This window comes from Micromonospora sp. NPDC053740, from assembly GCF_040677775.1.
In the GTDB taxonomy this organism is placed as follows: Bacteria; Actinomycetota; Actinomycetes; order Mycobacteriales; family Micromonosporaceae; genus Micromonospora; species Micromonospora alfalfae.
In genome coordinates this window covers 341,744-398,607 of record NZ_JBFASO010000008.1, presented here as the reverse complement: position 1 = coordinate 398,607, position 56,864 = coordinate 341,744, and the positions used below count along the sequence as shown (strand labels likewise).

Genomic DNA, 56,864 nt, shown 5'->3' with positions numbered 1-56,864 from the left:
ACCTTTTCGTTGGCCTAGCCCACCATCACGACTCGATGGACGAAGTCGCGGTCTACTCTCCGCTTTTTGTCCGCCCGGATTGGTCTGGTAGGAGCATATTGACCTACCGCACGCTGGAAGACTTCGACTCGACTTTCGAATGGGCGGGAGAGCGGTTGCCGTAGCCGGTTAGGAGAAGTTGTACGTAGTTGAGGTGGCAGCCCTTAGCTTCGGACGGCGGTACGCGACTCGTTGGCATCGGTCTCGTCAATTATGAGCCAGAGTCGTTTTACTTCCTGGGTCTGGCTCAACCCAAATGGCCACTGGGTGTTGACTCCGACACCCGCGCTCGTCCATTCCGTCTGAAATAGTCCAACTAGTACCCGCCCTGGGCTATTTCCGACGGAAAGGCCGCCGCAAGTCGTTCGCTCTCGGATGGTGAAGGTCGGTGCCTGAGTGAGTCGGCTCTCGTGAGCACCGGAGCGTCAGTCACCGGTTGGGGGCCGTCTCGCTCACCGGCCGCACGGGGCAACCCCGCAGGGCGTACGCCAGCAGACCCGTCACCGCCAGGATGGCCGCGCACGCCGTGGCGCTGGTGGTCCCGGCGGGTTGGATCAGCCAGCCGACAACCTGCATCTTCAGATCCTGGCTGGGCCCCATCATCGGCAGCACCGCGATGAGGGTCCAGATCAGTGGGGCGATCCAGGCCAGGGCGGCACCCAGCACCGTGGCGCCGAGCGCGGTGAGCCCGAGCAGCCCCGCAGTGTTGCGCAGCACGAGGGAGAACGGTTCGTAGCGCGTGTCGGTGATCATGCTGAGGGACAGCAGCCCGGTGATCGCGGCGGCGGCGAGCAGCAGGTGCCCGGCACGGCGTACCGGCCAATTGACCGCCATCGTGTGGTCCAGGGCGTCGTCGGCGCCGTTGAGGGTGGTGCCGACAGCGACCACCGCCAGCATGATGACGAGGCTGGCCGTCCTTGCGCTGATCGTCGTGGAGTCGGTGTAGGCCAGCGACAGGGCCCAGGTCAGCGCGATCAACGAGGTCGCGGTGGTCAGGGCGACGGGCACCCGGCGGGAGCGCAGGTGAAGCTGAAGCCACCTCACTGCTGATCTCCCGGCAGGATCGCCACCAGCTCGTCGTCCCGGCAGGCCAGTACGCCCTCGCGTACCGCCGCCATCCGACGTCGTTGCTCGACCTCCGGCAGGCTCACCAGCGACTGGTACGCGCTCTTCAGCAGCGCCATCTCCTCGGGTGCCCATCCGGTCTGCGGGGCCGGCGGTCGACCGGTCAGCCAGGCGGCGGCGACCATCCGGGCCCGGTACACGTCGCCCCGAATCGACTGGTCGCCGCACTCCTGCTGCCAGGCGGCCTCCAGCAGGGACGGCAGGAAGTAGTCGCCGGACAGGTCGGCGCGGCCGACGCGGTCGATGGTGGGGGTGTCGAAGACGATCGTGTCGGCGGAGTGTCGGACCGGTCCGGCATCCAGGTCCGGCTGCCCCCAGTAGGTGACCTGTTGGGTCTCCACCGCCCGGACCGGTGCGTTGGGCAGCTTCGCCGCCATCATGTCGAGCGCCTGGCGGGCGGGGCCGACGACGGCGGGCAGCAGCCCGGCGTGTGCCCGCGTCACGCAGACCTGCGGGCCGTCGTTGTCGCAGACCAGCTCGATGGCGACCGGGTCGACGACAGCCGCCCCGCGGATTCCGCCGACGGGCAGGAGTGGCAGCGCTACCGCGACGCCGAGCAGCGCCGGCAGCACTGCGAACGCGATCGCGCGGCGCCGCACCGCGCCGAGCAGCAGCAGGCCGGTCGCGGCGAGGGACACCAGCCACAGCGCCTGGAGCAGGCTGACCCGCGTCGCGATCGTCTGGAAGTCGTCCAGGCCGGTGATCGCCGGCACGAGCAGCACGGCCGCCGGCTCCGGGGGGAGTTGCGTGAGGCCCGGGCCCGTGGCGGGCGACGTGGCCAACTCCGGCACCAGCCCCACCAGGACGAAGCCGACCACGGCGAGGACCGGCGCGGTGATCACCCGGGGTACGGCTCGGCCGGCGGCCATGCCCAGCCAACCAGCGGCGATCAGCGCCGGAATGCCGACCGCGACGACGACGATCGTCGCGCTCGGGAAGTAGTTCGACGTCGGCACCACCCATCCGGCCGCGATGAGGAAGACCAGGAGGTACGCGGTCACCACCGAGACCGCGAGAGCGCCGGCGGTCGGGGCGACGCGCTGCCACCGAGGCCGCACGGTGCTGGCGAACAACTCGTTGACGCGGTGGCGCGCGTCGCGCCGGCCCATCCACGCCCCGCCGGCCAGCGCGAGCGGCAGCAGCACCATCAGCAGCGACCGGGCCATCACCGCCAGCTGCATCCAGCGCCCCGCGACGAACTGGGTGGACGACAGCAGCAACACCGCGCCGCTCACCAGTATCAACAGGGCGGTGCCCAGCGCCGCCGAGCGGCGCAGTTCGATGCGGAGGATGCGTCCCGTCATGCCGACACCCGCTCACGGTAGGCGCGCAGCACCGACGAGTAGCCACGTTCGGCGGCGCTGTCACCGGCGTCGCCGGCCCCACCCTGCTCGGTCAACTGCCCCGTGGTGCCCTGCCACACCAACCGGCCCTCACTGATCAGCACCACGTCGGAGCAGGCCACCGCGACGTCCTCGACCAGGTGGGTGGAGACGAGTACGCAGCTGTCCAGGCCGATCTCCCGCAGCAGCTCGCGGAAGTCGAGGCGCTGCTCCGGGTCCAGGCCGACAGTCGGCTCGTCGAGCAGCAGCACCGCCGGGTCGTTGACGATCGCCTGGGCGATGCCGGCGCGGCGCAGCATCCCGCCGGACAGTGTCTTCATCCGGGAGTCGGCGCGGTCCGTCAGGCCCACCCGTTCGACGGCCCGCTGCACCGCGCCAGGGATGACAGCCTTCGGCATCTCCTTGAGCCAGGCGATGTACTCGACGAACTCCCGGACCGTGAAGCGCGGGTAGAAGCCGAAGTGCTGCGGCAGGTAGCCCAGGCCGCGGCGTACCTGGCGGAGGTCGGCGTTGCCGGTGACCTCGCCGCCGAGCAGGGCCAGCCGCCCACCGGCCGGCTTCAACACGGTGGCCAGGGCTCGCATCAACGTCGTCTTGCCGGCGCCGTTGGGGCCGAGCAGCCCGTGCACACCGGTGCCCAACCTCAGGTCGAGCTGGTCGACGGCGAGGTGCCGGCCGGCCCGGACCTGCAACTTCTCGGCGTGCACCGCCCACGCGTAGGTGGACGGGGCGGTCTCGGCCACGCTGACCGTACGCATCATGATCTCTCCATTCGGCAGTGGCTCGATCTCGTCATCGGTGCAGAAGGTTCTGGTGCGGTTCGTGCGGCCGTCGCCAGGCTCGAACGAGTACGACGGCCGTCAGCGCCACTGTGGCGAGCGCCCACCCCGGCAGGCTGCCGCCGCTGAGGACCGTCGGAAGTCGCCCGTCGGCGAGGCTCGGCACGACCACACCGGTGGACCAGACGACGGTCAACGCGAGTGCGGCGCGGTCGACCCCCACCACGGTGCCCAGTGCCAACGCGCCGGCGGTGAACCCCAGGGCGGGCAGCAACCAGAGGCCGGGGGAGTGACCGGTGACCCAGCCCGCCACCGCCAGCACCGGTATGACCGTCGACAGCACCGCCAACGTGCGGCGCATCAGCAGCGGCAGGCCGGTGCGGGGCATGGTGGCCGTCAGTTCCCAGGCCGGGTCGAGGCGCCGGCTCCAGACCGCGGCCACCGGCAGCAGCGGCGCCACTGGCGCGATCAGCAGCACCAGCGACGGCAGGCTGTTGAACGTCCACTCGAACAGGACCGCGGCCAGCATCAACCCGGTGGCGGTGACCAGCCAGGGCAGCACCCGGGCGGCGACCCCGGTGCGCAGCAGCCGGCGACGGGGCACCGGAGGCGGGCCGGTGGCGATTCCGGTGGCGATGCCGTCGGCCACCCGGTCCAGCAGGTCCCGGGTGCCCGGGTCGACGGCGTCCGTGAGCACCGCTCGGCAGGCGGCGCAGGTCTCCAGGTGCGCCTCGACCGCCCAGATGGTGGTGTCGTCGACACCGGCAGCACCGGAGGCGTACTGGGAGATCAGGGTGGGCGTCGGGTGAGTGGTCATGACAGCGCCTCCCGGAGGGCGATTCGGGCCCGTCGGGCCCGGGTCTTCACGGTCCCCTCCGGCATGCCGAGCAGCAGAGCGGTCTCCCGCGCGGTCAACCCGTCGAGGACCATCGAACGCAGCACCTGACGGAGTTCCGCCGGCAGCTCGTGCAGGGCACGCTCCAGGTTGGCGTCCATCCCGCCGGCCAGCGCCTCGTCCTCGGCCGCCGGGGCCACCGTCTCGAAGGTCTGCACCGTCGGGACCCGCTCCCGTCGGGCCCGGTGGCGGAACGCGTCGATCAGCCGGTGCGCGGCGATCGTCCACAACCAGCCCACAGCGCTGCCGGAGGTGGAGGACTGAGCCTGGCTGCCGGCCGACCGCCAGACCGCCAGGTACGTCTCCTGCAACACCTCGGCCACCACGTCCTCGTCGGCGCAGCGTCGACGCAGTCGCGCTGTCAACCACGGGGCGGTACGCCGGTACAGCGCGTCGAACGCGCGCCGGTCGCCCCGAGCGACGCGGCGAAGGAGTTCACCCTCGTCGAGCCCGTCCAGACTTCGTTTCACACCAGGCAAGACGACGCGTACCCCGGCCCCGGTTCTGATCTCGCTGTGACCCCGGTCACATTCGGATCGGGTGGGCGGGGCGGGGTGACTCCCCACACACCGGGAACGTCGCCCGCCGCCGAGGTGTTGCCGAGCGAGAGGATCACCCTCGGATCATCGCCCCACCCGGCCGCCCCGCCACGACCCTGCCTCGTCACATCAACGCTGCCCACCGTCGGGCATCCCACACCGTGCCGCACGTCCACGCGGTCGCGGTGACGCCCCGCGCCGCCGCTTGTGACGACGCGCCCCGCAGAGAGATCGAGATGATGAAGCAGTTGGTGGAGAAGACCGGACGCGATTCCGCCGTCGCGCAAGAAGTGCTGCCCGGCGACCTGATGACCAACCGTCAGCGGGCACAACTCGTCCTCGTGCTGGGCGCGTTGATCGCGATCGGGCCGTTGACCATCGACATGTACCTGCCCGCGCTACCCGCCATCACGGCGGGCCTGGAGACCACCGAGACCGCTGTGCAGTTGACGCTGACCGGCACGCTGGTCGGCCTCGCGCTGGGCCAACTGCTGATCGGGCCGCTCTCCGACGTGGTCGGTCGGCGGGTGCCGCTGCTGGCCGGGCTGGCCGCGCACATCGTGGCGTCCGTGCTGTGCGTCTTCGCGCCCAACATCGGTGTGCTCGGCGGGCTGCGCGTACTCCAGGGGCTCGGCGTCGCCGCCGCCACAGTGGTCGCGACGGCAGTGGTCCGCGACCTGTTCAGCGGGGCCTCCTTCGCCCGGATCTTCTCCCGGCTGATGCTCGTCATGGGCCTGGCGCCCATCCTCGCGCCGACGCTGGGCAGCGGCCTGCTGAGCTGGACCGACTGGCGGGGCGTCTTCGCGGCGCTGGCGGTGCTGGGCGCGCTGCTGATCGTCGTGGCCGCTCTCCGGCTCCCGGAGACCCTTCCGGTGGCGCGTCGGCGGCACGGCGGGGTACGCGCCACACTGCGCGACTACCGGGGGTTGGTCAACGACCGGGCGTTCGTCGGCCTGGTGCTGGTCGCCGGGCTGGCGATGGCGGCCCTGTTCGCGTACGTCTCGGGTTCGTCGTTCGTGCTCCAGCAGGAGTACGGCCTCGACGAGCAGCAGTTCGGCATCGCCTTCGGGGCCGGCGCGGTGGGCCTGATCGGGGCCACCCAGTTCAACGTTCGGCTGCTGCGCCGCTACACCCCGCAGCAGATTTTGGTCAGCGCCCTGATCGCCGGAACGGCGGCCGGCCTGCTGCTGATCATGTTCGCGGCGACCGGCGTCGGCGGCCTGGGCACGCTGCTCGCGTCACTGTGGCTGGTCCTGGCCGCCGCCGGCCTGGCCCTGCCGAACGCGCCGGCGCTGGCCATGAGCCGGCACAGCGAGGCCGCTGGCACCGCTGCGGCGCTGCTCGGCGCGGTGCAGTTCGGCATCGGCGCGGTGTCGGCGCCACTGGCCGGTCTGTTCGGCACCGGGAGCGTACCGATGGCGATCGTCATAGCGGGTGGCATGGCCGCCGCGTTGATCGTCATGCTCCTCGTGGTTCCCCGTGCCAGCCTCGGCAGCGTCGACCCGGATCTGGCGGTCGCGCTGCACTAGCCCGGAAGAGCGGTCGCGCTGCACCGGCCCAAAAGAGCGGTCACGCTGCACCAGCCCGGAAGAGACGAAAGGGGCGGGCCGGTTCACCGGCCCGCCCCGACGATCAGCGGATCTCGGTGGTGTCCTCGGGGCGCGGTTGGCCGCGCGGTGGGGCGGACCAGGGTGATTCGCCACCCACCCGGCGGGGCAGCGGCTCGGTCGGCGTCGAGTCGGCCGGGTAACCCAGAGTGAGGGGCGTGGTGTCACGCTCGGCGGGCGCGGGGGCCGGCCAGTCGGTCAACGTGAAGTCGTCGTTGCGGGGGCCTCCGTCCGACGCGGGGGCGGGTGCCGCAGCGGGTTCGGTCGCCGGGCTCGGCCACTGCCGCCAACGCTGTTGGCTGAAGGTCGCCATCAGCAGCAGCAGGCCGAGCAGGAAGAGCGTGCCGTTCTCCACTGGCAGTCGCAGCGGCAACGGATCGCCGAACACCTTCCACTCGTGCGGGATCGCGTCCCGCACCGAGAAGGGCGCCACGAACATCCCGATGTACGGGGTGACCAGCAGCGCACCGGCCACCAACGGGCCCAACGGCGAGAAGCGCAGCGTGCCGAGCAGGCCCAGCAGGACACCGCCGACACCGAGGTACACGGCCGGCTCGATCAGGTTGGCGGTGTTGAACGTGCCGATCTCCACCCAGCGGTCGACCGTCCGGCTCGACCCGTCCTGCCCCAGTGTGACCAGCACCCAGGTGATGGGCGCCACCACCAGCCCGGCGAGGAAGCTCCAGAGATGTCGCATCCGCGCACCGTACCGTTTTCGACATGACTGAGCACCTCTCCGCCGCTCCAACCGGCAAGCCGACGTCGTACTCGCGCGTCACTCTCAGCAAGATCATGACTGCGGTGGACGTCAACCTCTACGGCACCGTGCACGGCGGGGTTCTGATGAAGTTCGTCGACGACGTGGCCGGGGCCGCTGCCGCCCGACACAGCGGCGGGACCGCGGTGACAGCGGCGATCGACGAGATCGTCTTCTCCGAGGCGGTCCGGGTCGGCGACCTGGTGCACGCGCACGCCCAGGTGAACTGGACCGGCCAGACCTCCATGGAGGTGGGCGTACGGGTGGTCGCCGAACGGTGGGACTCGGCCGAGGACGCGCCGGTTCGGGTGGCCACCGCGTACCTGGTGTTCGTCGGCGTGGACGTGGGCGGGGCGCCGCGGGCGGTCCGCCCGGTGCTGCCGGAGACGGCGGAGGACGAGCGCCGGTACAAGGAGGCGGAGATCCGCCGCGCGCACCGCCTCGCCCGCCGCCGTGCCATCCAGGCCCACCGCGCCGGCTGACCCACATGAGGTGGCGGGTCGGAGTGTGGGACGGGCACGCGTCGGTCGACCTACCCGGTGCGCAGAATGGCGCTTCGAGGTAGGGCAAGATGGCGCCACGGCCCAGTCACAGTGTCGTGTCGGGCCAGGGGGAGGGTGGAGCAGTGGGTGACATGCTGTGGACGCCGCCGGCGGACGTACGCGAGCGGTCCCGGATCGGTGCCTACCTGCGCTGGCTGCGGGAGCACCGCGGGTTGGACTTCGCCGACTACGACGCGCTGTGGCGCTGGTCCACCACCGATCTGGACGGGTTCTGGCGCTCGATCTGGGACCACTTCGAGGTGATCGCGCACACACCGCCGAGCGCCACCCTCGCCGAGCGGGGGATGCCCGGCGCGCGCTGGTTCCCCGACGCCAGGCTCAACTACGCCGAGAACGTGCTGCGGATGCCGGGCCGCGCCGACGACGACCCGGTGGTCATCGCGCACGGGCAGACCCGGGCGCCGGTCACGCTGACCGCCGCTGAGCTGCGCGAGCAGGTCCGCCGGGTGTCGGCCGGGTTGCGCCGGCTCGGCGTCACCGCCGGTGACCGGGTGGCGGCGTACGCCCCGAACATCGCCGAGACGTACGTCCTGCTGCTGGCCACCGCCAGCCTCGGCGCGATCTTCTCGTCCTGCGCGCCCGAGTTCGGCACCCGTAGCGTCACTGACCGTTGGCAGCAGATCGAACCGACGGTGCTGGTCGCAGTGGACGGCTACCGGTACGGCGACAAGCCGGTGGACCGGCGTGCCGAGGTCGCGGCGATCCGGGCCGCCCTGCCGTCGTTGCGTCACACCGTCAGCATCGGCTACCTCGACCCGGTGGGCCCCGCACCCGAGGGCGCGCTGGGCTGGGCCGAACTGGCCGCGCCCACCGACGAGCCGTTGACGTTCACGCCGGTGCCGTTCGACCACCCGCTCTACGTGCTGTACTCCTCGGGCACCACAGGGCTGCCGAAGCCGATCGTGCACGGCCACGGCGGCATCCTGCTGGAGCACCTGAAGATGCTCGCGCTGCACCACGACCTGGGCCCGGCCGACCGGTTCTTCTGGTTCACCACCACCGGCTGGATGATGTGGAACTTCCTGGTCTCCGGCCCGGCGGTGGGGGCGGCCATCGTGCTCTTCGACGGCAACCCGGGAGTCCGGGCGGAGCCCGGCCGGCCGGCTGAGCCTGACCTCGGCGGGCTGTGGCGGCTGGCGGCGGAGACCGGGACGACGTACTTCGGCACCTCCGCGCCGTACCTGTTGGCCTGCCGTAAGGCCGGGTTGGTCCCCCGGGAGGTCGCCGACCTGTCGGCGCTGCGCGGCGTGGGTTCCACCGGTGCGCCGCTGCCCGCCGAGGGCTTCCGCTGGGTGTACGAGACCGTCGGCGACCACGTCCAGCTCCAGTCGCTTTCCGGGGGCACCGACGTGTGCACCGGTTTCGTCGGCGGGGTGCCGCTGCTGCCGGTGTACGCCGGTGAGATCGCCTGCCGGGCGTTGGGCGCCAAGGTGGAGGCGCGTTCCGCCGACGGCACGCCGGTCATCGGCGAACTCGGCGAGCTGGTGATCACCGAACCGATGCCGAGCATGCCGGTGGGCTTCTGGAACGACCCGGACGGCACCCGTTACGCGGAGGCGTACTTCGACGTCTACCCGGGCGTCTGGCGGCACGGTGACTGGATCACCATCAACGAGCGGGGTGGCTGCGTGATCACCGGCCGCTCCGACGCCACCCTCAACCGTGGTGGGGTGCGCCTCGGCACCGCCGAGTTCTACTCGGTGGTGGAAGGGCTCGACGAGGTGCTCGACTCGGTGGTCGTGCACCTGGAGGACGACGAGGGCGGCGCCGGTGAGCTGCTGCTCTTCGTGGTGCTGGCCGAGGGTCTGGAGTTGGACGACCCGATGCGCGCGAAGATCTGCCGCGAACTGCGCACGGCGCTCTCACCCCGGCACGTGCCCGACGAGATCCACCAGGTGCGTTCGGTGCCCCGCACCCTCTCGGCGAAGAAGCTGGAGGTGCCGGTCAAGAAGATCCTCACCGGCACCCCTGTCGACCAGGCCGCAGCGAAGGGCGCCCTGGTCAACCCCGAGTCCCTGACCGCCTTCGCCGCCTTCGCCCAACGCCGTCCTCGCCCCTAACCCCCGCCCTGACCCCCGCGATCTTGCACTTTCTGCCGCGAGATAAGGGGCATTCCGCGCATCTCGGCAACCGAAACTGCAAGATCGCGGGAGCAGGGGGGTGGGGCAGGGAGGGTCAGGGGAGGGGGTGGGTGACTTTCTCTGCGGTCAGCCTGGCGGCCAGGCGGGCCGGGTCCTGGTTGGCGCAGAGGACCACTGTGGCGGCTTGGGTCAGCGGGGCCAGCAGCCAGTCGACCGGGTCGGGGTACCGGGCCGCGTCGATGAGGACCCGGGCGCCGGGGAGGATGCCCAACTCGGTGGCGCGGGCCTCGGCGCGACCCAGCAGGTGCGCGTCGGTGGGGCCCGGGCCGGATTGCGGCGTGAAGTGGTCACCGTGCCCGCGTACCTCGACGACGTAGTCGGCGAACCCGGGCGGCACCTGCCGGAGCGGGGCAGCGAGCGGAGCCAACCCGAGGGCGTACCGCTCGTCGGCGGACCAGGACTGCGCCTCGTCGAACTGGTCGACGGCGGCGAAGAGCACCCCCACGTCGCCCGGCGTGTCGACGACGCTCAGCTTGGCCGACCAGCAGGCCAGCAGCACCGCCGCGGTCTGCCAGTGTGGCGGCAGCAGCACGCCGGCCGGGGTGCCCGGCGCGAGGCCGACCTCGTCGACGAGGAGGTTGGCGGTCTTCGCCACCCAGTTCGCCAACGTGACGCCGGAGAGTTCGGTGCGGTCGCCGGTGGCGTCGTCGTACCAGGTGAGCAGCGGTCGGGTCGGGTCGGTCGCGATCGCGTCGGCGAACACCCGGGCAATGTTGTCGGCCATCGGCGCGAACGATACGCCAGTGCGGGCCGTACTCGATGACGATGACAAGTCGGCGTACCGTCGGGTCGCAGTCAGCGTCGGCCCCGCGCCCCGGCGTAGGCTTTACCCCCGGAGTGTTGTTCCCCACAGGCCCGCCAGTTCAAGGAGTCGCCCCGTGACCGCCGGTCGCCCGCCCCGCGTGCTCATCGACGCCACGAGTGTCCCCACCGACCGTGGTGGTGTCGGTCGATACGTCGACGGTCTGCTCGGCGCCCTCGGCAAGGTGTGCGGGTCGGGGGTGGAGCTGGCGGTGGTCAGCCTCCGCACCGATCTGGAGCGGTACACCCGCATGCTGCCCGGCGCGGAGATCATCCCGGCTCCGGCCGCCGTGGCGCACCGCCCGGCCCGGCTCGCCTGGGAGCAGACCGGCCTGCCGCTGCTCGCCCAGCAGGTGGGCGCAGAGGTGCTGCACTCGCCCTTCTACACCTGCCCGCTGCGGGCCGGGTGCCCGGTCACGGTCACCGTGCACGATGCGACGTTCTTCACTGAGCCGGAGCATTACGACAAGTCGCGCCGCACGTTCTTCCGCAGCGCCATCAAGACTTCGCTGCGCCGCGCCGACCGGGTGATAGTGCCCAGCAAGGCCACCCGGGACGAGCTGATCCGGCTGCTCGACGCCGATCCGACGCGGATCGACGTGGCCTACCACGGCGTCGACCAGGCTGCCTTCCACGCTCCCACCGAGGAGGAGAAGGCTCGGGTACGTGCACGTCTGGGGCTGGGCAACAGCAGCTACGTCGCGTTCCTCGGTGCCAAGGAGCCTCGGAAGAACGTGCCCAACCTGATCCGTGGGTGGGCGCGGGCGGTGGCTGACCGGGTCGACCCGCCGGCCCTGGTGATCGCCGGTGGGCAGGGGCACGACGAGGACATCGACCGGGCGGTGGCCGAGGTGCCGTCGCACCTGCGTCTGCTGCGCCCCGGCTACCTGCGCTACGCCGACCTGCCAGGTTTCCTCGGCGGTGCCCTGGTCGCTGCCTACCCGTCCTACGGCGAGGGGTTCGGGCTGCCGATCCTGGAGGCGATGGCATGCGCCGCACCGGTGCTGACCACGCCCCGGCTCTCGCTGCCCGAGGTGGGCGGCGACGCTGTCGCGTACACCTCGGAGGACCCGGAGCAGATCGGCGCCGACCTGGCCGCCCTGCTCGACGACGAGCAGCGGCGGTTGTCGCTGGCGAAGGCGGGGTTCGACCGGGCCAAGGAGTTCACCTGGGAGTCCAGCGCCGAGGTGCACATCGCGGCGTGGAGTCGCGCCCGTTCCTGACCCTCCGCACCACTGCGGGTGACCCGTGCCACTTTGGGCAGGTACGTCGGGCATGATGTGCGGATGCTCTATGCGGTCATTCCGGCAGGTGGCAGTGGCACGAGGTTGTGGCCGTTGTCCCGCGCTGGCCATCCCAAGTTCCTCCACCCGCTGACCGGCACCAGCGCCTCGCTGCTTCAGGCGACAGTCGAACGGCTCGCGCCGCTGACCACACCGGATCGGACCCTTGTGGTCACCGGTGCCGCGCACGTCGCGGCGGTGGCACGGCAGCTGACAGTGCTGCCGGAGGAGAACATCCTGGTCGAGCCCTCCCCCCGGGATTCCTGCGCAGCGATCGCGTTGGCCGCCGCGGTGATCTCGGCGCGGGACCCGGACGCGGTGATGGGCAGCTTCGCGGCCGACCACCTGATCCGCGACACGGACAGCTGGGTCTGCACTGTTCAGGAGGCGGTCCGCGGGGCCGAGCAGGGCATGCTGATGACCGTCGGGATCACTCCGACCCGCGCCGAGACCGGCTACGGCTACCTGGAGACCGGCGATCCGACCGAGGGTGTGCCGTGGCGGCCGGTGGCCGAATTCAAGGAGAAGCCGGCCGCCGAGGTCGCCGAGGCGTACGTCCGTTCGGGCCGGCACCTGTGGAACGCGAGCATGTTCGTGTGGCGGGTGGACGTCTTCCTCGCCGAACTGGCCCGCCAGCAGCCGGCGCTGCACGCCGGCGTCGCCGCGATCGCCGCCGCCTGGGGCACCCCGGAGCAGGACGACGTCCTGGGCGCGATCTGGCCGACCCTGCCGAAGATCTCCGTCGACTACGCGGTGATGGAGGGTGCGGCCACTGCGGGTCGGGTAGCGACGGTGCCGGGCGACTTCGGCTGGAACGACGTCGGTGACTTCCACACCCTGGGCGACGTGCTGGCAACCGACGACGCGGGCAACGTGGTGCTCGGCACCGAGGCCAAGCCGGGCGTGCTGCTGCGGGACAGCAGCAACCTCGTTGTCGTCCCGCAGTCGGGTCGGTTGGTGGCCGTGCTCGGCCTGCGCGACCTGATCGTTGTGGACACCCCGGACGCGGTGCTGGTCTGCCCGCGTGACCGGGCGCAGGACGTCAAGGCCCTGGTCGACGAGCTCAAGGAGCGAGGCGAAGAGGGCTACGTCTGAGGGCGGCGAGGCCCGGTGCGATCAGGTGGGCGGTCCCGCCGGCCAGCGGCTCGGGCAGCTGGTCCGGTGGGAACCAGCCCAGCTCCTCGGCCTCGTCGCTGACCTGCTCCACAGCCGAGGGCGGGGCGATAACCGCGAACCGGACGTCGTGGTGCGCCGAGCCGCCCTGACACTGCACCTGGTGCACGTCCACGTCGATCGGCACCGGGTCGATGCGCAGGCCGGCGATCCCGGACTCCTCGGTGGCCTCGCGGAGCGCCGCGGCGACGAGGGTCTGGTCGATCGGCTCGCAGTGCCCGCCGAGCTGCACCCAACGTCCGAACTTGACGTGCAGGCAGAGCAGCACCCGGGAGCCGGTGGAGTCCAGCACCAACGCGCTGGCGGTGACATGCCCGGGGCGGTGCTGCCGGCTCATCGCGACCGGGCCGACGGCGAGCAGCGCGAGGGTTCGGTCCCGCGCGCCGGCCGCGTCCGGGCTGGTCGGCTGCCAACCCTCCAGCAACGCGGTGGCGTCGGCGTGCAGCGCCTTGTACGCCTCGGGGTCGGTCGTCTGGGCGGTCGGGCCGGTAATCACTGTGTCGGGCACCCCGCCACTGTACGAGCGTGTGCTCCGTACGCTGGCCCGGTGACAGTGCGACTCGTCGAATTCGTGGTGGCCGGTAACGAGGCCAGCGATCTGTTGCCGGTGCGGTCGGCGGCGCTGCTGCGGGCGTACGGTGCCCGGCGGGGCTTCTGGACCGTGCTGGACGAGGGGCCGGTGGAGCGCTGCCTCGCGCTGCTGCTGGAGGGCGACGACGGGGAGTGGACGGCCCTGCACGTGCGGGCGGATGCCGGTGTGGAGAACGGGCGGACCGAGGACGGTGAGGCGCTCGCCCACCACGACGGCTGGGTGTACGTCTTCGGCTCCCACTTCGGCTCGAAGGCTGGCCCGCTGCGACCTCGGCGCGCCTTCGTGGCCCGGTTCCGTGAGGACGACGCGGCGGCCGGGCCGGTGCCGGTGCACGTGGTACGCAACTCGTTTCGGCTGCACCGGGCGGTGAACGATGCTCTCGCCGCGTCGCCGCTGACCCTCCTGCCGGCGGGGGAGCGGGTGCGGGAACGGTTCATCGTGGAGACGCTGGCCCGGGGAACCGTCCGGGAGAAGAGCTGGGTGAGCCGGTTGGCCAGGGACGACCTGCCGTTGAACGTGGAGGCTGCGGCGTTCACCCCGGCCGGGACGGTGCTGCTCGGGCTGCGTTTTCCGGTCACCGACGCCGGTGAGCCGATCCTGGTCGAGGTGGCCGGTGTGCCGGGCATGTTCACTGCCGAGCGGGAGTGGCCGCGGGCGTTGGGCGCGTACGCGTTGACTGGCGTCACTCCGCCGGGGGAGCTGACCGGCTTCCGCGCGATCACCCCGACGTCGGACGGCGGGTACGCGGCCGTGATCGGCTCGATCGACGCGCTGGGCAAGGGGTCGGTACTGCTCGACGACCATCCGGGTGGGGGTGAGGTCACCTCCCGACACGTCCGCTTCCGGCTGACCGGTGGCGAGGCGGGCGACGGGCGGCGGCTCGTCGGGGAGCAGGTGGCGGACCTGGCCCCGTTTCACCACGTCGAGGGCGTGGCGGAGCTGGACGGACTGTCGTTCTACGTCACGGACGAGGACCATCGGGTCGCGCTCTGGGTCGGCTGAGCCGGCGCGGGGGGCGGGATGACCGGACGGCACCTCTGCGGAACAAGGGCCGCAGACCCTCGTGGTGCCGTCCGATCACCGGGGCCTCCCCGGTCCCGGTGCCCCCGGCAGCACGGGCGTCAAGGACGCGCGGCGCCGTGTTCGGGCATGGGAAGCATGCCGAACCCGCCCCGGAGGCGTCGAGGTTTTTCAGTCCAGGCTTAAAGATGGAGATTAGTGCCGGCCAGGTAGAGTCGAACGGTCATCCGGCACCCCCCCTGCCGGCGACACAGGAGCGCTCCATGCTGAAGATCCACTTTTCTGGGGAGGACATCCTCCGGACCCGGGTGGCACCGGCGGCGGACCCGGTCTGGGAGCTGGTCCTCAGCCTGCACGTGCTGCGCGGCCGCACCCGCGATCCGCTGACCGCCAACTGGCGGCGCAGCGTGGCCCGGGATCTGCGCCAGGACTCCGCCTCCGAGCAGCTCCGCCTGCTCTTCGCGTTGAACCCGCCGCGTGGCTACTTCCCCGACTTCCTCACCCCGTACGCCAGCGTCGAGGGCTTCGAGGCCGGGCTGGACGCGCTCCGCCGTACCCCCGCCCAGTTGTTGCAGCGGGACCTGAGCGTGCTGGCCGCCGAGAACCAGCTGCCCTCCTCGGCGGCCGCGCTCGCCCGGGGTGAGGTGTCGGCGCTGCACCACCTGGCCGAGTCGATGGAGCAGTACCGGTCGCTGGCGATCAGCCCGTACTGGAGCCGGATCCAGGCCGCGGTCGCGGCGGACCGCACCCGGCGGGCGCGGGCGCTGCTCGACGGCGGCGTCGAGGGCCTGCTCACCAGCCTCCGGCCAACGATGCGCTGGGAGAGCGGGGTGCTGGAGGTCCGCAGCTACCCGCACAGCCGGGAACTGCACCTGGACGGCCGTGGACTGCTGCTGGTGCCGTCGTTCTTCTGCGCGGCCACCCCTGTCGCACTGCTCGACCCGGCGCTGCCACCGGTGCTGGTCTACCCGGTGGACCGGCTGGGCGCGCTGGTCTCCGCCGACCCCAGCGCCGCCTCCGGTGCTGCCCGCGAATCACTCGCCGCACTGCTGGGCCGCACCAGGGCGGCGGTGTTGCAGGCCAGCGACGAGGGCTGCACCACCGGGGAGGTCGCCCGCCAGCTCAACATCTCACCGGCGGCGGCGAGCCAGCACGCCACCGTGCTGCGCAACGCTGGTCTGCTGGTCAGCCACCGCGAACGCAACAGCGTGCTGCACACGTTGACCCCGCTGGGCCGGGCCATGCTGGACGCGTGACCCGGGCCTTCCGCGCCGGCCGAGGGTGGTCCTACAGGGCGAGCGCAGCACTCGCCGGGCTGCCGGGCGGTGGCGGCAACAGTGTCGACCCGACGCCCTGTGCGGCCAGGGCGACGCGCAGCCGGTGCAGGTCGGCGCCGAAGCGGACCAGACCCATCGGCTCGACGGGCGTCGGGGCCGAGCCGAGCACCAGGTCGGCGCCGTCCGGCCACCCGGGCATCTCGGCGACCAGACCGGCGCGTACCTCGGCCTCGTCGACCAGCGTGAAGACCGTGCCGGGGGCGACCACCCCGGCGACCGCGTCGATCGCCCGTCGCACAGCGCTCAGGTCGGCCGGTGTCGGGCCGGGACCGTCGGCCAGGGTGGCGGCGTCGGAGAGCCCCGCGGCGTGGGCCTCAGCGGTACCCAGCGAGAACAGGTCCTGTGCCGCATCGCGGATCAGCGCCCGCGCGCCACCGGCGTCGTCCGGGATGGCGGCCGGCAGGTAGCCCCGCACCACCGCCACGGGGACCTGATCGCACTTGCCCTTGATCAGTTCGCCGGCACCCGCCAGCTCGTCCACCACCGCCATCTGGGTCAACTGCAACTCGTTGCCGTACGGGTCGACCTCGCCCCGGTGATCGCGGATGGCCGGCATTCCGGCCACCCCGAGCGCCACGTCGGTGAGCCCGTTGCGCCAGGGCCGGCCCATCGTGTCGCTGATGATCACGGCGAGTTCCAGGTCGTAGCGCTCCCGCAGCGCGTCCCGCAGAGCCCGCGCCGAGGCGTCCGGGTCGACCGGCAGCAGCACCAGTTGGGTCTTGTCCACGTTCGACGCGTCGATCCCCGCCGACGCCATGACGAAGCCGTGGTGGGTCTGCACGATCCGGGTCGCCCCCCGACTGGCGACCACCCGGGCGGTCTCACCGGCCAGGACGTCGTCCCGTGCGGCAAGCCGCTCCGGCCCGTCCGCCGGCACGTCGACGAGCCGCCCCTCCGCCTTGGAAACGATCTTGCTGGTCACCACCAGCACATCGCCGTTGCGCAACCACGGCGCAGCAGTCGCGATCACCGCAGCCAGATCGTCACCCTCGGTCACGTGACCGATGCCGAGCACCGGCAGAATTTCCAGCCTCACGTCAACTCCACCGCGGCGCGGACCATTGCCGCCGTCGCCGCCTCGTCCGTCATCCGCAGCGGCACCGCGCGGACCGTCACCTCGGGCACCACAGTGCCCGCGTCCTCCTCGGCCACCAGCCAACCGTCGAGCAGGCCGCCGCTCGCCCGGCCGCCGTAGAGCCGACCCACCCCCGCCGCGCTGCACTCCGTACCGAGCACCGCCAGGCAACGGTCGGCCATCCCCCGCACCGGCGCGCCGCCGATGATCGGGGAGACACCCACCACCGGCGCCGGGCCGTCCGCCACCGCCGCACGCAGCCCCGGCACAGCCAGCACCGGCGCGACGCTCACCACCGGGTTACTCGGCGCGACCAGCACCAGATCGGCCGAGGCGATCGCGTCCAGCACCCCTGGGGCAGGCTTCGCCGTCTCCGCGCCCACGAACACGAAACGGTGCGTGCGGATGTCGGCCCGGTACCGCACCCACCACTCCTGGAAATGGATCGCCCGCTGACCCTGGTCGTCCTCCACCACGGCATGGGTCTCCAGGCGGTCGTCCGTCGCCGGCAACAGGCGTACGCCCGGCTCCCAGCGGCTGGCCAGCGCCTCGGTGACCGCGCTCAACGGGTAACCGCCGTTGAGCATGGTGCTGCGGACCAGATGGGTGGCGATGTCCTTGTCGCCGAGGCCGAACCAGGTCGGCTCCGCCCCGTACGCGGCCAACTCCTGTTTGACAGTCCAGCTCTCGCCGACCCGACCCCAGCCCCGCTCCGGGTCGGCGCCCCCGCCGAGCGTGTACATGACGCTGTCCAGGTCGGGGCAGATCTTCAACCCGTGTAACCACAGGTCGTCGCCGACGTTGACAACGGCGGTCACCTCCGCGCCGACGTCACGGGCGTACGCCCGGACGCCGAGCAGGAACCGGGCGCCGCCGATGCCGCCAGCCAGAACCACGATGCGCATGTCGACCATCCTCGCGCACGTGACGCCTCCGATCCGTGGGTGGCCCGGGAGACTAGGCTCACGTGCGCCCTGTCCGTTGATGCCCCGAGGGGGAGCTCGTGACCAGCCCCGCCGAGCCCGCGTCCGCCGACGCGACGCAGGCCCGCCAGCTGACCAAGCCACTGCGGGAGCTCGCCGCGCTCGTGCTGCTTGGCGCCAACGCCGTGTTCCTCTTCGTGGGCCTGCTCCGGCTCATCGCCCCGAACGACTACAGCTCCTTCACCGACCGCGCGGGCAGCGCCTTCTACGCGTTCGTCGGAGTGGAGGCGGTGGGCCTCCCGCTGCTGGCGGTGCTGTTGGCCACGCACATCTCGCCCGTGTTGGCGAAGGCGAAGCTGATCACACAGGCAGCTGTCGTCGAGTACGCGGTCAGCGCCCTGTTCGGCACGCTGACAATGCTGATCTGGACGGTGGGCCGGCTGGCCGAGGCAGAGGTGCTCGACGCGCTGCTCGGTGTGCTCACCCGGTTCGCCTGGATGGTGATCTTCGCGATCGCCGCCTGGGTCGTCTACACCATCTGGCGTGCCCACTACTACGTGCCGCGAGCCAAGCCGCAGCCGGGCGTCTACGGTCAGCCCCAGCCCGGCTGGCCGCAGCAGCAGGGCGGTTGGCCGGCCCCGGGGCAGCCCGGCGGCCAGCCGCAGGGCGGATGGCCCGCTCCCGGTCAGCCCGGCGGTTACCCGCAGGCCGGTCAGCCTGGTGGTTACCCGCAGGCCGGCCAGCCCGGCGGTTACCCGCAGGCCGGCCAGTACGGCCAGCAGTCGCCCCCGTTCCAGGCCCCGCAGTCGGCCCCGCCGTTCCCGCAGTCCGCGCCGCCGCACCCGCAGTCCGCGCCGCCGTTCCAGGCCCCGCAGTCCGCGCCGCCGGCGAACCCCGCCCCCCAGTCGGCGCCGCCGTCCCCGGCCGCGCCGCCGCCGTTCGGGCAGCCGCCGTCGGCCGACCCCACTCAGGCGATCCCGCGCCAGTCCGCCGACCCGACCGAGGTCATCTCCCATCCGGCCGACCCGGACACGGACCGCACCCAACACATCAAGCCCAACGACCACCCCGACCAGCCCCGCTGACCCGAAGAGCGCGCCGATCTTGCACTTTCGGTAGTCGAAACAAGCGAGATGTCCCCTAAGTCGGGACACAAACTGCAAGATCGCGAGCCGCAGGCGCCCCACGTCGCGTCGATCATGGAGTTGTGGTGCCAGATTTGCGCCCTACAACACGCTTTGTCACCCACCACAACTCCTTGATCGACGCGGGGTGGGGTGGGGACCCTGCGCCCAGGGCGGGTTGACGGCGCGGGGGCGTGGCACGGGGCAGGGCGGGGCACGTCGCGGCAGGGGGCGCGGCCCGGTGCGGGCACGGCACGGCATGGCGCGGGCGCGGGCGCGGGCGCGCGGCACGGGGCGCGCGGCACGGGGCGCGCGGCACGGGGCGCGCGGCACGGGGCGCGCGGTGCGGGCTCGGTGCGGGCGTGGTGGCGGGGCGGGGCGGGGCACACTCGGGGCGGGCGTGGTGGGGACTGGTTGGGTGGCGTGGGGCTGCGCATAGGGTGAGTGGATGGTTGATCGCACCCACTCCGGCCCGAGCGATGCGAGCGTGCGGCGGGCCCTGGGCCGGGCTACGAACGGGCGGGCGCTGGATGTCGATGAGGCGACCGCGCTGCTGTCCGCTCGTGGCGACGCGCTCGACGAGCTGCTCCGGCTCGCCGGGGGGATCCGCGACGCCGGGCTGCGGGACGCCGGGCGGCCGGGTGTGGTCACGTACTCGAAGAAGGTTTTCATTCCGCTGACCCGGCTCTGCCGGGACCGCTGCCACTACTGCACCTTCGCGACGGTGCCGCACCGGCTGCCGGCGCCGTTCCTGGACCGCGACGAGGTCCTCGCGATCGCCCGGGCAGGGGCCGCGCAGGGCTGCAAGGAGGCGCTGTTCACCCTGGGTGACCGACCGGAGGAACGCTGGCCGGCGGCTCGGACCTGGTTGGACGAACGCGGTTACGACTCGACACTGGACTACCTGCGCGCCTGTGCGGTGGCGGTGCTGGAGGAGACCGGCCTGTTGCCGCACCTCAACCCTGGGGTGCTGTCCTGGTCGGAGCTGCAACGGCTGAAGCCGGTCGCGCCGAGCATGGGCATGATGCTGGAGACGACAGCGACCCGACTCTGGTCGGAGCCGGGTGGTCCGCACTTCGGCTCACCGGACAAGGAGCCGGCGGTCCGGTTGCGGGTGCTTGAGGACGCGGGCCGGGTCGGGGTGCCGTTCACCACCGGCATCCTGATCGGCATCGGGGAGACTCCGGCGGAGCGGGTGGAGGCGCTGTTCGCGATCCGCCGCGTCCACCGGGAGTACGGCCACCTCCAGGAGGTGATCGTGCAGAACTTCCGCGCCAAGCCGGACACGGCGATGCGCGGCATGCCGGACGCGGAGCTGCACGATCTGGCCGCCACTGTGGCGGTGGCCCGGTTGCTGCTGGGCCCGAAGGCCCGGATCCAGGCCCCGCCGAATCTCATCGCCGGCGAGTACGACCTGTTGCTGCGCGCCGGCATCGACGACTGGGGCGGCGTTTCTCCGCTCACCCCCGACCACGTCAACCCGGAGCGCCCCTGGCCGCAGATCGACGAGCTGGCCCGGCACAGCGAGTTGGCCGGGTTCACGTTGCGGGAGCGGTTGACGATCTACCCCGAGTACGTGCGCGCGGGTGACCCGTGGCTCGACCCACGGTTGCTGCCGCACGTCGGTGCCCTGGCCGACCCGGCGACGGGCATGGCTGTCGAGTCGGCGATGCCGCAGGGACGGCCGTGGCAGGAGCCGGAGGAGGTGTTCGGCGGGCGGGTCGACCTGCACGCCACGATCGACACCACCGGCCGCACCGACGACCGGCGCGGCGACTTCGACAGCGTGTACGGCGACTGGTCCGAGGTTGCTGGCAAGGTCACCCCGGAGGCGACAGCCCGCCGGGCGGGCGTACCAGTGGCACCGGCCGGGAGCGGCGCGGACCGTGACCTGGCGGCCGGGCTGCGGCTCGCCGCCGACGACCCGGCGGCGCTGCTCGACCCCGGGCACACCGATGCCGCGCTGGCGCTGTTCGGTGCGGACGGGCCGGCGCTGGACGAGTTGTGCCGCCTCGCCGACGACGTGCGCCGTGCGGCGGTCGGCGACGACGTCACCTACGTGGTCAACCGCAACATCAACTTCAGCAACGTCTGTTACGTGGGCTGCCGGTTCTGTGCGTTCGCGCAGCGTGAGCGGGACGCCGACGCGTACCGGCTCTCCGTCGAGCAGGTCGCCGACCGGGCCGAGCAGGCGTGGGCCCTCGGCGCCAGCGAGGTGTGCCTCCAGGGGGGCATCGACCCGAAGATGCCGGTCACCGGGTACGCCGACATCGTGCGCGCGATCAAGGCCCGGGTGCCCGAGATGCACGTGCACGCGTTCTCTCCCATGGAGATCGTCACCGCCGCCGCGAAGGCCGGGGTGCCGGTCCGTGAGTGGCTGCTCCAGCTACGCGAGGCCGGGCTGGACACCATCCCGGGCACCGCCGCCGAGATCCTCGACGACGACGTGCGCTGGGTGCTGACCAAGGGCAAACTCCCGGCCGCCGCCTGGGTCGAGGTGGTCAGCACCGCCCACGAGCTGGGCATCCGGTCCAGCTCCACGATGATGTACGGCCACGTCGACCACCCCGGGCAGTGGCTGGCGCACTTCCGGGTGCTGGCCGGGGTGCAGGACCGCACCGGCGGGTTCACCGAGTTCGTGGCGCTGCCGTTCGTGCACACGAATGCTCCGATCTATCTGGCGGGTATCGCCCGACCCGGGCCGACCTGGCGTGAGAACCGGGTGGTGCACGCCATGTCCCGGCTGCTGCTGCACGGTCGGATCGACAACATCCAGTGCTCCTGGGTGAAGCTCGGCGACGAGGGCACCGTCGCGATGCTCCAGGGCGGCTGCAACGACCTCGGCGGCACGCTGATGGAGGAGACCATCTCCCGGATGGCCGGTTCCGACAACGGTTCGGCGCGTACCGAGGAGCAGTTGCGGGCCATCGCGAAGGCCGCCGGACGTCCGGCGCGCAAGCGGTCGACTGCGTACGGTCACGCCCGGCCCTGACGTCGAACCTTTCCCCGCCACCGGCCGTACCACGCGATGCCGGTGGCGGTCGCGGCGAGGACCGCCGCCGGTGTCCCCTCAGGGGCCCGGCGGCGTCGCGTGACGGCACCGGACCCGTCCGTCTCCGCGGGCGCGCTCGCGCCACCGCCGGAAAGGTTGCCCATGACCAGTGATCAGCGGAAGCGGCAGTGGCCGCGACTGACCCGCCGGCAGACGTTGACCGCCGCGGCCAGCGCCACCCTCGGCGCCGCCGCGCTCACAGTGCCGGGCCTGTCGGCCGCGCAGAACGCCCCGGGGGCGGCCGGTCGAGCCGACGAGCCGATCGTCGTTCATCTGCGGGACGCCGACTCGGGAACGATGGACGTCTTCGTCGGTGAGACGCGCATCGAGGTACGCGACCGCGGCCTGGCGGACCGGCTGCGGCGCGCCGCCCGGCGCTGACCCGCCCTCTCCGCCCCGCCATCCTGTCCCCGCCCAGTGAGGTTGGTCCGTCATGTCTTCCCACCGCGAGGCCCCGGAGATAGCCAAGGATCCGGTCGCCGACAGCTCCGACCTGTACGCGTTCGTCAGCCCCGACAAACGCGACACGGTCACGTTGATCGCCAACTACGTGCCGTTGCAACTCCCCTCCGGGGGGCCGAACTTCTTCGAGTTCGGCGACGACGTGCGCTACGAGATCCATATCGACAACGACGGTGACGGTCGTCCGGACGTCACCTACCGGTTCGAATTCACCACCGAGATCACGAACCCGAACAGTTTTCTCTACAACACCGGCCCGATCGATTCGCTCGACAGCAAGACCTGGAACCGGCGGCAGTTCTACAGCCTGACCCGGGTGGCCGACGGCCGCGAGCACCGGCTGGCGCACAAGCTGCAGTGTCCGCCGTGCAACGTCGGCCCGCTGTCCACCCCGAAGTACGCCGACCTGGTGCGGCAGGCCACCTACTCGCTCTCCACGGGGGAGCGGGTCTTCGCCGGGCAGCGCGCCGACGGGTTCTTCGTCGACCTCGGGGCGATCTTCGACCTCGGCACGCTGCGGCCGTTCCAGCAACTGCACGTCGCCGGGAAGAAGATCTTCAAGGCCGAGGGCGAGCCGGTGAACGCCACCGACCGGATGAACGTGCACAGCATCGCGGTGCAGGTGCCGCTGGAGCGGGTGCGTCGGCGCGCCAACCGGTACGGTGCCGCGGATCGGGCGTCGGTGATCGGGGTGTGGACGTCGGCGTCGCGTCGGCAGGTGCGGGTGCTCGGCGACCGGGGCGGGGCGGACACCAGCACCGGCCCGTTCACCCAGGTATCGCGGTTGGGCAATCCACTGTTCAACGAGGTCATCGTGCCGATGTCCAAGAAGGACCTGTGGAATTCGCTGCCACCGTCGGAGGACAAACGGTTCGCCCAGTTCGTCGAGCAGCCGGAGCTGGCCGCGTTGCTGCCGGCGCTCTACCCGGACGTCTTTCCCAACCTGGACAAGCTCACCAAGGCGAAGAAGGCGCGGGCCGACCTGGTGGCGATCCTGCTCACCGGCGTGCCGGCCGGGCTGATCGACGGCTTCACCAACAGCACCGGTGAAGTGCAGGCCGACATGCTGCGACTGAACACGGCGATCCCGCCCACCAGGCGTCCGGACCGGTTCGGGGTGCTCGGTGGCGACCTGGCCGGGTTCCCGAACGGGCGTCGGGTCGGCGACGACGTGGTCAGCATCGCGTTGCGGGCCATCGCCGGGGTCACCGTCCCGCTGGTGGACAAGACGTTCCAACCGGACGCGGCGGCCGCCGCCGTCACCCCGGGGCTGAGCGCCGCCGACGTGACAGCGCCGTTCCTCGGAAACTTCCCCTACCTGGGTACGCCGTACGACGGGTTCAACAACCCGTCGGCGGCGTCCTGATCGGGCGAAGGGCGAACTGGATGCACGAGCACGCGTACGGGCCGTCGGAGACCGGGACCGTCATCCTCGATCTGGGCGGCGACACCGGCGCCCTGATCGTCTACACGGGTCGGGATCTGCACGGCCGGGAGATCGAGATCAGTCGCGACGACGACCGTCGGGTCCACTCGGCGGTGCGTGAGCGTCGGGTGCGGGACGGTTCGTTCCACAGTGCGGTCTATCCCGATCTGCCGAGCGGAATTTATACCGTCTGGTGGGACGATCGTACGCCCGCCGGCACAATCTCTGTCCATGGTGGAGAGATAGCCGAGTTTGCCTGGCCCAGCAGCGGTTTCGGGGCCGCCGGCTGACCCCGGAACCTCGGTTTCACCACCGCGCCCCGTCCACATTGTGGACGGGGCGCGAGTGCTGTTCGCAGCTCGACGGGCGGTCTGCGCCGCACCGCGTTAACCTGTCCCCCACCAAGATCAGCTTAGGGGTGGAGGTCCCTGGTGCCGTCCGGTCGGCGACTCGTCGGAGAAGCGCCACGGCAGAAAAGTCGGGCAACTCGCCGGAGAGGGCGTTACTCGGCCGGGGTCTGAATCGATAGGGCAGGTTGCGAGGCTGGACGGCCCGAGTGGCCGGCCGGGGGTGTCGGGAGGGCGACTCCATTATCAAGTTTGGCTTGACGGCGCACGCATTACACGCGTGTAATTTGAATGGGGTTGTTCGCACGGAACGCAACAAAACGGGACCGGACGGACAAGCACGCCTTTCGCGTGGGGGGTTGCAGCGGCGATGACGCCGGTGCGCGACAAGGAGGCATTTGATGGACGGCCAGCTTGAGGTGGCCGACCTGCTCGGAAACGCGCCGGAGTGGCAGGAGCGGGCGTTGTGCTCGCAGACCGACCCCGAGGCGTTCTTTCCCGAGAAGGGCGGCTCGACCCGCGAGGCGAAGCGGATCTGCTCGCGTTGCGAGGTCAAGACCGAGTGCCTCGAATACGCACTGGGTCACGACGAGCGGTTCGGCATCTGGGGTGGGCTCTCCGAGCGGGAGCGGCGCAAGTTGAAGCGGCGGGCTGCCTGAGCGGTTCAGGTCTGGGCGGTGCAGGTCTGCGCGGGGGGCGGCCTGAACGGTTCGAGGTCTGTGCGGTGCAGGTCCGCGCGGGGGGCGGCCTGAGTGGTGTGAGGTCGAGGCGGTGGGGGCCGCCCGACTCTCCGCCCGGAGGTTGGCTCAGGCGAGCTCGTCCGGGTCCACCCCGAGAAGGTTCGCCACCTGTTCGATGATCACGTCATGGACGAGATCGGCGAGGTCCTCACGGTCCATCGCCCGGAACTCCAGGGGCCGCCGGTACAGCACGATCCGCGGCGGCACCTCCTGCCGGCCCGGGCGGCCGGGCAGCAGCCGGGCCAGCGGGACCTCGCCATCCTCCAGTACGTCCGAGTCGTAGACGTTCAGGTCCGGCGGGACATCCTCAACCGCGAACTCGACCCCGGCCAGCTCCTTGGCGAACCGACGCTCCAGCGTCTCGACGGTGTCCAGGACCAGGTCATCGAAGACCTCGGCCTTGGTCCGCGCCAGCGGCACGGTGGCCGGAACCAGCCGTCCGCGCAGGCCGCGCCCGTGCCGGTCACGATGCGCACGCCGGCCGGGGCCGGTGCGGCGGTGTTCCGGGCTCGTCATGAGGCAAAGGGTAGCGCCCGTCCCGGGCTGGTCAGCGGCAGCGCCGCTCCAGTGGCGCGGCGCGCCCAGGACGGTCGACTGTGATCACCATGACGGGCGTGTCGCAACGCGAAGCGATGCGCCGGACCCGGTAATGGAGATACCCTGCCGCACGTGAGGTCACCACGGCGCTGCTCCCGTAACGGCTGCCCCCGGCAAGCGGTCGCCACATTGACCTATGTCTACAACGAGTCGACAGCGGTGGTGGGGCCGCTGGCGGCGTTCGCCGAGCCGCACACGTACGACCTCTGCGAGCCGCACGCCCGCAGCCTGACCGCGCCGCGGGGCTGGGACGTCGTCCGACACGAGGGCGAGTTCGAGCCGCCGCCGCCCACCACGGACGACCTGGTCGCGCTGGCCGAAGCGGTCCGCGAAGCCGCCCGCCCGGCCCCCCGCCCCCCGGAGCCGGACCAGAACCGTCCCGAGAACCCCCACCAGACCGGCCGCCGAGGCCACCTCCGAGTGATCCCCCCCAACCACTGACCCGCCAGGGTGCCCCACACGGCACCCCCTGGCCCCAAGATCGCACTCGATCCTGGTTGTAGTGGCCTCACGCCGTTCGGACCCCACTCTTTCCATGTTCGAGCGCGATCTTGCGGGTCGTTCGCAGTGCGGTGGGGCATTCCCGCGTTGATCAAGAGGTTTCGGTCACCATTCGGCGCGTTCCTGACGCAAACCTCTTGATCAACAGGAGGTCCGGCCGGGTTAGAGGCGGGTCCAGGCTTGGGTGAGGACGGTGCGGAGGATCTGCTCGATCTCGTCGAAGTGCTGCTGCTCGGCGATCAGGGGTGGGGCCAGCTGGATGACCGGGTCGCCCCGGTCGTCGGCCCGGCAGTAGAGGCCCGCCTGGAACAGGGCTGTCGAGAGGAAGCCGCGCAGCAGGCGCTCCGACTCGGCCTCGGTGAAGGTCTCCCGGGTGGTCTTGTCCTTGACCAGTTCAATGCCGTAGAAGTAGCCGTCGCCGCGGACGTCGCCGACGATCGGCAGGTCGTGCAGCTTCTCCAGGGTGGCCCGGAAGGCGTCCTCGTTGGCGCGTACGTGCCCGACCAGGTCCTCTCGGGCGAACACCTCCAGGTTGGCCAGGGCCACCGCGCAGGAGACCGGGTGCCCACCGAAGGTCACGCCGTGGGCGAACATGCCGGTCTCGGTGAGGAAGGGTTCCATCAGCCGGTCGCTGGCGATCATCGCGCCGAGCGGGGCGTAGCCGGAAGTGATGCCCTTGGCGGTGGTGATGATGTCCGGCTGGTATCCGTAGCGCACCGCGCCGAAGTACTCACCCAACCGCCCCCACGAGCAGATCACCTCGTCCGAGACGAGCAGCACGTCGTACGCGTCGCAGATCTCCCGTACCCGCTGGAAGTAACCCGGCGGCGGTGGGAAGCACCCGCCGGAGTTCTGCACCGGCTCAAGGAAGACCGCGGCGACCGTGTCCGGGCCTTCCCGCTCGATGGCCCGACCGATTTCGTCGGCGGCCCACCGGCCGAACGCCTCGGGGTCGTCGCCGTGCTCGGGCGCCCGGTAGAAGTTCGTGTTCGGCACCTTGATCGCGCCCGGCACCAGTGGCTCGAAGTCGCTCTTGATGCCGGGCAGGCCGGTGATCGACAGGGCACCCATGGAGGTGCCGTGGTAGGCGATGTAGCGGCTGATCACCTTGTACTTGTTGGGCTGCCCGGTGCGCTTGAAGTACGCGCGGGCCAGCTTCCACGCCGCCTCGACGGCCTCCGAGCCGCCGGTGGTGAAGAAGATCCGGTTGAGGTCGCCGGGGGTGAGCGCGGCGATCCTCTCGGCAAGCTCGATGGCCTTCGGGTGCGCGTACGACCAGAGCGGGAAGTACGCCAGCTCGCCGGCCTGCTTGGCGGCGGCCTCGGCCAGCTCGGTGCGGCCGTGGCCAGCGTTGACCACGAAGAGCCCGGCGAGCCCGTCCAGGTAGCGGCGACCCTGCGCGTCCCACACGTACGCTCCCTCGCCGCGCACGATGGTCGGCACCTCACCGGCGGAGTAGCTCGCCATCCGGGTGAAGTGCATCCAGAGGTGGTCGGTGGCGTTGGCCATGTCAGCCCCATCGGTCGTCGGGCCGGTCAAAGGGGTGAAGCCGGCCGCTCTGCCAACGGTTATCGCACAGCCCCGACCTCCGAGGCAAGTGTTATCGGCGGTATCACGGCCGGTTGGCGACGGATTTAGCGCAGAGGCGTAGCAGACGCAACGGAATCCGCACCACTGTTGCTAGGTTGATCGGCGGTCGGCAGGAGCCCGAGGTGCGCTGGTCGCTGCCTTTGGAGCTGAATCGTTTGCGACATCAGGGCTGCCCTGGCGCGGCTGCCTTGTCACGGCTGCCTTGTCACGGCTGCCTTGTCACGGCTGCCTTGTCACGGCCGCTCCACGAGCCCTTCCGGGCTTCGCGGCGTCGACCAGGCTGGCCGGTCGTCGCGCGGGGGTCTGCCGGTCTGTGCGTGGACGTCGGCGGGTTGGTCGCGTCGGGGGGTCTGCCGGTCCGTGCGCGGGGGCCGGTCGGTTGGTCGCGTCGGGGGGTCTGCCGGTCTGTGTGCGGGGGCCGGTCGGTTGGTCGCGCCGGGGTCTGCCGGTCTGTGTGCGGGGGCCGGTCGGTTGGTCGCGTCGGGGGGGTCTGCCGGTCTGTGTGCGGGGGCCGGTCGGTTGGTCGCGCCGGGGTCTGCCGGTCTGTGCGTGGGGGCCGGCCGGTTCGTCGCGCGGAGATCGGCCGGGTCGTCGCGCGGGGGTCTGCCGGTCTGCGCGTGGACGTCGGCCGGTCCGCCGATTCGTTTGCGACATCAGCTCCAAAGGGCCCGGCTGGTGGTAGCGCCTCCCTCCGGCCGCCGGCTCGATTCACTCCGGATCGCCGAGATCGCGGTGTTCGGGCGTGGTTGACACCGCGATATTGGTGAACTCGAGTGGATCAAGCGCGAGGGCAGGGCTGGGAGGCGGGGGTCGGCCGCCGGGGTGACCGGTCGGCGTGACGTGAGTCGGGGTCGGGGTCGGGGCGGCGCGGTCAGCGTTACGGGTCTGGTGAGGCGGGTCGGGGGCGCGGGGTCGGGGTGGCGTGGGTCAGGTGGCGCGGGTGACGCGGGTGACGCGGTGGGCGCGGTGGGCGCGGTCGACGCGACCGACCACTGATCCACTCGGGTTCATGGAAACCGGGGCGTCAGGGCGGCCCCGACACCCCGACTTCCTGAAGACCGAGTGGATCAAGCGCGGCGTGGATCAAGCGCGGCGTGAATCGAGCGCGGCGTGGATCGAGCGCCGCGTGGAGCACAGCGGTGGCGGCGTCAGGCCGTACCCCAGGTGTAGGTCTGTTTGCGGAGTTTGAGATAGACGAACGCCTCGGTGGAGAGCACCCCGGGCACCGCGCGCAGCCGTTGCAGGATCTCCAGCAGGTGGTCGTCGTTGCGGCAGACCACCTCGGTGAGCAGGTCGAACGACCCGGCGGTGATCACCACGTAGTCGACCTCGTCCAGCTCGGCCAGCCGGTCCGCGACCGCTTCCAGGTCGCCGTCGGTACGTAGGCCGATCATCGCCTGCCTGTTGAAGCCCAGCTGGAGCGGGTCGGTCACCGCCACGATCTGCATCACGCCGGAGTCGAGAAGCCGCTGCACCCGCTGGCGGACCGCCGCCTCGGACAGCCCCACAGCCTTGCCGATCGTCGCGTACGGGCGGCGGCCGTCCTCCTGAAGCTGCTCGATGATCTGCTTGGCCACGTCATCCAGCAGAGCGTGATTGGCACCGTCACGGACAGCGACGCGTCGACCGCCGTTGCTGTTCTCGTGCTGCCGGTTTGTCATTGCCCGCTCCCCATGTCCCGAATCGTGATGTCGCGCGTGTATCCCCGCGTAGTCTGGCGTATTTCGTCGTGTATCGCTATTCCCGCAACGGAATCCCTTGTAAGGGAGGTCACCTCATGTCAGGATCAGTCGTCCATGGCACTTGACCCTCCCGACATTCCCGCCGGCGTGCCTCCCCGTCCCGCCCGCCGACGATGACCCCCTAGGAGTCGTCATGCGTACTCCCCTCCGGCCCCTCTCCCGGCGTGGACTGCTCACCGGCACTCTCGGTTCGGCCGCCCTGCTCACCCTGGGCGGCAGCCTCGCGGGCTGCGGCACCAAGGGCGCGCAACAGACCGAAGCTGGCTGCGTCAGCGAGGACCTCTCCGGCACCGAGAAGAAACTCGCCTTCGCCAACTGGCCGCAGTACATGGACGTGGACGACACTGACGAGTCCAAGCGACCGAGCCTCGACGAGTTCATCACGAAGACCGGCATTCAGGTGACCTACACCGAGGACATCAACGACAACAACGAATTCTTCGGCAAGGTGCAGAACCAGCTCGCCGCCTGCCAGAGCACCGACCGGGACATCATCGTGCTGACCGACTGGATGGCGGCCCGGATGATCCGGCTCGGCTGGATCCAGAAGTTGGACCCGGCGAAGATCCCGAACGTGCAGGCCAATCTCCTTCCGTCGCTGCTCAACCGCCCCTTCGACGCCGAGAACCGGATCTCCATTCCGTGGCAGTCCGGCCTCGCTGGCCTTGCCTACAACGGCAACGTCACGAAGGAACTGCGGACCGTCGACGAACTGCTCACCCGCCCCGACCTCAAGGGCAAGGTGACAGCGCTCAGCGAGATGCGCGACACCATGGGCCTGCTGCTCGGGTCGAACGGGCACGACCCGGCGAACTTCACCGCCGCCCAGTTCGACGACGCCCTCAACAAGCTCAAGAAGGCAGTCGACTCCGGGCAGATCCGCAAGTTCACCGGCAACGACTACGCGCCGGACCTGGCCAAGGGCGACATCGCTGCGTGCATCGGCTGGTCCGGCGACGTCATCCAACTGTCCGGTGAGGACGAGAAGGTGCGGTTCGTCGCGCCGGACTCCGGCGTGATGCTCTACAGCGACAACATGATGGTCCCCAACAAGGCCACCCACAAAGGCAACGCCGAAGCGCTGATCAACTACTACTACGAGCCGGCGGTCGCGGCGAAGCTGGCCGCGTACGTCAACTACATCTGCCCGGTCACTGGCGCTCAGGCCGAGATGGAGAAGATCGACCCCGAGCTGGCCGCCAACCCGCTGATCTTCCCGGACGAGGCGCTGCTGTCGAAGTCCAAGGTGTTCATGGCCCTGGACGAGAAGCAGGAGAAGGAGTACGAGGGCAAGTTCCAACAGGTCATCGGGGCGTGACGAGGATGGCGCGCGAGACACCCGCCGGCGACCTGCGCCTGGCCGACCTCACCAAACGGTTCGGCGTCTTCACAGCTGTCGACGACCTGAGCCTCACCATCGAGCAGGGTTCGTTCTTCGCGCTGCTCGGCGCGTCCGGCTGCGGCAAGACCACCACGCTGCGGATGATCGCCGGCCTGGAGGAGCCGACCAGCGGCCAGGTGCTGCTCGGTGACCGGGACATCGCCCGGCTGCGGCCCTACAAGCGGCCGGTCAACACCGTCTTCCAGAGCTACGCGCTCTTCCCGCACCTCGACATCTTCGAGAACGTGGCCTTCGGGCTGCGCCGACGCGGCATCCGCTCGGTCGACGACGAGGTCACCCGGATGCTGTCGCTGGTGCAACTCGACGGCTACGGCAACCGGCGCCCCGCCCAGCTCTCCGGGGGGCAGCAGCAGCGGGTCGCGCTGGCCCGCGCCCTGATCAACCGGCCGCAGGTGCTGCTGCTCGACGAGCCGCTGGGCGCACTCGACCTCAAGCTGCGCCGACAGATGCAGATCGAGCTGAAGCGCATCCAGACCGAGGTCGGCATCACCTTCGTGCACGTCACCCACGACCAGGAGGAGGCCATGACGATGGCCGACACCGTCGCGGTGATGAACGCCGGCCGGATCGAGCAGTTGGGTGCCCCGGCCGACATCTACGAGTTTCCCGCCACTGCCTTCGTGGCCAACTTCCTCGGCCAGTCCAACCTGCTCGCCGGCGAGGCCACCAGCGCCAGCGGCGGCGACGTAGCGGTGACGGCGCACGGCACGCGCTTCTCGGTGCCCGCCGGCCGGTCGCGGGCCGAGCACGGCCCGGTTCACCTGGGGGTACGCCCCGAGAAGCTGATTCTGGTCGGCTCCGCCGACCAGGTGCCCGCCGGGTATCAGCAGGTCACCGGAGTGGTCACCGACGCCTCCTACGTGGGAGTCAGCACGCAGTACCTGCTGCGGACCGGCTGGGGCACCGAGTTGTCGGTCTTCGCCGCCAACAGCGGGACGTCGACGCCGGTGGCGGTCGGCAGCGAGGCGGTGGCGTACTGGGATCCGCAGCACGCGTTCCTGCTGCCCCGCGACGCAGCAGACACCGACCGGACGTCGCCGGTGCTGGACGAGCCGGTAGGTGCGTCGTCGTGACCCTGCTGGCCCCCACCAGAGCGGGGCACCCGCCGCCCGCGCCACCGGCAGCCCGGTCCGGGCGACGCCGACTCCTGCCGTACCTCCTGTTGCTGCCCGGTGCGGCCTGGCTGCTCATCTTCTTCGGTGTGCCGCTGGGGCAGTTGGCGGCGGCCAGCCTGTACGACCCCAGCGGCTCGCTCTCCACCGGGTACGCGATGACCTGGGCGGTCAGCAACTACCCGGACGTGCTGCAGGCGTACTGGCCGCAGTTCCTGCGCTCGTTCGGTTACGCCGGGTTGGCCCTGGTGTTGGCGTTGCTGCTGGGCTACCCACTGGCGTACGCCATCGCGCAGAAGGCCGGCCGCTGGAAGAACCTGCTGCTGGTGTGCGTCGTCGCGCCGATGTTCACCAGCTTCCTGGTCCGCACGCTGGCCTGGAAGACGATCCTGTCGGACAACGGCGCGCTCGTCGGTCTGCTGCGGGACGTGCACCTGCTCGCCCCGGACGGTCGGCTGCTGGCCACGCCGTTCGCTGTGGTGCTCGGCCTGACGTACAACTTCCTGCCGTTCCTGGTGCTGCCGCTGTACGCGAGCCTGGAGCGGCTGGACCCCCGGCTGCTGGAGGCGGCAACCGACCTGTACGCGAGCCCGGTGCAGGCGTTCCGTCGGGTGACGCTGCCGCTGTCCATGCCCGGTCTGGTCGCCGGCACGCTGCTGTTCTTCATCCCGGCGAGCGGCGACTACATAAACGCCGAACTGCTCGGCACCCCGAACGAATACATGATCGGCAACGTCATCGACTCGGCGTTCCTGGTCCGACTGGACTACCCGCAGGGCGCCGCGCTGTCGTTCCTGCTGATGGCGGCGATCCTCGCGGTGGTCTTCGGCTATCTGCGCAGGGCCGGCACGGAGGAGGTCCTCTGATGAGCGCGAGGAGTGCAGCGCAGCGGAGCCCCGCAGTCGCGAATGAAAGGCGGCTCCGATGAGGCTCTCGCGCTGGTTGGCCGACCGGTGGGTGATGATCGTGGCGTTACTGGTGCTCGGCTACCTGGCGCTGCCGATCCTGGTGGTGGCCGGGTTGTCGTTCAACCGGCCGTCGAGCCGGCTGTCGTACGACTTCAACGAGTTCACAGTGGACAACTGGCGGCAGCCGTGCGCCACCTCGGACATGTGCGATGCGGTGGTCCGCAGCGTGCAGATCGGCTTTCTCGCCACTGTCGTCGCCACAGTGCTCGGCACCCTGATGGCGTTCGCGCTGGTCCGGCACCGTTTCCGTGGCCGATCCGGGATCAACGTGCTGATCTTCCTGCCGATGGCCACCCCGGAGCTGGTGATGGGCACGTCGTTGCTGGCCCTGTTCGTGTCGGCGGGCGTACCGCAGGGCTTCTGGACCATCGTGATCGCGCACGTGATGTTCTGCGTGTCGTTCGTGGTGGTGACCGTGAAGGCGCGGCTCGCCGGGATGGACCGGCGGCTGGAGGAGGCCGCCATGGACCTCTACGCCAACGAGTGGCAGACGTTCCGCCGGATCACCCTGCCGCTGGTGCTGCCCGGCATCGTGGCCGCCGCGTTGCTGGCCTTCTCGCTGAGCTTCGACGACTTCATCATCACGAACTTCAACGCCGGCACCACTGTCACGTTCCCGATGTACGTCTGGGGCGCTGCCCAGCGTGGCATCCCCCCACAGGTCAACGTCATCGGCACCGCGATGTTCGCGGTCGCGCTGCTGCTGGTGGGGCTCAGCTCATTGCGGGGCCGGAGGGCCCGCCGCGCCGCGCTGTTGTCCAGGCCGTCATGACCCTCCCGCACACCGGCCGGGCTTTGGCCGACGCGGCACCCGTGCCGTACTGGCTCGATCGCCCGGACCGCCCCGACCCGCTACCGCCACTGGGCGGTCGGCACACCGCCGACCTGCTGGTGATCGGCGGCGGTTACAGCGGACTGTGGGCCGCGTTGTTGGCGAAACAGGCGGACCCGGACCGGGACGTGCTGCTCGTCGACGCCGGGACCTGCGGTTGGGCAGCGTCTGGGCGCAACGGCGGTTTCTGCGCCGCCTCGCTGACCCACGGCCTCGCCAACGGCGTCGACCGGTTCCCCGACGAGGTCGGCGAGTTGGAGCGCCTCGGCCGGGACAACCTGGACGCCATCGCCGCCACCGTCGCGACGTTCGACATCGACTGCGACTTCGAGCGCACCGGTGAGCTGGCCGTCGCCGTCGAGCCGTACCAACTCGACGGGCTGGCCGCCGACGCGGACCTGGCCCGCCGGTACGGCCACCGGGTGCGGTTGCTCGACCGGGACGAGGTACGCGCCGAGGTGCACTCACCGACGTACCTGGGTGGGATGTTCGACGCCGACCGGGTGGCGATGGTGGACCCGGCGAAGCTTGCCTGGGGGCTGCGCCGCGCCTGCCTCGACCTCGGCGTACGCGTGCACGAGCACACCCGGGTCACCGGCCTGCGCGCCGACAGCGCGGCGGTGCACGCCAGCACCCTGGGCACCGGCCCCGCCGCCCACCGGGTCGACAGTGGCCGGGCCGACACCCGGGCCGCCGGCCTGCCCGGCTCGATACGGGCGCGCCGGGTCGTGCTGGCCACCAACGCGTTCCCGCCGCTGCTGCGCCGGCTGCGGGCCTACCTGGTGCCGGTCTACGACCACGTGCTGATGACCGAGCCGCTCACCGCGGCCCAGCGTGACGCCATCGGGTGGCGCAACCGGCAGGGGCTCGCCGACACCGCCAATCAGTTCCACTACTACCGGATCACCACCGACGGGCGGATCCTCTTCGGCGGTTACGACGCGGTCTACCACTACGGCAACCGGGTCGCGCCCGAGCTGGAGCAACGCCCAGCCACCTTCACCACCCTCGCCCGCCACTTCTTCACCACGTTCCCACAGCTCGCCGACGTGCGGTTCAGCCACCGCTGGGGCGGTGTCATCGACACCTGCACCCGGTTCTGCCCGTTCTTCGGCACCGCCTACGGCGGTCGGCTGGCGTACGCGGCCGGCTACACCGGCCTCGGCGTCGGGGCCAGCCGCTTCGGGGCCCGGGTGCTGCTCGACCTGCTCGACGGCGGGAACACCCCGCTGACCGGGCTCGACCTGGTTCGCCGCAAGCCACTGCCGTTCCCGCCGGAACCCGTCCGCGCGGTCGGCATCAATCTCACCCGCTGGTCACTGGCCCGCGCCGACGCGCGCGAGGGTCGGCGCGACCTCTGGCTCCGTACTCTCGATCGTTTCGGTTTGGGGTTTGATTCCTGATGCGTGTCCTCCTCGTCGGCGCCGGTGGCGTCGGCTCCGCCGCCGTAGCCATCGCCGCCCGACGGACCTTCTTCGAGACCATTGTGGTCGCCGACCACGACCCCGTGCGGGCCCAGCGGGCGGTCGCCGGGCACGGTGACCGTTTCGTCGCCGCCCAGGTGGACGCCTCCTCGGCCGACGCGATCACCGCGCTGTGCCGGGAGCACCGGATCACGCACGTGCTGAACGCCGTCGACCCGCGGTTCGTCATGCCGATCTTCAACGGCGCGTTCGCGGCCGGCGCCGACTACCTGGACATGGCGATGTCGCTGTCGCACGTCGAGACCGGAGTGAAGCTCGGCGACGAACAGTTCGCGCTCGCCGACACCTGGTCGACGGCCGGTCGGCTGGCACTGTGCGGCATCGGGGTCGAGCCCGGCCTCTCCGACGTGTTCGCCCGCTACGCGGCCGACGAACTGTTCAGTGAGATCGACGAGATCGGTGTCCGGGACGGGGCGAACCTCACCGTCGACGGGTACGACTTCGCGCCCTCGTTCTCCATCTGGACCACCATCGAGGAGTGCCTCAACCCGCCGGTCATCTGGGAGCGGGACCGGGGCTGGTTCACCACCGAACCGTTCTCCGAGCCGGAGGTGTTCCACTTTCCGGAGGGGATCGGACCGGTCGAGTGCGTCAACGTCGAGCACGAGGAGGTGCTGCTCATCCCGCGCTGGGTCAAGGCCCGGCGGGTCACCTTCAAGTACGGCCTCGGCGACGAGTTCATCGAGGTGCTCAAGACGCTGCACAAGCTCGGCCTGGACGCGGTCTCCCCGGTGCGGGTACGCGGCGTCGACGTCTCCCCGCGTGACGTGGTGGCCGCGAGTCTGCCCGACCCGGCCACGCTCGGTGCCCGGATGCGCGGCAAGACCTGCGCCGGCACCTGGGTACGCGGCCTCGGCCCGGACGGGCAACCCCGCGAGGTCTACCTGTACCACGTGGTCGACAACGAGTGGTCGATGCGGGAGTACGGGCACCAGGCCGTGGTCTGGCAGACCGCCGTCAACCCGGTCGTCGCGTTGGAGTTGCTCGCCAGCGGCGCGTGGGCCGGTGTCGGAGTGCTCGGACCGGAAGCGCTGCCCCCGATGCCCTTCCTCGACCTGCTGAACGGTTACGGGTCACCATGGGCGGTGGAGGAGCGGTGAGCATGCGGCGCTGACGGCATCGCGACAGTTCCGTCGCCGCCGTTGGGCCTCCGATCCCTTGTCGACGCGGTGCATGGTGATCTGCGGCTTTTGGCGGTGTTGACACCCGCACGATCGGCCCTGCCCGGCCAGCCTGGAGGGTTGCCACGTCTGTCGACTCGTCGCCCACGAACGCGCCCACTGATCTTTCCTTGAGGCGAAAGGCGCAGGTGACGAGCGCGACGGTGGATATTGCAGGCTGTGTTTGCGACGACACTCATCGCCGTGACGATGCAACCACCACAGAACCCGGGGCCGCCGTACCCGCCGTCGTTCGGCCAGACGCCCCGACCGAACTGGTTCCGCCGGGCCACTCCCGCCGGCCGGGTCGCCGTGATCCTCGGCTCGGTGACGCTGTCGATCCTGCTGCTCTGCTGCACCGGCACCGCCATCGTCGGCGCGTTGACCGGCGAGCCGGAACCGACCAAGACCGGCACCGCCGCCGAGCAGGCGCAGCAGCCGATCCTGGCCGCGCCCGGCGAACCGGCCCAGGACACCCCGGCCATCGCCGCGCCCTCCACCGCGCCCCCGTCGGAGCCCGCCACTGCGCCCTCGTCGGTGGCACCCTCGTCGGCGGCAGCCGCGCCGGTGGTGCAGGTGACGACAGTGACGGAACAGGCCACCATCCGGTACGGCCAGCGGACCGTCAAGGACTCGTCACTGGCCGAGGGCAAGCGGGTCGTCCGGACCAAGGGCGTGAACGGGGTCCGGACCCTGACCTACGAGGTGACCACCACCGACGGTGTGCGGACCGCCAAGAAGCTGGTCAAGTCCGCCGTGACGAAGCAGCCGGTGACCCAGGTGGTGGCCGTCGGCACCAAGAAGCCGCAGTCGTCGAAGTGCGACCCGAACTACAGCGGCTGCGTCCCGATCGCCAGCGACGTCGACTGCGCGGGTGGTAGTGGCAACGGCCCCGCCTACGTCAGCGGACCGATCAGGGTCATCGGCAACGACATCTACGACCTGGACCGAGACGGCGACGGCATAGCCTGCGACTAACCCCACCCCCACCCCTGCCCCCACCCCCTGCCCCGGCGATCTTGCACTTTCTGTGCTCACTCTTCATTTCCTATCGGGCATATCGACGACAGGAAGTGCAAGATCGCGGGGGTGAGGGTTCTGGGTGGGACTCCTGCAGTGTGAGGCGCTAGCACGGCAGGGGGTGGGGTTGGGGGTTGTCCACAAGGGGGATCGTTTTCCACAGGTGGTCATCGCGGGACCTCTATGGGGTCCTGGATTGGTCAGCCTGCTTCCATGGCTACTCAGTTGTGGCGTACTGACGCACTCATGCGGCAGCTCACCGTCGGTCGGATCCGTAGTCGGCTCGACCGCGAGGAGTTGCACCGCGTACGCAGAGGGGTCTACGCCGACCAACCCTGCAGCGACGATGACACGCTGCGTGCACTGATGCTCCGGCTACCCGATGGGGCGATGTTGGCGGGGCAGAGTGCCGCTCGCCGATACGGCTTCGGGGTGCTGCGCGACGATCTGATTCACATCCAGTTGCCCGCCGAGGTGCAAAAGCCGCGTCTGCCCGGGGTGATAGTCCACCGGACGGTCCTACCCGCTCGGCCCGTCTTCGTTGGAGATCTGCCCTGCGTGCCAGCGGCTCGCTGTGCAGTCGACCTGGCTCGCGCCGTTCGGCGGCTCGACGCACTCCCGGTGCTCGACGCCGCGCTCCGGTCGGGCTTGGTCACCCAGGACGACCTGCTGGCCGAGGTTGCGGCACACAACGCATTGCGTGGTGTGCGCCAGGCCCGGCAACTCATACCGCTGGCGGACGGTCGGGCGGAGTGCCGACAGGAAAGCCAGTTGCGACTGATCCTGATCGACGGAGGGCTGCCCCCGCCGGAGCCGCAACTATGGGTGGCCGACCGCCATGGCATCCCCCTGTACCGGCTCGACCTGGGTTACCGCGAACACCGAATCGGCATCGAGTACGACGGACTGTCGCACCTGGACCGCGACCGGCTCAGGCACGACCGGGAACGGGTCAACTGGCTGGATGCGGCCGGTTGGCGGATGCGCTATTTCACCGATCGTGACCTCTACCGCCGCCCCCAACACATCAAAGCCACCATCCGAGCCGCCCTCTCCTAACCCCGCCCCGCCCCCGTCGATCTTGCACTTTCTGCCTCGACGAATAACGCCTTCGGGACATTTGGGCAACACAAAGTGCAAGATCGGCGGGGCGGGGCGGGGTGGGGCGGGGTGGGGTGGACTTCAGGGCGAGGGCACGGGGTGTGGTCTCTTGTGAGGCAGCTCATCTTTGGATGGCAATCTCCGTGGTCGGTGGGGACGGACGACCCAGATGAACTGACACGGGCACGAAGTCGACCGGGACTGGCTTGCGGTGGTTTGCCCGCTGGACACCCGCGTGGAGGATGGCTGCGACGGGTGCTTACAGAACCCTTAACCCGGGCCTGCGACGGTATGCCGGGCAAGCCGAACTCGGGGGAGCGGAAAACGTGCGGGTGCTGGTGGCGGACGACGAGCGGTTGTTGGCGGACACGGTGGCCGAAGGGCTGCGCCGTCTCTCGATGGCCGTCGACGTCTGCTACGACGGTGACGGTGCGCTGGAGCGGGTCGGGGTGAACCGGTACGACGTTGCGGTGCTGGACCGGGACATGCCCGGACACACCGGCGACGAGGTGTGCCGCAGCATCGCCGACTCACAGGTCGGCACCCGGGTGCTGCTGCTCACCGCGGCGGCCGGCATCCGGGACCGGGTGGAGGGTCTCGGCCTCGGCGCGGACGACTACCTGACCAAGCCGTTCGCCTTCGCCGAGCTGGTGGCCCGGGTGCAGGCCCTCGGGCGACGGTCCACGCCGGCGCTGCCACCGGTGCTCGCCCGGGACGGCCTGGCGTTGGACGTGGGCCGGCACCTGGCCACCCGGGACGGCCGTCCCCTCGCGCTGAGCCCGAAGGAGTTCGCTGTGCTGCACGTGCTGCTGCGCGCGGACGGCCAGGTGGTCAGCGCCGAGGAGTTGTTGGAGCAGGCCTGGGACGAGTTCGCGGACCCGTTCACCAACGCCGTACGGGTCACCGTGATGACCCTGCGTAAAAAGCTCGGCGATCCCGCGATCATCCACACCGTTCCGAAGGCCGGCTACCGCATCGGCGGCGCGGCGTGAGCTGGACGCCCCGACGTCGGGTGCTGCTGGTGGGGCTGCTGGCGCTGCTGGCCGGCCCGGTACTGCCGGCGATGGGCAAGTGGCTGTCGGGGTTCACCTGGACCTGGGGGCAGCAGCTCTGTGATCTGCCCGTGCCCGGGTTGGCGACGGTGTGCGGCAACGTGCGGCCGGGTGCGTTCATGCTTCCCCTGGTGGCTGTGCTGCTCGTGACGGTGGCCGTCCTGGTGGGCCTCTGGTTCGCCGCTGTGTGGTGCCTGCGTCCGGTCGCTGACCTGGCCGGGCCGATCGGGCATCTCGGCCCGCAGAACCTCGGTCACCGGATTCGGCCCCGGGGCAGCGATGAGCTGGCCCGGCTGTCCCGGGCGATCGACGAGATGATGGAACGCGTCTCCGCCGGGTACGAGGGGCAGCGGCGGTTCGCCGCTAACGCCTCGCACGAGCTGCGGACGCCCCTCGCCGTGCAGCGGACGCTCATCGAGGTCGGCATGGCCAGGGCGCTCACCGGTGAGCAGTTGGAGCTGCTGACCAGTCAGCTGTTGGAGACCAACGAGCGCAACGAACGACTGATCGAGGGCCTGCTCGCGCTCAGCGAGAGCGACCAGGGCCTCCGATCGCGGATACCGCAGCGGTTGGACACGATCGTCGAGGCGGTGCTGGCTGGATACCTGGACCGGGCCCGGGAAGCCGGGATCACAGTGGAGACCCATCTCGTACCCCGGGTCGTCGTCGGTGAGCGGGTGCTGCTGGAACGCCTGGTCACCAACCTGGTGGAGAACGGGATCAAGTACAACCGGCCGGGCGGCTCACTGACCGTCGTGGTGAGCGGCGTGCCCGCGCTGTCGGTGGTGAACACCGGTCAGCCCGTACCGGCCGAGGCGGTGGCCGGTCTGTTCGAGCCGTTCCGCCGACTCGCCCGGGACCGGACCTCGCAGGGCGGTGGGGCCGGCCTGGGCCTGGCCATCGCCCGTTCGATCACCCAGGCCCACGACGGCATCATCGCGGCCCGGCCCGCCGAGTACGGCGGCCTACGGGTCGACGTTCAGCTACCCACCTTGACCTGACACTTCCACCCTCAGTCACCGGGGTCCACGTACCGCTGGATCCCGCCTGTGGTGTGCCCGAAAAAGGAGAGACGATGACACGCACCGTTGGCCAGGTCCGGGCCGATGTCGAGGAGGCCAGCCGCTGGCTTTCCGGCCGCGTGGTCCGTACCCCCGTGCTGCGCTCCCCGGTGATCGACGAGCTTGCCCGGGCGCGGGTCCTGCTCAAGGCGGAGAACCTTCAGAACGGCGGCTCGTACAAGATGCGGGGCGCCCTGCGGGCGGTCGGCCGCCTCGCGGTGGCCGGCCACACCGGGGTGATCGCGCAGAGCACCGGCAACCACGCGGTGGCGGTGGCGTTGGCGGCGCGGCAGCACGGGCTCGCGGCGACAGTGGTGCTGCCTGTCGACGCGGCATCGACGAAGGTCGACCGGGCGCGCGCTGCGGGAGCGCGGGTGGTGTTCGCCGGCACCAGCGTCGAGGAGCGGGTGGCGGTGGCCAACGGGCTCAGCGACGAGAGCGGCCACCCGGTCGTCGACGCGTACGACCACCCGGACGTGATCGCCGGGCAGGGCACCGCGAGCCTGGAGCTGATCGAGGACGCCGAGCGCGCGGGGACGCCGTTGGACGCGCTTGTCGTACCGGTGGGTGGTGGTGGCGGGGTGGCCGGCGCGTGCCTGGCCGCCGCCGGGTCCGGCATCGCTGTGTACGGCGTGGAGCCGGTGGGTTGCGACTCGCTCGCCCGCAGCCTCGCCGCAGGTGTACGCGTGCCGGTGTCGCCGGCGCCCACCATCGCGGACGGGCTGCGGCCGTCCTGCGTGGGGGAGCTGCCGTTCGCCATCGTGCGGAACACGCTGCGCGCTGTCGTCCGGGTCGACGACGACGAGATCGCGGCGGCGTTCCGGCTGATCCTGACGGAGCTCAAGGTGCTCGCCGAGCCGTCCGGGGCGGCGGGACTGGCCGGCGCTCTCCGGCTTCCGCCGGACGCCGACCGGCAGCGGACGGTGGGCGTGGTGCTGACCGGCGGGAACGTGGAGGAGGCGCTGGTGGCCCGCTTGATGGCCCCGCGATCCGCCGGCCTGGCTGAGGAAGGGGCGGTGGCGTGAGCGCGCCGGTTCGGATCGGAATCCTGTTCGGTGGACCGTCGGCGGAGCACGAGGTCTCCTGTGCCTCCGCGCTCGGGGTGGCCCGGGCGCTCGCCGGTGGCGGCTACCGCACTGTCGCCATCGGCGTCACCCGCGGCGGCGGCTTCCGGCTGATGCCCGACGCGCTGCTGGCCGAGTTGCGCGACCGACCGGCCGGCGAGCGGGCCATCGACGACCAGTTGGTGGTGACCGGTCCGGCTGTCGAGTTGCGGGCCGGTCCTCGTCCGGGTGTCGTGCAGGTGTCCGCCGGTAATGCCCCCGGCGCTGTGCACGCCGAGCTGGACGTCGTCTTCCCGGTGCTGCACGGCCCGTACGGCGAGGACGGGGTGGTGCAGGGGCTGCTGGAGTCACTGAACGTGCCGTACGTCGGGTGCGGCATCCTCGCCTCGGCGGTCGGCATGAACAAGGTGGCGATGAAGCGGGCGCTGCGCGCCGAGGGCATCCCGGTCACCCCGTACGTGTCGTTCGACGCGCACACCTACCGGGCTGTCGACGACCCGGAGAAGCTGGTGACCGGGCTGAGCCGGCCACTGTTCGTCAAGCCGGCCAGCATGGGCTCGTCGATCGGCATCTCCCGCGTCGGCGAGGGTGACGACCTGGCCGCCGCCGTGGAGGAGGCGCTTCGCCACGACCAACTCGTCATGGCCGAGCAGGGCGTCGCCGGCCGGGAGTTGGAGTGCGCGGTCCTCGGTGGCTGGCGTCCCGAGGCGTCGGCGGTCGGCGAGGTGCAGGTCAGCGGCGGCTGGTTCGACTACCAGCAGAAGTACTTCGGCGACGCCGACCCGATGATCGTCCCCGCCGTGCTGCCGGACGAGGTGAGCGCTCGGGTCCGCGAGCTGTCGCTGCGCGCGTTCGCCGCGATCGGCGGTTGGGGTCTGGCCCGGGTCGACTTCTTCTACGACGAGACGACCGGTGAGCTGTACGTCAACGAGCTGAACACGATGCCCGGCTTCACCGCGCACTCGATGTACCCGAAGGTGTGGGCCGCCGTCGGGGTCGGCTATCGGGAGGTGGTGGACCGACTCGTCGAGTTGGCCCGGCTCCGGCATGCGGAACGGTCGGCGAGCACGGCGGGGAGCATCCGATGATCCTGCTCTCCGACCCCCGGGTGGCGGCGGTGCCCAGCGCCGACGACGGCGACGAGTTCGTGGACCTGCGTGAGCTGCCGGAGTTGCGGCTCGACGGCCGGGCGGCCGACCCGGCCGGGGCGTACGCCCGGTTGCGGGCCGGTGTCGTGGAGCGGCTGCTCGCCGCGCAGCGTGCCCTGCCTGGTGGGCTGCGCCTGCTGGTGGTCGAGGGCTACCGGCCGTACCAGGCGCAACTGGCCATCTTCACCGGCTACCGGGACGAGCTGCGCCGGCGGCACCCGGACTGGTCGCCGCAGCGGTTGCACCGGGAGACCACGAAGTTCGTCTCACCGGTCGAGGTGGCCCCGCACAGCACGGGCGGCGCGGTGGACCTGACGATCTGCACGGACGACGGTGTGGAACTGGACCTGGGCACTGCCATCGACGCCACCCCGGAGGACAGCGCCGACGCCTGCTTCACCGACGCGCCGGCGATCGGCGGCACCGCCCGCCGGCACCGGCAGATCATGGTGGAGGCCCTCGGCGGCGCGGGGATGGTCAACTACCCGACCGAGTGGTGGCACTGGTCGTACGGCGACCGTTACTGGGCGCTGATCACCGGGGCCCCGCGCACCCGGTACGGGCCGGTGGACCTGGCCGCCGCACGATCGATACCCGTGCCGGCTGAACGGTAGGACGCTCCGGTCCGTACCGGTGAGTGAAGGACACCACCGAGGACGGGAGTGACGGCGATGAGGGTGCAGCGCAGGCACGTGCTGGCAGCGAGCGTGGCGGTGCTCGCCGCGGTGGGCGTGTCGGTGGGGACCAGCTTCGGTTTCGCCGACACGGCCCCGGCGCGGTCGTCGGTCTGCTCCGGCTCGGTCACCTTCTCCGCTGAGGGTGGGGCACCGGCGGCGACCAGCGACCGGTTCCCGGTGGGTACCCGGCTGCGGGTGACCAACCTGGACAACAACCGGGCTGCCACTGTGACGGTGACCGGCCCGTCGGGCAGTTGCGTGCTGCTCAACGCGGCGGCCATGGAGCTGGTCCGCGAGCCGGGGAAGAACGTGATCCGCCGCAACGTGGTGGAACGCGTCGACGGCGCTGCCCCGCCCGCCGGCGCTCCGGCCCTCGGCACCGTCCGTCCGGGCGCCGCGTCTCCCGGCGCGCCCGGCCCGGCGCCCCGGTCGGCGTGCTCCGGGGCGATCACCTTCTTCGAGGAGGCGGCCGGACCGGCGGCGACCAGCGGACAGTTCCCGGTCGGCACCCGGCTGCGGGTGACCAACCTTGACAACAACCGGGCGACCACTGTGACGGTGACCGGCCCGTCGGGTAGCTGCGTGCTGCTCAACTCCGCAGCGATGGAACAGATTCGCGAGCCGGGCAAGAACCTGGTGCGCCGCAACACTGTCGAAGTGCTTCGCTGACCTCGGCGGAGGGGCCCGTGCACCGGGCCCCTCAGCCACTCAGCCCCTCAGCCACTCAGCCACTCAGCCGAAGGCGGCGTCGAGCAGGTCCGCGCCCCGGCTGAGCTGTTCGTCGGAGATCACCAGCGGGGGCAGGAAGCGCAGCACGTTGCCGTACGTGCCGCAGGTCAGGGTGAGCAGGCCGGCGGCGTGACAGGCCGCCGAGATCGCCGCCGTGGCGACCGGGTCGGGGGTGAGGGTGCCCGGCAGCACCAGTTCCACGGCGAGCATCGCGCCCCGGCCGCGTACCTCGGCGACCCGGGGATCCCGCTCGGCGACGGCCCGCAGCCGGGGGACCAGCACCGACTCGATCCGTCGGGCCGCACCGGCCAGGTCCAGCTCGTGCATTGTCTCGATGGTGGCCAGGGCGGCGGCGCAGGCGATCGGGTTGCCGCCGTACGTGCCACCGAGCCCACCGACGTGCACGGCGTCCATCAGCTCGGCCCGACCCGTCACCGCAGCGAGGGGCAGGCCACCGGCGATGCCCTTGGCCACTGCCACCAGGTCGGGTTCGACGCCCTCGTGCTGACAGGCGAACCAGTCCCCGGTGCGGCAGAAACCGGTCTGGATCTCGTCGGCGACGAAGACCACCCCGGCCGCCGTCGCCCACTCCCGCAGCGCGGGCAGGAAACCCGGCGCGGGTACGACGAAGCCACCCTCGCCCTGGATCGGCTCGATGAGCAGCGCGGCGACGTTCTCCGCGCCGACCTGCTTCTCGATCATCTCGGTCGCCCGGGCCGCCGCCTCCGCGCCGGAGAGCCCGCCATCGCGCAGCGGGTACGACATCGGCACCCGGTAGATCTCCCCGGCGAACGGCCCGAACCGGTGCTTGTACGGCATGTTCTTCGCTGTCAACGCCATGGTCAGGTTGGTCCGACCGTGGTACGCGTGGTCGAACACCACTACCGCCGGCCGCCCTGTGGCGTGCCGGGCGACCTTGACGGCGTTCTCCACCGCCTCCGCGCCGGAGTTGAACAACGCCGAGCGCTTCGCGAACCCGCCGGGCGTCAACGCGTTGAGCTGCTCGCACACCGCCACGTACGACTCGTACGGCGCGACCATGAAGCAGGTGTGGGTGAACCGTTCCACCTGCGCCCGGACCGCCTCGACCACCCTCGGTGCCGAGTTGCCCACGCTGGTGACGGCGATGCCGGCGGCGAAGTCGATCCACTCCCGGCCGTCCACGTCGGTGATCGTCGCGCCGGACGCGTGGTCCACGTAGGACGGGATCACACTGCCGACACCCCGGGCCACGGCGTCGCCGCGCCGCTTGTGCAGCTCCTCGGACGTCGGCGCGGCGCCGCTTGTCGTTCGCGACCGCGGGGCTCGCAGACCCGGCTCACTCCTCGCGCTCACGGTTCAGCCCTCGATGTTGTGCATGACGTGCTTGATCCGGGTGTAGTCCTCCAGGCTGTAGACCGAGAGGTCCTTGCCGTGCCCGGAGTGCTTGAAGCCGCCGTGCGGCATCTCGGAGACGAACGGGATGTGCGTGTTGACCCAGACGCAGCCGAAGTCGAGTCGACGGGTCATCCGCATGGCCCGGCCGTGGTCGCGCGTCCAGACCGACGCGGACAGGCCGTAGTCGACGCCGTTGGCCCAGCGCACCGCCTCGTCCTCGTCGGAGAAGCGCTGCACGGTGATGACCGGCCCGAACACCTCGTCCTGGATGATCTCGTCGGCCTGACGCAGCCCGGAGACCACCGTCGGCGCGTAGAAGTAGCCGCGTTCGCCGTGGCGGGACCCGCCGGTCTGGATCGCCGCGTGGTCCGGCAGACGGTCCACGAAGCCGCTGACCCGGGTGAGCTGGTTGGCGTTGTTCAGCGGGCCGTAGAGCACGTCCGCGTCGTCCGGGGCGCCGGTCTTCGTGTTGCGGGCCTGCTCGGCGAGCGCCGCCACGAAGTCGTCGTGGACGCCGGGGCCGGCCAGCACCCGGGTGGCCGCCGTGCAGTCCTGCCCGGCGTTGAAGTAACCACCCAGCGCGATCGCCTCGGCCGCCGCCTCGACGTCCGCGTCGTCGAAGATCACCACCGGGGCCTTGCCGCCCAACTCCAGGTGGGTCCGCTTCAGGTCGGGGGCCGCCGCGGCGGCGACCTCCATGCCCGCGCGGGTCGAGCCGGTGATCGACACCAGCTGCGGGGTCGGGTGCGACACGAGGGTACGACCGGTGTCCCGGTCGCCGCAGACCACGTTGAACACCCCCGGCGGGAAGAACTCGGCGGCGATCTCGGCGAGCAGCAGCGTCGACACCGGCGTGGTGTCCGACGGCTTGAGCACCACGGTGTTGCCGGCGGCGAGCGCGGGGGCGATCTTCCAGACCGCCATCATCAGCGGATAGTTCCAGGGGGTGACCTGCGCGCAGACGCCGATCGGCTCACGCCGCACGTAGGAGGTGTGCCCGGCCAGGTACTCCCCGGCGGACCGCCCCTCCAACATCCGGGCGGCACCGGCGAAGAACCGGAACTGGTCCACCGCCGGGGGAAGTTCCTCCTCGGCGGTGAGCTGGCGGGGCTTGCCGGTGTTGCGGACCTCGGCGTCGACCAGCTCGGCGGCGCGTGCCTCCACGGCGTCGGCGAGCTTGAGCAGTGCCCGCTGCCGCTCGGCGGGGGTGACGTCCCGCCAGCTCTCGAACGCGGTGGCGGCGGCGTTCATCGCCGCGTCCACGTCGGCGGCGCCGGAGACCGGGGCCTGGGCGAACACCTCACCCGTGCAGGGGTCGACAAGGTCGGCGTAACCGCCATCGGACGGGTCGACGTAGGAGCCGTTGACGAAGTTGCGCAGCTGCTGCTGGTCACTCATGAGGGATCACTCCGAGGGGGCCGGGGGCGCGATTCTGCGGCGGTTATCGCAATCTCTCTGCCATCTTCGCTACTGAATTCGCGGCAGACAAGGGTTATCGCGACTGTTTCCGTCGGCTGATCGCTCGGCTACTCTGCTCGGCGTGGAGCCCGCAGCCTTCTTCGTCGCCTCCCGCCCCGCCACCGGCGAGGGTGAGTTGACAGTCCACCACCCGTACGACGGCCGCCCGGTCGGGCGTACCACATTCGCCACCCCCGACCAGGTCGACGCCGCCGTCGCCGCGGCGGCCGGGGTGGCCGCGCAGGCCGCGGCCCTGCCCGCGCACGCCCGCGCGGCGGCCCTCGACCACGTGTCCCGGCGGCTCGCCGAGCGCGCGGGCGAGATCGCGACCCTGATCACCGCGGAGAGCGGCAAGCCGCTCAAGTGGGCCCGCGCCGAGGTCGGGCGGGCCGTGTCGACCTTCCGCTGGGCCGCCGAGGAGGCCCGCCGCTTCTCCGGCGAGTTGCAACGGCTCGACACCGACCCGGCTGCCGGCGGGCGGATCGCCCTGGTCCGCAGGGCGCCGCGCGGGCCGGTGCTGGGCATCACGCCGTTCAACTTTCCGCTCAACCTCGTCGCCCACAAGGTGGCGCCGGCCATCGCCGTCGGCGCCCCGATCATCGTCAAGCCCGCGCCCGCGACGCCCCTGACCGCGCTGCTGCTCGGCGAACTGCTGGCCGAGACCGACCTCCCGGCCGGGATGTTCTCGGTGCTGCCGCTGCCCAACGACCGCGCCGCCGAACTGGTCACCGAACCCCGGCTACCGGTGGTGTCGTTCACCGGCTCCGGGCCGGTCGGCGCGGCCATCCGCCGCGCCGCGCCGAACAAGCACGTGACGCTGGAGTTGGGCGGCAACGCCGCTGCGGTGCTCTGTGCGGACTGGACCGCCGACGAGGACCTGGACTTCGCCGCGCAGCGCATCGCGACGTTCGCCAACTACCAGGCCGGCCAGTCGTGCATCGCCGTCCAGCGGGTGTACGTGCACCACGCCCGGTACGCCGACTTCCTGCCCCGGCTGGTGGCGGCGGTGCGAGGGCTGCGGACCGGAGACCCCGCGTCCGAGCTGACCGACGTCGGGCCGATGGTGACCGAGGACGCGGCCCGCCGGGTCGAGTCGTGGGTGGCCGAGGCCGTCGCCGCCGGCGGCACCGTCGAGGTGGGCGGCCTCCGCGACGGCGCGACCTACCCCCCGACCGTCCTCACCGGCGTGCCGGCGAACGCAAAGGTAGTGGCCGAGGAGGTGTTCGGGCCGGTGCTGGTGGTCACCCCGGTCGCCGACGACCAGGCCGCGTTCACAGCGGTGAACGACTCGGTGTACGGCTTGCAGGCCGGCGTCTTCACCCGGCGCTTGGACGTCGCCTTCGCCGCTGCCCGCGCGCTGGAGGTGGGCGGGGTGATCATCGGTGACGTGCCGTCGTACCGCGCCGACCAGATGCCCTACGGCGGGGTGAAGGGCAGCGGCGTCGGCCGGGAAGGGCTGCGCAGCGCGATGGACGACTACACCGAGCCCCGGGTCATGGTGCTCACCGGCCTCGCGCTCTAGGCCGGCAACACTGCCGGGCTAGTCGGCCTGCCAGGTGCCGTCGTCGCGAACCCGGGCGGGGGCGCGGCCGAGCAGCAGGGTGGTCAGCGCGGCGTCGATGGTGTCGCCGAGGAACCACTCGCCGGCCTGGTCGAGCACGAAGACCCGGCCGCGCTCGTCCACCGCCAGGATGCTGTCCTGCTGCTCGGTGCCGATCGGAAAGAGGCGTACGCCGAGCACCGCGCCGAAGTCCGCGAGGGTGTCTGCGGTGTGCGCGATGGTGTGCGGGCGGATGTCGAAACGGGAGATCCACACCTGCTCGCCCCGGCCCCGCCGCGCGCCCACCAGGCTGGGGAACGCGGTGAGCGCCTCCACGGCGGCCGGAAAGACCTCGTGCCGATTGTTGCGCCCCGGCACCGAGGTGACGTCCCGTACGGCGGCGGCGGCCATGATCTGATCCCCGATGTGTGGCCGCCAACCGGCCGCTACCAGCGCGTTCGCGACCTCTGCGGGGAACCGCCCAGGATCGGGGTCCGGCACCTTCGGCGCGGTCCAGGTCTCGGTGTAGGCGCGGGCGGACTCCGGCAGGACGTTCGCCCGCACCAGGAAGGCGATGCACGAGTCGCAGGGCCGCTCGGCGGGCCCACCAGCGGGATCGCCCGGCTCGCGGATCCGGAAGATCTCGAAGCGCGCGCCCTCCAGCAGCGCCGCCGCCTCGGCCCGCCCCATCGGCGCGATGCCCTCGGCGGCGCGCCGGTGGTCGTACTCGTGCAGGACGTCGGAGACCACTACCAGCTCGGCGTGAGCCGCCCCGCCACGAACCAGCTCGCCGGGGGGCAACTGGTCGAGATAGTCGCGGACCAGCGGGTGATGGTTGAGTGGCACGTCGGCCTTCGTGCCCTGGGCCGTCCAGATCCGTCCGTCGATGGTCAGGTGCGCTGCGGTGTTCGGGGTGGCACCCCGATGGATCTCCCGGACCAGCAGGCTCGACGGGTCGAGAGTGCGGGGAGCTGTCGGCCCGGTGGGTTGGCTACGCCGGTACAGCTCCGCCACCACGGTGCTCGGCACCCGGGGCCAGGTGGTGACCGTGCCGGTCTGCTTGTCGATGACTGTCGTCGGCAGGTCACCCGGCACCGTGCGCACCTCGGTGGGCACGACGGACGTGATGACCCACCCCAGGTCGAACTCGTCGACCATCGCTGTGCACTCGTGGCCGAGGCGCTGCGAGTCACGGCGGGCCCAGGTGGCCGCGAGCTGCTCGGCCTGTTGACGGTCGATCACGCATCGAAACTACCGGACTACACGGATCGATGGCGGCCGGTATTGTTTCGCTCTACCGACGGTGACGGGAGGGCGGCGGTGGACGAACAGGCAGATCGGGGCGTCAATCGCGAGCTACGGGCCCGATTCGACGACGTTTATGGGCAATACCAGCAGCTCAGATCCGGTTTGGACACCCTCCAGACGCGACTCGCCGCGCTGCGCGTGACCCGCCGGTCGGCCGACGGGCAGGTGACGGCGACAGTGGGCGCGCAGGGCCAGTTGATCGAGGTCGCGCTGACGCCGGCCGTCTACCGGGACCGCGACGCTGACGCGCTCGGCCGAAAGGTCACCGAAACGATCCGGACCGCCGCGACGGCCGCCGCAGACGCCACCCGCGACCTCGTCGCGGAGAGCATGCCGGCCGGCTCCGGGGCGACGGACTTCCTCAAGACCGGCGATTACGCCACTCTGCTCGGTCGGGCCGACGCCGTACTCGGCAAAGGTGAGGCGAAGCCATGACCGACGGGCAGCTCTGGCTTGATCCGTCCCGGGCCCGCCGGGGCGGTGCCGACCTGGCGCTCGCCGGCGAGGCGGTGACGGCCCGTCGGGCGGCGGAGGGCAGCGCGATCGAGGCCGCCAGCGGTGCCCGGCCCTGGGGTCGCGACGACATCGGCGCCGCCTTCGAGCGCAACTACAGCGGGTTCGAGCAGACAGTGCTGCGAGCCTGGGCCGGCGTCGGGCACCGGCTCACCGAGCTGGGCAGCGACGTGGTCGAGGCGGTCGACGCGAGCGTGCAGACCGACGGGGCCAACGCCGTCCGGGTCGGCCGGGCCGCCGACCGGCGCTGACAGCCGACGATCCCGATGAGCGTGCTGCCGAGCCCCATCCCGCACCCCCTGGACTACGCGCCGTGGGACGTGCCCGGCTGGATCTACGAGGCCCTCGACTGGGTGGTCGGCGTGCAGTGGCCGGAGGGCAACGAGCGGGCCGTCTGGGACGTCGCCGACCAGTGGTACGCGGTCGCCTCCGTGCTCGCCGGGCCGCACGCCGACGCCGCCGCGGCCGCCGTCGAGGTGCACAACGGGTACGGCGGCGTCGGGGCTGTCGACGCGGCGTTCGAGGCGGCCTGGCGGGGGATCGCCGAGGGCGCCGACGCCCCGCTGCCCGTGCTGCTCGCGGTCACGGCCGACCTGGGCCGACTGGTCGAGGAGTGCGGTTGCGACATCGAGGGCGCCAAGCTGGAAGTCTGGATCGAGCTGGGCATCCTGGTCATCGAGCTTCTCACGGTGGCGGTGGCGGCGGTGTTGACCGCCGGTGCGGCAACCCCGGCCGCCGGCGCGGCGATCACCGCGACGCGACTGCTGGTTCAACAGATCTTCAAGCGGCTGATGGGCCAACTGGCCAGCAAGTCACTCAGGCACGGGTTCAAGGAGGCCGGCGAGCGGGCCGCCAAGGAGGTCGCCCGAGGTGGCGCACGCGGGCTCGCCAAGCGGGTCGCCCGTGAAGGGCTGGAGGAGGCCACCGAGGAGGCCGGGGTCACCCTGGCCACCCAGGCGTACCAGAACTCCACCGGGCGGGCACACGGCCTGGACCTGACCGATCTCGGCGCCTCGGCGGTGGGCGGGCTGGCCGGCGGGGCGGTGGCGCCGCTGGCCGGCCTGGGCCGGCACGCGACCGGGCGAGCGGCGAAGGTCGGCGAGCACCTGGGTCGGGAGATGACCGGCGAGGTGCTCGCCGACAGCGCGGCGAGCCTGGCCACCGGTCAGGGCCTGACCTCGATGGAGGACGTGGCGCGCGCCGCCGCGTCCGGGGCCACCGGCTCGGCGACCGGGCAGACCGACCACGCGCTACGCGCCCGGCTCGACGCGCAGGCCAACGCCCTCGCCGGAGCATCGTTCACGGGCCCCTCCCTTCCGCCAGTGCTGCCTGTCGTGGCGGATGTGGCCTCGACGGGAGCACCTCCCTCGCTCGGGGTCTCGTCGACTGCTACCTCGGCGGGGGGCGGTTCTGCGGGGGCTGTCGATGGTGAGGCTTCGGGAGGTCCGGTCACGGCTGCCGGCATTCCGGTGCAGGCGACGGAAGGCGTCGCCACCACGCCGCCGAACCAGTTGGCTGCGGCGACGTCCCCGGTTGTCGAGCAATCACGAGGAGTCGGGCCGACATCTCCGGTCGCGCCCGACGTGCACACCTCGTCACCGATACCGGTCGCTGCGGTGTCCGACGTGGACGTGGTGAACCGTTCGGTGGGCGCCTCCGAGGCGACACAGTCGACGGGTGGGTCGTTCGGCGACAGAGCTGGCGTTCCGCACCCGGTCACGGCCGACCCCGTGCACTCGGCGGTGACCACCAACCCGGTCGCGTCGTCGTCGGCTGCCGATCCGGTCGCGTCGGCTTCGGCTACCGATCAGGCCACCTCGGCCGTGGCTGATCCGAGTCGGCCTGCGGTGGGTGCTGATCCGAGGCTTTCGTCGGCGTCCGCGCCCGTGACCGGTCCCCTCGAATCGACCGGCGGTCCGGCCACCGGTGCATCGAGTGGCGGGCCGGCCGCCACCGGTGCGCCACCGGCCCACCCCGGCAGCTCGCCGCACCCCACCACCAACGGACCGACCGCCTGGTCTCCGGCGACCGGCCCCTCCACACCAACGATCAACACCGGCCCGGCGGCAGCGATCACCTTCGGCGTCCCGACCACCACCAACGGGCCGCTGCCGGTCGCCTCCACCCCACCGGTCGTGGGTCGGTTCACAGTGCCGTCGCATGTCCCGCCCCGGGAGACGCCCGCACCGGTGCGAGCGCCCGACCATCCCGCCCGGGGAAGGGCGTCGATCCCCGTCGACGTGGCGGCGTTCGGTGCCCCGTCGGTGCGCGAGCCCGAAACCAACGACGCGTACGCGGCGCAGTGGGCCGCGGCGGCGGAAGCCGCCGAGCGGCGGCGCTACCAGGACCACTACGAATCGCTGCGGATCGCGTTCGAGAACAACCGCCGGCAGGCCGAGGCCGCCCGACTGCGCACCCGAGCCGTGGAGCTCGATCGTCGAGCCGTCGAGTACGCCACCTACGCCCGACAACTGCACCAGGCCGGCAACCGGCAGTGGGCAGACGGCTGGCAGCGCGCCGCGAACGAGGAAGCTCGCGCGTACTCCGAATGGCGTGACCTGGCAGACGCGGTGCTGGCCGGCACCACGGCCCCGCCGGTCGTGGACATCAGCGCCACCTTCGAACACGCCAACCGGGACGTGGGCGCACTCGCGCTCGGCGCGGTGGAGACTGCCGGCCCGTCCAGGCTCACCGGCGACGACGATCCGCCACCGATCGACGACTCCCGGCCGTACGGGCAGCCCGGAGGACTCCGGCCACCGCTCGCCCTGCACCAGGTCGACGTCGAACGACAAATGCCCCGCGATCCAGACGGCACCGTCGTCCGCACCGCCGACCCCCGGCAGGGCGGCTGGTTCGGGCTGCTCAACGACGGCGGTCCTGCGGCCGACGCCACCCGAGGCATCAACTGCCTGGACTGCACACTGTCGCTGTTCGAGACGTGGGTGCACGGGCGCCCCCGCGTGTCGGCGCCACGAACCTTCGACGGCTACCTCGACGGTGACATCCGGCGCCCCATCCGTGGCGAGGCAGGTGGCCCCGGCCGGGTGGAAGACGTGACCGGCGGGCGCTTCCAACAACTTCTCGCCCCGACGTCCGGTCACCGTACCGACCCGGGGCAGGCGCGGCAGGCCGCCGACCGGGGCTACCGCAACCTGCACGACCAACTGCTGCTGGGCGGCCACGGCAGTTACTCGTTCCTGGTCACCGAGTGGGCGCACGGCGGTTCGCACGCCTGGGTGGCGCTCAACCAGAACGGCACGGTTCTCTACGTGGACCCGCAGAACGGCGTGGTCCGGGACCGGCCTCTCTACCCTGACGTGGTCGGCATCGACGCGCTGGTGCTGAGCGGAGACGGCCGACCGATGCCGCTCGGCGGGCTCCCCCGGGGCCGGTTCAGCGAACGACCCGACCTGCCGGACCACCCGCCGACGCACGACGACGGCGGCCACGGCGACCCGTACATCAACCGGATGTACCTGCTCCTTGACGGCCCGGGCTCGGCTCCCGATGCCGATAGCGGGCAGAACCGATTCGAGACCGTGCAGGAGGCCGCAGCAGAAGAGCGGGGCTGGCAGGCTGCCGGTCCACTGTTGCCCGCGGATGAATCTGGCCGCCAGTTGAACCCGAAGGATTGCGAGTTCCTCGGCATCACACCCGATGCCGTCCTGGACTGGGCCGACAGGTCGGCGCCTCTTGGCGCTACCCGGGAGCAGTTCGCACGCATGACAGCCGATCTCTTCGATGCATTGCGGGAGGATGGCCTAGACCTGTCAACTGTCGACATTCGGCTTCAGGGCTCATCGGCTCGATTTTTCTCGGGCCCCCACAAGCAAATGCCGACGGAGTCCGAGTTGGTGGACGACCCGGAGGCGTTGGCGCGTTTGCGGGGCTGGTCGCAGGGGGCGCCACTTCCGCTGCGTAGGCCGTTCGACTCCATGTACCGGCTGGGCCTGGAAGAGCCGAGTGATTACGACTTCCAAATTTCCTCGGATGAGATGGTGGAGCGGGCACGGCAACACGCAGCCGAGAAATATCCTGGCCTTCGTGTCGTCAACGCGAGGTACGGTTTTGTGACGAAGAAGGTGGCGCGAGAGTGCTTCCCCAACCTGTTTGACTGGTCTGAACGGCACGCTCGTGACCTGGACCGCGACGTGGTGCCGGCGATTTTCCCTGGTGCCGGTCCGCCGGATCGAGCCGGAACCGGAGTGTCGTCCCACTTCCAAGATTCGGACTGGATTGTTGGGGGACCGAATGTCAGCTAGTTGGGTAATTGATCTAAACGGGCAGATGGATCGAGCCACATTGGGTCGTCTGCGGGCAGCGCTCGGCCTGAATCAGGTCGGGCGTCTTGGCGACGACTGGGACGAGTTGTTCGGCGAAGTCAAACGGACAATCGCAGGGGTATCAGCGAGCGTTGGGCTCTGGCGCGACGTGGACAGCCAAGGGTGGCGCCTCGACATCGACCTGCTGGCGGAGCCGGGCGACTCGGACGTGCAGGATCTGCTGGCTGCGGTCCGGGCGGAGGTTGAAGCGGCGGGCGTAGAGGTCACTTCGATCACGAGCCGCCGATAGGCGGCAAAGTCGAAGTGTCAGGTCGGGTGTACGCCAGATTCGGCAGGACCAGGCCGCCGCTGACCCGGTCCTCGCCCGGCCCGCGAGTTGGCTACCGAGGCTGGCCTGAGCGCGAAAGGCGATCGGCGGGGCCCTGGCGGGGCCGAATAAGATCGACGCGTGGCGAGATTCGGTACGCAGAGCGTCAGGTCCACCGTCTGGGCCTGGCCGGTCGGCATCCTGATCGGTCTGGCGATCGGCATTCCTGTCTTCGGTGCGAAGGGTGGCGTCGCCTTCAGTGTCGCCTTCGGTACTGCCTTCGCGCTCGGCCTGGGTGCGATCAGGGGTCGGGCCGACGGTGACCCCGCCCGGGGCGGCCCGGACGGTAGGGCCGCCGGGGGTGGCGTCGGCGCGTCGGGCCGAGAGTGATCGACTCCGGTTCATTGAAGTCGGGGCATTCAGAGCCCTGGGATAGCCCGACTTCCGTGAAGCCGAGTGGATCATCGCGCACGGCGGGCATGAGCGGCGCGGCGGGCAGGGGCGGCGCGGCGGGCATGAGCGGCGCGGCGGGCACTGGGACAGCAGGGCCGGGCAGTGTTGCCGAGGCGGTGGCCGTACAGGAGGAGTTGCGGCCGTTGGTGGACCTGGTCGGGCCGGGGCCGAGCGCGCCCGCGACGGTGGCCGGCCTGGACGTCGCGTACGCCGAGGGTGGTGATTTGCTGGCGGCGGCAGTGACGGTGGTGGACGCCCGGACCCTGGCGGTGGTGGGCTCCGCTGTCGGTGTGGGGCGACCCGCGTTCGACTATGTGCCGGGGTTGTTCGCCTTCCGTGAGTTGCCCGCGTTGCTCGCTGCGCTCGACCGGCTGACCACCATCCCTGACCTGCTGGTCTGCGACGGGCACGGGCTGGCCCATCCGCGCCGCTTCGGGCTCGCCTGCCATCTGGGGGTGGTCACCGGGTTGCCAGCGATCGGGGTGGCGAAGACGCCACTGGTGGGGGTGTGGGATCCGCCGTCCGCCGAGCGGGGTTCCTGGTCGTCGTTGCGCGACGGTGGCGAGGTGGTCGGTCGGGTGCTGCGGACCCGCGACGGGGTGAAGCCGGTCTTCGTGAGCGTCGGCCATCGGATGAGCCTGGAGAACGCGACGGCGCAGGTGCTCGCGTTGACTCCGCGCTACCGGCTGCCGGAGACCACCCGCACCGCCGACCGGCTGTGCCGTGACGCACTCGCCGAGGCGGAGCAGGCCCGCTGATTGGCTGGTCAGCCCGGCTGCCAGCAGGTCGGCGGGAGGAGCCGTAAACCGTAACGCCGCACACATGCGGGGCGCTCACTGTCCGGTGGGACAGGTGGGCCGGTAGTAGCCTGACCGCGGACCCCATCCGGGGAGAACGGCGAGGTAATCATGACAGTGCGTCGACGCGTGGCACGGCTCGCGGCGGTCTGCGGTCTTGCGGGCGGCCTGGTGATGCTCGGTGCGTCACCGGCGCTGGCCGATCAGGACTCGGTCCGGGTGGGCGCGGCCAGCAGCTTCGCCGCCGGTGGTTCCGCGCAGGGGGTGAACGTCGCGGTGCGCAAGCGCACCGACGGGTGCGTCCTGCTGCGTACCGCGCTGGGTTTCCGCCTGGAGGGTCTCCAGCCGAACCAGGTGGCGGTCGAGGTCAATGCGGGCGGACGCTGGTTCCCGGTGGCCGTCAGCGGCGGCGCCGGCACCGTGTCGACAGCGCAGACGTCAC

At 71.1% G+C, this 56,864-nt stretch carries 52 protein-coding genes (1 of these 52 cut by a window edge); 36 read left to right on the top strand and 16 right to left on the bottom strand.

Going from position 1 to position 56,864, the window contains the following annotated elements; all coding sequences use genetic code 11:
- Positions 1-468: 468 nt before the first annotated feature.
- Genes AB0K35_RS22805 through AB0K35_RS22785 form a run of 5 tightly spaced genes read right to left on the bottom strand, consistent with a single transcriptional unit; the run spans position 469 to position 4,651 of the window.
- Positions 469-1,083 carry a hypothetical protein gene (locus AB0K35_RS22805; RefSeq protein WP_238666644.1) on the bottom strand — a complete coding sequence of 205 codons (615 nt, stop codon included), beginning with the start codon at positions 1,081-1,083 and terminating at the stop codon, positions 469-471.
- Complete coding sequence (locus tag AB0K35_RS22800; protein ID WP_363887364.1) at positions 1,080-2,468, bottom strand: hypothetical protein; 1,389 nt, start codon at positions 2,466-2,468, stop codon at positions 1,080-1,082. Before AB0K35_RS22800 ends, AB0K35_RS22805 begins: the two co-directional genes overlap by 4 nt.
- Positions 2,465-3,265, bottom strand: a complete 801-nt coding sequence (locus AB0K35_RS22795; protein WP_363887388.1) for an ABC transporter ATP-binding protein — start codon at positions 3,263-3,265, stop codon at positions 2,465-2,467. The genes AB0K35_RS22800 and AB0K35_RS22795 overlap by 4 nt, the downstream gene beginning before the upstream one ends.
- 34 nt (positions 3,266-3,299) lie before the next feature.
- Positions 3,300-4,103: a zf-HC2 domain-containing protein gene (locus tag AB0K35_RS22790; protein WP_238666642.1), complete on the bottom strand. Its 804-nt coding sequence runs from the start codon at positions 4,101-4,103 to the stop codon at positions 3,300-3,302.
- Entirely contained in the window at positions 4,100-4,651 is a 552-nt protein-coding gene (locus tag AB0K35_RS22785; RefSeq protein ID WP_238666641.1) for an RNA polymerase sigma factor, read from the bottom strand. The genes AB0K35_RS22790 and AB0K35_RS22785 overlap by 4 nt, the downstream gene beginning before the upstream one ends.
- A gap of 305 nt (positions 4,652-4,956) precedes the next feature.
- On the opposite strand from AB0K35_RS22785, the gene AB0K35_RS22780 reads away from it, so the two are divergent.
- Positions 4,957-6,249: a multidrug effflux MFS transporter gene (locus AB0K35_RS22780; protein WP_238666640.1), complete on the top strand. Its 1,293-nt coding sequence runs from the start codon at positions 4,957-4,959 to the stop codon at positions 6,247-6,249.
- Between the two features lie 103 nt (positions 6,250-6,352).
- Here the strand turns inward: AB0K35_RS22780 and AB0K35_RS22775 are convergent, their stop codons facing one another.
- Complete coding sequence (locus AB0K35_RS22775) at positions 6,353-7,024, bottom strand: hypothetical protein (protein WP_238666639.1); 672 nt, start codon at positions 7,022-7,024, stop codon at positions 6,353-6,355.
- 23 nt (positions 7,025-7,047) lie between these two features.
- On the opposite strand from AB0K35_RS22775, the gene AB0K35_RS22770 reads away from it, so the two are divergent.
- Positions 7,048-7,566, top strand: a complete 519-nt coding sequence (locus tag AB0K35_RS22770; RefSeq protein WP_091394150.1) for a hotdog domain-containing protein — start codon at positions 7,048-7,050, stop codon at positions 7,564-7,566.
- Between the two features lie 143 nt (positions 7,567-7,709).
- The gene (locus tag AB0K35_RS22765; RefSeq protein WP_363887361.1) at positions 7,710-9,707 is read left to right on the top strand and encodes an acetoacetate--CoA ligase; all 1,998 of its coding nucleotides are present in this window, start codon (positions 7,710-7,712) and stop codon (positions 9,705-9,707) included.
- Positions 9,708-9,822: 115 nt separating this feature from the next.
- Here AB0K35_RS22765 and AB0K35_RS22760 read toward each other — a convergent pair whose 3' ends face one another.
- A complete protein-coding gene (locus AB0K35_RS22760; protein ID WP_238666637.1) occupies positions 9,823-10,512 on the bottom strand; it encodes a TIGR03089 family protein in 690 nt (229 codons plus the stop codon).
- A gap of 154 nt (positions 10,513-10,666) precedes the next feature.
- Between AB0K35_RS22760 and AB0K35_RS22755 the strand changes: the two genes are divergently transcribed.
- A complete protein-coding gene (locus AB0K35_RS22755; protein ID WP_238666636.1) occupies positions 10,667-11,812 on the top strand; it encodes a glycosyltransferase family 1 protein in 1,146 nt (381 codons plus the stop codon).
- A gap of 63 nt (positions 11,813-11,875) precedes the next feature.
- Positions 11,876-12,967 carry a sugar phosphate nucleotidyltransferase gene (locus AB0K35_RS22750; protein ID WP_238666635.1) on the top strand — a complete coding sequence of 364 codons (1,092 nt, stop codon included), beginning with the start codon at positions 11,876-11,878 and terminating at the stop codon, positions 12,965-12,967.
- Here the strand turns inward: AB0K35_RS22750 and AB0K35_RS22745 are convergent.
- Positions 12,936-13,553, bottom strand: coding sequence for an NUDIX domain-containing protein (locus tag AB0K35_RS22745; protein WP_308193383.1), 618 nt, complete (start codon positions 13,551-13,553; stop codon positions 12,936-12,938). The two genes, AB0K35_RS22750 and AB0K35_RS22745, sit on opposite strands and share 32 nt — an antisense overlap.
- Before the next feature lie 39 nt (positions 13,554-13,592).
- Between AB0K35_RS22745 and AB0K35_RS22740 the strand changes: the two genes are divergently transcribed.
- On the top strand, positions 13,593-14,639 hold the full coding sequence (locus AB0K35_RS22740; protein WP_238666634.1) for a DUF4185 domain-containing protein: 1,047 nt from the start codon (positions 13,593-13,595) through the stop codon (positions 14,637-14,639).
- 281 nt (positions 14,640-14,920) lie between these two features.
- Entirely contained in the window at positions 14,921-15,913 is a 993-nt protein-coding gene (locus AB0K35_RS22735) for a winged helix-turn-helix domain-containing protein (RefSeq protein ID WP_238666633.1), read from the top strand.
- Positions 15,914-15,944: 31 nt separating this feature from the next.
- On the opposite strand, the gene AB0K35_RS22730 is transcribed toward AB0K35_RS22735, so the two are convergent.
- Together AB0K35_RS22730 and cofD are read right to left on the bottom strand one after the other, a co-directional pair.
- A complete protein-coding gene (locus tag AB0K35_RS22730) occupies positions 15,945-17,030 on the bottom strand; it encodes a coenzyme F420-0:L-glutamate ligase (RefSeq protein WP_238666632.1) in 1,086 nt (361 codons plus the stop codon).
- The gene (gene cofD / locus AB0K35_RS22725; protein WP_357363697.1) at positions 17,027-17,974 is read right to left on the bottom strand and encodes a 2-phospho-L-lactate transferase; all 948 of its coding nucleotides are present in this window, start codon (positions 17,972-17,974) and stop codon (positions 17,027-17,029) included. The genes AB0K35_RS22730 and cofD overlap by 4 nt, the downstream gene beginning before the upstream one ends.
- Before the next feature lie 98 nt (positions 17,975-18,072).
- Here cofD and AB0K35_RS22720 point away from each other — a divergent pair, with 98 nt between their 5' ends.
- From AB0K35_RS22720 to AB0K35_RS22695, 6 genes are all read left to right on the top strand, one after another.
- A complete protein-coding gene (locus AB0K35_RS22720) occupies positions 18,073-19,077 on the top strand; it encodes a hypothetical protein (protein WP_363887356.1) in 1,005 nt (334 codons plus the stop codon).
- 487 nt (positions 19,078-19,564) lie between these two features.
- Positions 19,565-22,108, top strand: coding sequence for a bifunctional FO biosynthesis protein CofGH (locus tag AB0K35_RS22715; protein ID WP_238666629.1), 2,544 nt, complete (start codon positions 19,565-19,567; stop codon positions 22,106-22,108).
- Between the two features lie 162 nt (positions 22,109-22,270).
- On the top strand, positions 22,271-22,549 hold the full coding sequence (locus tag AB0K35_RS22710) for a hypothetical protein (protein ID WP_196921188.1): 279 nt from the start codon (positions 22,271-22,273) through the stop codon (positions 22,547-22,549).
- Positions 22,550-22,601: 52 nt separating this feature from the next.
- On the top strand, positions 22,602-23,996 hold the full coding sequence (locus AB0K35_RS22705) for a DUF4331 domain-containing protein (RefSeq protein WP_357363705.1): 1,395 nt from the start codon (positions 22,602-22,604) through the stop codon (positions 23,994-23,996).
- A gap of 20 nt (positions 23,997-24,016) precedes the next feature.
- Positions 24,017-24,346 (top strand): phospholipase, encoded by a 330-nt coding sequence (locus AB0K35_RS22700; RefSeq protein ID WP_238666627.1) that lies wholly within the window; start codon positions 24,017-24,019, stop codon positions 24,344-24,346.
- Between the two features lie 458 nt (positions 24,347-24,804).
- Complete coding sequence (locus AB0K35_RS22695) at positions 24,805-25,062, top strand: WhiB family transcriptional regulator (RefSeq protein WP_007455784.1); 258 nt, start codon at positions 24,805-24,807, stop codon at positions 25,060-25,062.
- A 147-nt stretch (positions 25,063-25,209) separates the two neighbouring features.
- Here the strand turns inward: AB0K35_RS22695 and AB0K35_RS22690 are convergent, their stop codons facing one another.
- On the bottom strand, positions 25,210-25,659 hold the full coding sequence (locus AB0K35_RS22690) for a metallopeptidase family protein (protein ID WP_238666626.1): 450 nt from the start codon (positions 25,657-25,659) through the stop codon (positions 25,210-25,212).
- A gap of 153 nt (positions 25,660-25,812) precedes the next feature.
- Here AB0K35_RS22690 and AB0K35_RS22685 point away from each other — a divergent pair, with 153 nt between their 5' ends.
- Positions 25,813-26,181, top strand: a complete 369-nt coding sequence (locus AB0K35_RS22685; RefSeq protein WP_091394110.1) for a DUF3499 domain-containing protein — start codon at positions 25,813-25,815, stop codon at positions 26,179-26,181.
- A gap of 222 nt (positions 26,182-26,403) precedes the next feature.
- On the opposite strand, the gene AB0K35_RS22680 is transcribed toward AB0K35_RS22685, so the two are convergent.
- Positions 26,404-27,750, bottom strand: a complete 1,347-nt coding sequence (locus AB0K35_RS22680) for an aspartate aminotransferase family protein (RefSeq protein ID WP_238666625.1) — start codon at positions 27,748-27,750, stop codon at positions 26,404-26,406.
- Between the two features lie 1,229 nt (positions 27,751-28,979).
- On the bottom strand, positions 28,980-29,492 hold the full coding sequence (locus AB0K35_RS22675; RefSeq protein ID WP_091394101.1) for an Lrp/AsnC family transcriptional regulator: 513 nt from the start codon (positions 29,490-29,492) through the stop codon (positions 28,980-28,982).
- 214 nt (positions 29,493-29,706) lie between these two features.
- Between AB0K35_RS22675 and AB0K35_RS22670 the strand changes: the two genes are divergently transcribed.
- The 14 genes from AB0K35_RS22670 (at position 29,707) to AB0K35_RS22605 (ending at position 44,323) form a co-directional block, all read left to right on the top strand.
- Positions 29,707-30,891: a spermidine/putrescine ABC transporter substrate-binding protein gene (locus AB0K35_RS22670; RefSeq protein ID WP_363887351.1), complete on the top strand. Its 1,185-nt coding sequence runs from the start codon at positions 29,707-29,709 to the stop codon at positions 30,889-30,891.
- 5 nt (positions 30,892-30,896) lie between these two features.
- Complete coding sequence (locus AB0K35_RS22665; RefSeq protein ID WP_363887349.1) at positions 30,897-32,048, top strand: ABC transporter ATP-binding protein; 1,152 nt, start codon at positions 30,897-30,899, stop codon at positions 32,046-32,048.
- Complete coding sequence (locus AB0K35_RS22660) at positions 32,045-32,953, top strand: ABC transporter permease (protein ID WP_363887346.1); 909 nt, start codon at positions 32,045-32,047, stop codon at positions 32,951-32,953. The genes AB0K35_RS22665 and AB0K35_RS22660 overlap by 4 nt, the downstream gene beginning before the upstream one ends.
- A gap of 58 nt (positions 32,954-33,011) precedes the next feature.
- Positions 33,012-33,827 (top strand): ABC transporter permease, encoded by an 816-nt coding sequence (locus tag AB0K35_RS22655; protein WP_363887343.1) that lies wholly within the window; start codon positions 33,012-33,014, stop codon positions 33,825-33,827.
- Positions 33,824-35,290: an FAD-dependent oxidoreductase gene (locus AB0K35_RS22650; protein WP_363887341.1), complete on the top strand. Its 1,467-nt coding sequence runs from the start codon at positions 33,824-33,826 to the stop codon at positions 35,288-35,290. The genes AB0K35_RS22655 and AB0K35_RS22650 overlap by 4 nt, the downstream gene beginning before the upstream one ends.
- Positions 35,290-36,471: a saccharopine dehydrogenase C-terminal domain-containing protein gene (locus AB0K35_RS22645; protein ID WP_363887339.1), complete on the top strand. Its 1,182-nt coding sequence runs from the start codon at positions 35,290-35,292 to the stop codon at positions 36,469-36,471. The genes AB0K35_RS22650 and AB0K35_RS22645 overlap by 1 nt, the downstream gene beginning before the upstream one ends.
- Before the next feature lie 270 nt (positions 36,472-36,741).
- Positions 36,742-37,509 (top strand): G5 domain-containing protein, encoded by a 768-nt coding sequence (locus AB0K35_RS22640; RefSeq protein ID WP_363887385.1) that lies wholly within the window; start codon positions 36,742-36,744, stop codon positions 37,507-37,509.
- 255 nt (positions 37,510-37,764) lie between these two features.
- A complete protein-coding gene (locus AB0K35_RS22635; RefSeq protein WP_363887337.1) occupies positions 37,765-38,610 on the top strand; it encodes a DUF559 domain-containing protein in 846 nt (281 codons plus the stop codon).
- A gap of 368 nt (positions 38,611-38,978) precedes the next feature.
- The gene (locus tag AB0K35_RS22630; RefSeq protein WP_238666618.1) at positions 38,979-39,644 is read left to right on the top strand and encodes a response regulator transcription factor; all 666 of its coding nucleotides are present in this window, start codon (positions 38,979-38,981) and stop codon (positions 39,642-39,644) included.
- The gene (locus AB0K35_RS22625; RefSeq protein ID WP_363887334.1) at positions 39,641-40,705 is read left to right on the top strand and encodes a HAMP domain-containing sensor histidine kinase; all 1,065 of its coding nucleotides are present in this window, start codon (positions 39,641-39,643) and stop codon (positions 40,703-40,705) included. Before AB0K35_RS22630 ends, AB0K35_RS22625 begins: the two co-directional genes overlap by 4 nt.
- A gap of 74 nt (positions 40,706-40,779) precedes the next feature.
- Positions 40,780-41,790, top strand: coding sequence for a pyridoxal-phosphate dependent enzyme (locus tag AB0K35_RS22620; protein ID WP_363887331.1), 1,011 nt, complete (start codon positions 40,780-40,782; stop codon positions 41,788-41,790).
- Positions 41,787-42,917: a D-alanine--D-alanine ligase family protein gene (locus tag AB0K35_RS22615; RefSeq protein WP_363887329.1), complete on the top strand. Its 1,131-nt coding sequence runs from the start codon at positions 41,787-41,789 to the stop codon at positions 42,915-42,917. Before AB0K35_RS22620 ends, AB0K35_RS22615 begins: the two co-directional genes overlap by 4 nt.
- A complete protein-coding gene (locus AB0K35_RS22610; protein ID WP_363887326.1) occupies positions 42,914-43,591 on the top strand; it encodes a M15 family metallopeptidase in 678 nt (225 codons plus the stop codon). Before AB0K35_RS22615 ends, AB0K35_RS22610 begins: the two co-directional genes overlap by 4 nt.
- A gap of 57 nt (positions 43,592-43,648) precedes the next feature.
- Positions 43,649-44,323 (top strand): hypothetical protein, encoded by a 675-nt coding sequence (locus tag AB0K35_RS22605; protein ID WP_363887324.1) that lies wholly within the window; start codon positions 43,649-43,651, stop codon positions 44,321-44,323.
- Between the two features lie 63 nt (positions 44,324-44,386).
- Here AB0K35_RS22605 and gabT read toward each other — a convergent pair whose 3' ends face one another.
- Positions 44,387-45,694, bottom strand: coding sequence for a 4-aminobutyrate--2-oxoglutarate transaminase (gene gabT / locus AB0K35_RS22600; RefSeq protein ID WP_363887383.1), 1,308 nt, complete (start codon positions 45,692-45,694; stop codon positions 44,387-44,389).
- Between the two features lie 27 nt (positions 45,695-45,721).
- Complete coding sequence (locus tag AB0K35_RS22595) at positions 45,722-47,158, bottom strand: gamma-aminobutyraldehyde dehydrogenase (protein WP_238666613.1); 1,437 nt, start codon at positions 47,156-47,158, stop codon at positions 45,722-45,724.
- A 142-nt stretch (positions 47,159-47,300) separates the two neighbouring features.
- On the opposite strand from AB0K35_RS22595, the gene AB0K35_RS22590 reads away from it, so the two are divergent.
- Entirely contained in the window at positions 47,301-48,740 is a 1,440-nt protein-coding gene (locus AB0K35_RS22590) for an aldehyde dehydrogenase family protein (protein ID WP_363887321.1), read from the top strand.
- An 18-nt stretch (positions 48,741-48,758) separates the two neighbouring features.
- Here AB0K35_RS22590 and AB0K35_RS22585 read toward each other — a convergent pair whose 3' ends face one another.
- Positions 48,759-50,000 (bottom strand): SUKH-3 domain-containing protein, encoded by a 1,242-nt coding sequence (locus AB0K35_RS22585; RefSeq protein ID WP_363887319.1) that lies wholly within the window; start codon positions 49,998-50,000, stop codon positions 48,759-48,761.
- 78 nt (positions 50,001-50,078) lie between these two features.
- On the opposite strand from AB0K35_RS22585, the gene AB0K35_RS22580 reads away from it, so the two are divergent.
- The 7 genes from AB0K35_RS22580 to AB0K35_RS22550 form a co-directional block, all read left to right on the top strand.
- Positions 50,079-50,501 carry a YbaB/EbfC family nucleoid-associated protein gene (locus AB0K35_RS22580; protein WP_238666610.1) on the top strand — a complete coding sequence of 141 codons (423 nt, stop codon included), beginning with the start codon at positions 50,079-50,081 and terminating at the stop codon, positions 50,499-50,501.
- Positions 50,498-50,830, top strand: a complete 333-nt coding sequence (locus tag AB0K35_RS22575) for a hypothetical protein (protein ID WP_238666609.1) — start codon at positions 50,498-50,500, stop codon at positions 50,828-50,830. Before AB0K35_RS22580 ends, AB0K35_RS22575 begins: the two co-directional genes overlap by 4 nt.
- A gap of 15 nt (positions 50,831-50,845) precedes the next feature.
- Positions 50,846-54,844 (top strand): toxin glutamine deamidase domain-containing protein, encoded by a 3,999-nt coding sequence (locus tag AB0K35_RS22570; protein ID WP_363887316.1) that lies wholly within the window; start codon positions 50,846-50,848, stop codon positions 54,842-54,844.
- A gap of 25 nt (positions 54,845-54,869) precedes the next feature.
- On the top strand, positions 54,870-55,154 hold the full coding sequence (locus AB0K35_RS22565) for a hypothetical protein (protein ID WP_363887314.1): 285 nt from the start codon (positions 54,870-54,872) through the stop codon (positions 55,152-55,154).
- Positions 55,155-55,313: 159 nt separating this feature from the next.
- Positions 55,314-55,562 (top strand): hypothetical protein, encoded by a 249-nt coding sequence (locus AB0K35_RS22560; RefSeq protein WP_363887312.1) that lies wholly within the window; start codon positions 55,314-55,316, stop codon positions 55,560-55,562.
- A 125-nt stretch (positions 55,563-55,687) separates the two neighbouring features.
- Positions 55,688-56,383 carry a deoxyribonuclease V gene (gene nfi, locus AB0K35_RS22555; protein WP_363887381.1) on the top strand — a complete coding sequence of 232 codons (696 nt, stop codon included), beginning with the start codon at positions 55,688-55,690 and terminating at the stop codon, positions 56,381-56,383.
- Between the two features lie 150 nt (positions 56,384-56,533).
- Positions 56,534-56,864, top strand: the 5' end (the start) of a protein-coding gene (locus tag AB0K35_RS22550; protein ID WP_363887309.1) for a hypothetical protein. Its footprint extends 728 nt past the window's final position; the window shows 331 of its 1,059 coding nt (coding positions 1-331); its start codon is at positions 56,534-56,536; its stop codon lies off the right edge, out of view.

Coding starts and splice junctions, on each gene's coding strand:
- AB0K35_RS22800 (WP_363887364.1), bottom strand. CDS start 2,468: ATGACGGGACGCATCCTCCGCATCGAACTGCGCCGCTCGGCGGCGCTG.
- AB0K35_RS22795 (WP_363887388.1), bottom strand. CDS start 3,265: ATGCGTACGGTCAGCGTGGCCGAGACCGCCCCGTCCACCTACGCGTGG.
- AB0K35_RS22790 (WP_238666642.1), bottom strand. CDS start 4,103: ATGACCACTCACCCGACGCCCACCCTGATCTCCCAGTACGCCTCCGGT.
- AB0K35_RS22780 (WP_238666640.1), top strand. CDS start 4,957: ATGATGAAGCAGTTGGTGGAGAAGACCGGACGCGATTCCGCCGTCGCG.
- AB0K35_RS22775 (WP_238666639.1), bottom strand. CDS start 7,024: ATGCGACATCTCTGGAGCTTCCTCGCCGGGCTGGTGGTGGCGCCCATC.
- AB0K35_RS22770 (WP_091394150.1), top strand. CDS start 7,048: ATGACTGAGCACCTCTCCGCCGCTCCAACCGGCAAGCCGACGTCGTAC.
- AB0K35_RS22760 (WP_238666637.1), bottom strand. CDS start 10,512: ATGGCCGACAACATTGCCCGGGTGTTCGCCGACGCGATCGCGACCGAC.
- AB0K35_RS22750 (WP_238666635.1), top strand. CDS start 11,876: ATGCTCTATGCGGTCATTCCGGCAGGTGGCAGTGGCACGAGGTTGTGG.
- AB0K35_RS22735 (WP_238666633.1), top strand. CDS start 14,921: ATGCTGAAGATCCACTTTTCTGGGGAGGACATCCTCCGGACCCGGGTG.
- cofD (WP_357363697.1), bottom strand. CDS start 17,974: ATGCGCATCGTGGTTCTGGCTGGCGGCATCGGCGGCGCCCGGTTCCTG.
- AB0K35_RS22715 (WP_238666629.1), top strand. CDS start 19,565: ATGGTTGATCGCACCCACTCCGGCCCGAGCGATGCGAGCGTGCGGCGG.
- AB0K35_RS22710 (WP_196921188.1), top strand. CDS start 22,271: ATGACCAGTGATCAGCGGAAGCGGCAGTGGCCGCGACTGACCCGCCGG.
- AB0K35_RS22705 (WP_357363705.1), top strand. CDS start 22,602: ATGTCTTCCCACCGCGAGGCCCCGGAGATAGCCAAGGATCCGGTCGCC.
- AB0K35_RS22700 (WP_238666627.1), top strand. CDS start 24,017: ATGCACGAGCACGCGTACGGGCCGTCGGAGACCGGGACCGTCATCCTC.
- AB0K35_RS22695 (WP_007455784.1), top strand. CDS start 24,805: ATGGACGGCCAGCTTGAGGTGGCCGACCTGCTCGGAAACGCGCCGGAG.
- AB0K35_RS22690 (WP_238666626.1), bottom strand. CDS start 25,659: ATGACGAGCCCGGAACACCGCCGCACCGGCCCCGGCCGGCGTGCGCAT.
- AB0K35_RS22680 (WP_238666625.1), bottom strand. CDS start 27,750: ATGGCCAACGCCACCGACCACCTCTGGATGCACTTCACCCGGATGGCG.
- AB0K35_RS22675 (WP_091394101.1), bottom strand. CDS start 29,492: ATGACAAACCGGCAGCACGAGAACAGCAACGGCGGTCGACGCGTCGCT.
- AB0K35_RS22670 (WP_363887351.1), top strand. CDS start 29,707: ATGCGTACTCCCCTCCGGCCCCTCTCCCGGCGTGGACTGCTCACCGGC.
- AB0K35_RS22665 (WP_363887349.1), top strand. CDS start 30,897: ATGGCGCGCGAGACACCCGCCGGCGACCTGCGCCTGGCCGACCTCACC.
- AB0K35_RS22655 (WP_363887343.1), top strand. CDS start 33,012: ATGAGGCTCTCGCGCTGGTTGGCCGACCGGTGGGTGATGATCGTGGCG.
- AB0K35_RS22650 (WP_363887341.1), top strand. CDS start 33,824: ATGACCCTCCCGCACACCGGCCGGGCTTTGGCCGACGCGGCACCCGTG.
- AB0K35_RS22645 (WP_363887339.1), top strand. CDS start 35,290: ATGCGTGTCCTCCTCGTCGGCGCCGGTGGCGTCGGCTCCGCCGCCGTA.
- AB0K35_RS22640 (WP_363887385.1), top strand. CDS start 36,742: ATGCAACCACCACAGAACCCGGGGCCGCCGTACCCGCCGTCGTTCGGC.
- AB0K35_RS22635 (WP_363887337.1), top strand. CDS start 37,765: ATGGCTACTCAGTTGTGGCGTACTGACGCACTCATGCGGCAGCTCACC.
- AB0K35_RS22620 (WP_363887331.1), top strand. CDS start 40,780: ATGACACGCACCGTTGGCCAGGTCCGGGCCGATGTCGAGGAGGCCAGC.
- AB0K35_RS22610 (WP_363887326.1), top strand. CDS start 42,914: ATGATCCTGCTCTCCGACCCCCGGGTGGCGGCGGTGCCCAGCGCCGAC.
- AB0K35_RS22605 (WP_363887324.1), top strand. CDS start 43,649: ATGAGGGTGCAGCGCAGGCACGTGCTGGCAGCGAGCGTGGCGGTGCTC.
- AB0K35_RS22595 (WP_238666613.1), bottom strand. CDS start 47,158: ATGAGTGACCAGCAGCAGCTGCGCAACTTCGTCAACGGCTCCTACGTC.
- AB0K35_RS22575 (WP_238666609.1), top strand. CDS start 50,498: ATGACCGACGGGCAGCTCTGGCTTGATCCGTCCCGGGCCCGCCGGGGC.
- AB0K35_RS22570 (WP_363887316.1), top strand. CDS start 50,846: ATGAGCGTGCTGCCGAGCCCCATCCCGCACCCCCTGGACTACGCGCCG.
- AB0K35_RS22565 (WP_363887314.1), top strand. CDS start 54,870: ATGGATCGAGCCACATTGGGTCGTCTGCGGGCAGCGCTCGGCCTGAAT.
- nfi (WP_363887381.1), top strand. CDS start 55,688: ATGAGCGGCGCGGCGGGCACTGGGACAGCAGGGCCGGGCAGTGTTGCC.